The organism is Mycobacterium sp. NGS35, assembly GCF_059812855.1.
Genome location: NZ_JCALDL010000004.1, coordinates 225,122 through 275,696, shown reverse-complemented (window position 1 = coordinate 275,696; position 50,575 = coordinate 225,122). Strand labels below are relative to the sequence as shown.

The window sequence follows — 50,575 nt, the reverse complement described above, 5'->3', positions numbered from 1 at the left end:
AAAGGCCGTGGAACACCCCACCACCAAAACACAACCCAATAAAGTTACGGCGGCCACAGCGGCAGGGAAACGCCCGGACCCATCCCGAACCCGGAAGCTAAGCCTGCCAGCGCCAATGATACTACCCACCCCGGGTGGAAAAGTAGGACACCGCCGAACACCAACACAAGCCCTGTGCCCCCCAATTACGTTGGGGGGCACAGGCATTCGTGGACCATTTGCGTCTGCTCGCGCCGATCGCAGACAAGCGTCGCGTCAGTCGAACAGTGTCAGGGCTGCGGCTTATCTACTGCGCTCCAATTGCAGAAGGTGTCGCTTGCGGTCCAGCCCGCCGCCGTAGCCGGTGAGGCAACCGCTGGCACCGATCACCCGATGGCACGGAACGATGATCCCAATCGGGTTGCGGCCGTTGGCAAGTCCTACCGCGCGGGACGCGCCGGGTGCGCCGATCTGTAGCGCAATCTCACCGTAGGACCGAGTCTGCCCGTAGGGAATCGTCTGCAGTGCACCCCATACCCGACGCTGAAATTCGGTTCCCGCCAAGTCCAGCTCGAGATCGAACTCTGTCAGCTCGCCGGCGAAATATGCGCCAAGTTGCTCAACGGCTTGCGGGAAGGCGTCGTCATCGCGTTCCCAGCCGACTCGGCTGGGCTCGTGAGTCTGATCCTGCATTCGCAAGTGCGCCAGGGCATTGCCGCGGCCTGCCAACGTAAGCGGACCTATTGGGCTCTCGACGATCCGAAAACGTATGCCGCTCATGTCTTCTCCTTCGGTGGCCAGTGGTTCACGGGGTGGTCGAGGGTGACCCACATGTGCTGGGCCGCATACGACCGCCAGGGCCGCCATCTCTTGCTGTAGTCGCTCAACACGCGTGGCTCTGTTGGCAGCCCGAGTTGTCTTGCAGCCGTGCGCATTCCACCATCGCCGACAGGGAATGCGTCGGGATCGCCCAACGCGCGCATCGCCACGACTTCGGTGGTCCACGGCCCGATACCGGGCAGCTCGAGGAGTTGCCGTCGCGCCCGCTGCCAGTCGCAACCCGGCCCGAGCGTCACCTCACCTGCGGCCAGCGCATGCACCAGACGAATGATGCTGTCGGAACGCGCCTTTGGTAGCGCAAGCTCGGACGGATGCAGTGCGGTCAGTCGTTCGACCGACGGGAACGTATGGGTCAGTGCGCCGTCGGGGTCGGTGATCGGGGTGCCGTACTTTGCCGCAATTCGCGCGCAATGCGTTCGCGCTGCCTTGGTGGACACTTGCTGGCCGATCACCGCGCGCACCGCGAGTTCGTGTTCGTCGACGGTGCGGGGTATGCGCTGGCCGGGGTGCTTGGCCACGAGCGCGGCGAGGTCGGCGTCGGCACCGAGGAAGTCGACCACCGCCTCCGGATCGGCGTCTAGGTCCAGCAGCCGCCGGCAGCGCGCGATGGCCGTGGCCAGATCCCGAAAGTCATACAGCCGCAATACGCATCGAACGTGGTCGGGCGCAGGGGTGAGGCTGACGATGCCCTCGCCCCACGGCAGCCGCAACGTTCGCCGGTAGCTGCCGTCGCGGACCTCCTCGCAGCCGGGTACCGCAGTGGCCGCCAAGTGGCCGAACACACCCTCGAACCCGAACGGCGTGCGCGTCGGCAACCGCAGTGACACCGTCCCGGCCCCATGCGCCGTGGCGTCGGAATCCGCCCGGCGGGCGGCCTTCCGGCGCAGATCGGTGGGCGTGGCAGCGCAGACCTCGCGGATGGTGTCGTTGAACTGCCGGATGCTGGAGAAGCCGGCGGCGAAAGCGACGTCGCTGAACGGCAGATCAGTGGTCTCGATCAGCACCCGTGCCGTCTGGGTGCGCTGCGCGCGGGCCAGTGCCAGCGGACCGGCGCCTACCTCCGCTTGAAGCACGCGCTCGAGCTGACGGGGGGTGTAGCCGACTTTGGCCGCCAATCCGGCGACGCCCTCGCGGTCCACCGTGCCGTCGGCAATCAGTCGCATCGCCCTTGCCACTGCGTCGCCGCGAACATTCCACTCCGGCGATCCCGGGGAAGCGTCCGGGCGGCAGCGCTTACACGGTCGGAAGCCGGCCCGCTGCGCGGCCGCGGCGGTCGGATAGAACCGCACGTTGCGCGCAAACGGCGAGCGCGCCGGGCAGCTCGGCCGGCAGTAGATCTTGGTGGTCAGAACGGCAGTGACGAACCAACCGTCGAACCGAGCGTCCTTGGATTGGATCGCGCGGTAGCAGCGGTCGAAGTCGTCGTGCATACATCGACAATGACACGCACCAAGCGACAGCACTGGCGGAAATCCGACATCACTGTCCGGGCTCGGGGATGGCCAACCTCGTCGGCTTGTCGCGCCCGCGTAGCACCACTTCACCGTCGACCGACCAACAGCGCCGTTCGTCGTGGCTGGCCGCTTCGACAGTGACCGCCGACGCCAGCAGCCGCTGCGGATACGACTTGGCCAGTTCGCACAACCGCGCAGCCTCGTTCACCGGATCGCCGATCACGGTGTACTCGAAGCGCTCGTAGGCCCCGACGTTTCCGGCCACCGCCTTACCGGCCGCCACGCCGACACCGGCAGGGCATTCCGGTACGTCGTGACGCAACCGTCGGATAATCGCGCGGGCCGTGGCGAGCGCCTCGTCCTCCGGCCGGGGCAGCCGCACAGGCGCGCCGAAAATCGCCAGCGACGCGTCGCCCTCGAACTTGTTGAGCAGACCGTGATGGCGGTCGACTTCCTCGACCACCACGGCAAAGAACCGGTTGAGCAAATCCACCACCTCGATCGGCGGCTTGCTGCTCACCAGCTGCGTCGACCCGATGATGTCGACGAAAAGTACTGCGACGTGGCGCACTTCACCGCCCAGTTCGAGCTCTTGCTGTTCGGCGGCGGCAGCGACTTCCCTGCCGACGTGGCGACCGAACAGGTCGCGCAGCCGTTCCCGTTCCCGCAGCCCATGCACCATCGCGTTGAAGCCGCGCTGCAACTCGCCCAGCTCGGTGCCGTCGAACACCACCAGGTTGCAGTCGAGGTTGCCCTCTTCGACCTTCTTGAGCGCTGTGCGCACCACCCGCACCGGCGTCACGATGAGCCAGGCGACCAGCCACATCAGCAGCGCGCCGAAGAGCAGCGCCACGATGCCCAGGATCAGCACGGCAACGGCGAACTGCGTCTGGGTCAAGTTCTGCAGTGACAGGGAGAACACAGCCAGCAGCACGATGCCGAGCACGATGACGCCGGAGCCGAGCGCCCAGCCCGTCATGATCCGTCCCATGACGCGCGGAGCGAATCGGCGCGGGGGCGGGCCGGCCTCCAGCGCCTGGGCGGCGACGGGCCGCAGCGCGAATTCGGTGAACATGTAGCAGATAGCGGTGACGACGATTCCGCTGAAACTCACCGCGAACAGATACCGGGGGATGAAAGCGGTGTTGACGAGCCCGTACAGCGTCGTCAGCAGGGCCGTTCCGATGCCCCACAGCACCAGATGGATGCCTGCGAGCCGCCACGGCGCCATGAAGGCGTTGCGCTGATCCTCGCGTGTGGGTGCGCGGTCCTCGATCGACCAGCGCAGCGACTTGACGATGCGCCGCGTCATCCATACCACGCCCACGAACAGCGCAGCCCCGATGTAGGCGGGGCTGATGCCGAAGGTCAGCCACAGCGGCGCGTCGGTGAAGATGCTGGGCACCGGAATCGCCACGGTGACGACCAGTAATGCGACGCCGATACCGATGAGGTTCGCGCTGAGCACGAACACGGTGAGAATGGTCTGGATCCGCACCCGTCGGCGTCTGGGGCTCTCTTCGGCTCGGCCTAATATCCAGGTCCCGAAGTCGGGGGTATCCGGCAGTCGGCCGCTTTGCCGTGTCACGCGCTCCGCCAACCGGCCGAGCCGCTGACCTACCGACAACTTGGCAACCATCGTGGCGTCAGCCTAGTGGCGGGGCCGGGGCCATAGAGTGAACGCGTGCGTCTCGTGATCGCCCGCTGCACTGTCGACTACCTCGGACGGCTCACCGCACATCTGCCGTCCGCGCGGCGCCTGCTGCTGATCAAGGCTGACGGATCGGTCAGCGTGCACGCCGACGACCGCGCTTACAAACCGCTGAACTGGATGAGCCCGCCGTGTTGGCTGACGGAAACCTCCGACGGATCCGAAACCGTCTGGGTGGTGCAGAACAAGGCTGGTGAGCAGTTGCGGATCACGGTGGAGGACATCGAGCACGACTCGTCACACGAACTGGGCGTCGACCCCGGCCTGGTGAAAGACGGCGTCGAGGCGCACCTGCAGGAGTTGCTCGCCGAGCACATCGAGCTTCTGGGCTCGGGATACACCTTGGTGCGCCGCGAGTACATGACCCCCATCGGTCCGGTCGACCTGCTCTGCCGCGACGACCAGGGTCGGTCGGTTGCCGTGGAGATCAAGCGGCGCGGCGAGATCGACGGGGTGGAACAGCTGACCCGCTACCTCGAACTACTCAACCGCGACAGCCTGCTGGCCCCGGTCAGCGGCGTGTTCGCCGCTCAGCAGATCAAGCCGCAAGCGCGAACCTTGGCCGTCGACCGCGGAATCCGTTGCGTGACATTGGATTACGACGAGATGCGGGGCTTGGGCAGCGACGAATACCGGCTGTTCTGATGGCCAAGCGCCGGACACCAGCCAAGCGGCCGCTGCCGCCCATCGCCCGCCGGATCGAAGCCGGGCCCGACGGCTACGACTACGAGGTGCGGCCCGTGGCCGCCTCACGCGCCACAAAGGTCTATCGCTGTCCCGGCTGTGATCACGAAATCCTCACGGCCACAGCACATCTCGTGGTCTGGCCGGTCGACGCCCACGGCGGGGTCGAGGATCGACGGCACTGGCACACCGCGTGCTGGACCCACCGGGCTACCCGCGGGCCGACGCGCAAGTGGTCTTAGCGAATCAGACGGCCGGCTCGACGAGTTCGATCAGTACGCCGCCGGCATCCTTGGGGTGGATGAAGTTGATCCGCGAGTTGGCGGTGCCGCGCCGCGGGACGTCGTACAGCAACCGCACGCCCTGGTCTTCGAGGCGCCGGGTGAGCTCATCGAGGTTGCTGACCCGGTAAGCCAGCTGCTGCAGGCCCGGGCCACGCTTGTCGAGGAATTTCGCGATCGGCGAGGAGTCGTCGATCGGGGCCATGAGCTGCACCTGTGCGCTACCTGCAGGGGCGGCGCGCACGGACAGCATCGCCTCACGCACTCCCTGGCCCTCGTTGACCTCTTCGTGCACGACGATCATGCCGAGGTGGTCGTGGTACCAGGCGATGGCGGCATCGAGATCGGCCACGGCGATACCGACGTGGTCTATCGCTGTGACCAGCGCACTTGCCAGGACGGGTCGGGCGTCAACCTGCTCGGTGGTCATAACGTCAAGGTAACCTAACGACATAGATTCCGCTTCTTGGGCCCATACTTACCCCGTTTTCCGGATGCGGACACCAGTTCTGGAGGTATTTATGACGACGTCGGTCATCGTTGCTGGAGCTCGCACCCCGATCGGCAAGTTGATGGGTTCGCTGAAGGATTTTTCGGGAAGCGACCTGGGCGCCATCGCGATCAAGGGCGCACTCGAGAAGGCCAATGTGTCGGCGTCGCTCGTCGAATACGTGATCATGGGGCAGGTGCTCACTGCCGGCGCCGGGCAGATGCCTGCGCGCCAGGCGGCTGTGGCGGCCGGCATCGGGTGGGACGTGCCGGCGCTGACCATCAACAAGATGTGTCTGTCCGGGATCGACGCGATCGCGTTGGCCGACCAGTTGATCCGGGCCGGTGAGTTCGACGTGGTGGTCGCGGGCGGTCAGGAGTCGATGACCGCGGCCCCCCACCTGTTGATCGGCAGCCGCGCCGGCTACAAGTACGGCGACGTGACCGTGCTGGATCACATGGCTTACGACGGGCTGCACGACGTCTTCACCGATCAACCGATGGGTGCGCTCACCGAGCAGCGCAACGAAGTCGATCGGTTCACCCGCGCCGAGCAGGACGAGTACGCCGCCCGGTCACACCAGAAGGCCGCGGCCGCGTGGAAGGACGGGGTGTTCGCCGAGGAGGTGGTGCCGGTCAAGATTCCGCAGCGTAAGGGCGATCCGATCGAGTTCACCGAGGACGAGGGCATCCGCGCCAACACCACGGCGGAATCGCTGGCCGGGCTCAAGCCGGCGTTTCGCAAGGACGGCACCATCACTGCCGGCTCGGCGTCGCAGATCTCCGACGGCGCCGCGGCTGTCGTGGTGATGAACAAGCGCAAGGCCGAGGAACTCGGGCTCAATTGGCTGGCGGAGATTGGCGCGCACGGAGTCGTCGCGGGACCGGACTCGACGTTGCAGTCCCAGCCGGCCAATGCGATCAAGAAGGCGGTCGCGCGCGAAGGCATCTCGGTGGACCAGCTCGACGTCATCGAGATCAACGAGGCGTTCGCCGCTGTTGCGTTGGCCTCCATCCGCGAACTGGGGGTGGATCCCGAGAAGGTGAACGTCAACGGCGGCGCGATCGCCGTCGGTCACCCGATCGGGATGTCAGGTGCCCGGATCACCCTGCATGCCGCGCTGGAGCTGTCGCGGCGCGGCTCCGGTTATGCCGTCGCCGGACTCTGTGGCGCCGGCGGCCAGGGTGACGCGCTGATTCTTCGCGCGAGGTGACGCCAACGTTGCTGGCGCGGACGTCACGGCCACCGCAAAGCGGGTCATGTGAATTGCGTCATACCGGACCGTGTGGCCGGTCCACCGGCCGCCACCGTGCTGCTCGCGGCGTGACAAACTTGACGACGTGAGTCGTCCCCGTCCACCCATTGCGCCCGCGATGGCGGGCGCCGTTGACCTTTCGGCCCTCAAACAGCGAGCCACCCAGAGCGATACCGGCCGGGCTCCCGGCGCCCAAGCCGGGACAGAGGTCACCGAAGCCAACTTCGAATCAGAGGTGCTGGTTCGGTCCAACCAGGTGCCGGTCGTGGTGGTCCTGTGGTCTCCGCGCAGCGACGCCTCCGCACAACTCGCCGATACGTTGGCGGGTCTGGCGTCCTCCGACGCCGGCAAGTGGGCGTTGGCCACCGTCAACGTGGACGCCACACCGCGCGTCGCGCAGATCTTCGGCGTGCAGGCGGTGCCCACGGTCGTCGCAGTGGCCGCCGGCCAGCCCATCTCCAGCTTCCAGGGCAGCCAGCCACCCGAACAGTTGCGCAGGTGGGTCGACTCGCTCGTCGCTGCCACGGCCGGAAAACTCAGCGGCACAACCGATTCGGAGCCCGAGCAGGTGGATCCGGAGTTGGCCAGGGCGCGCGAGCTACTGGAGGAGGGCAACTTCGACGCGGCACTCGCCGCCTACCAGTCCATCCTCGACAAAGATCCCGGCCACCCGGAGGCCAAGGGTGCGGTCCGGCAGATCTCGTTCTTGACGCGCGCCACCAAGCAGGGGCCCGACGCCACGCGGGTGGCTGACGCCAACCCTGACGATATCGAGGCCGCCTTCGCCGCCGCTGACGTCGAGATCCTCAACCAGTTGGTCGATGCGGCGTTCAACCGGCTCATCGACTTGGTCAAGCGCACGTCGGGCGACGACCGTGCGAAAGTCCGCACCAGGCTCGTCGAGCTCTTCGACTTGTTCGACCCTGCCGACCCGGCGGTCATCACCGCTCGGCGCAACCTGGCCAACGCCCTGTACTGAATCCTCAGATTTCGCGATCCGCCAGCTACTCGGGTTCGAACCACAGCGCCGACAGCGGCGGCAACACCATCACCGCGGATGCGGGACGGCCATGCCATGGTTCGTCGTCGGCCTCGACCGCGCCGAAGTTGCCGATGCCGGCGCCGTTGTAGATCGTCGCGTCGGTGTTGAGCACTTCACGCCACCGCCCGGCGCGCGGCAGGCCGAGCCGGTAGCGGGTGTGCTCGGTGCCCGCAAAGTTGAAGACGCACGCCAGCATCGAGCCGTCGCTGCCGAACCGCAGAAAGCTCAGCACGTTGTTGGCGGAGTCGTTCGCGTCGATCCACGAGTAGCCCTCCGGGCTGCTGTCCCGTGACCACAGCGCCGGATGGCTGCGATAGATCGTGTTGATGTCATGCACCAGCCGCAGGATGCCGTTGGAGTAGCTGTTCTCGTCGAGCTGGTACCAGTCCACACCGCGCTCTTCGGACCACTCTGCGCGTTGGCCGAATTCCTGACCCATGAACAACAACTGCTTGCCGGGGTGGGCCCACTGGTATGCCAGCAGACTGCGGAGTCCGGCGGCCTTCATGTGGTCGTCGCCGGGCATGCGGCCCCACAGCGTGCCCTTTCCGTGGACCACTTCGTCGTGGCTGATCGGCAGCACGAAGTTCTCGCTGAACGCGTACAGCAGCGAGAACGTCATCTCATGGTGGTGGTAGCTGCGGTGGATGGGATCTCGGCTGATGTAGCCGAGCGTGTCGTTCATCCACCCCATGTTCCACTTCATCGAAAAGCCAAGGCCACCAAGGTTTGTCGGACGCGTGACACCTGGCCAGGAGGTGGACTCCTCCGCGACGGTGACGATGCCCGGCGCGAGCTTGTGCACCGTGGCGTTCATCTCCTGGAGGAACTGCACGGCTTCCAGGTTCTCGCGGCCGCCGTAGATGTTGGGTGTCCAACCACCTTCAGGACGGGAGTAGTCCAGGTACAGCATCGACGCCACCGCGTCCACGCGCAGCCCGTCGACGTGGAACTCCTGCAGCCAGTACAGCGCATTGGCGACCAGGAAGTTACGCACCTCCGGTCGGCCGAAGTCGAAAACGTAAGTGCCCCAGTCGAGTTGCTCGCCGCGGCGTGGGTCGGAATGCTCGTAGAGCGGGGTTCCGTCGAAGCGGCCGAGCGCCCAGGCGTCCTTCGGGAAGTGAGCGGGCACCCAGTCCACGATCACGCCGATTCCGGCTTGGTGCAGTGCGTCGACCAGCGCCCGGAAGTCGTCGGGCGTGCCGAGCCGTGACGTCGGCGCGTAATACGAGGTGACCTGGTATCCCCAGGAACCGCCGAACGGGTGCTCGGCGACCGGCAGCAATTCGACGTGTGTGAAACCCTGAGCGACAACGTATTCGGTGAGTTCAGTGGCGAGCTGACGGTAGCTCAGCCCGGGGCGCCACGACGCCAGGTGCACCTCGTATGTACTCATCGGCTCGAACACCGGATTGGTAGCCGCGCGGCGGGCCATCCACTCCTCGTCCTGCCATTCGTAGCTGCTCGTGGTCACCTTTGAGGCCGTGTGCGGGGGCACTTCGGTGGCGAACGCGAACGGATCGGCCCGGTCTGTGACCGCGCCGTCGGCGCCGTGCACTCGGAACTTGTACAAGCCGCCCACTTCGAAACCGGGCCAGAACAATTCCCACACGCCCGAGGAGCCGAGTACTCGCAGCTGGGCCTCGTTGCCGTCCCAGTGATTGAAGTCGCCGATCAGGCTGACGCCCTTGGCGTTCGGCGCCCAGACCGCGAACGACACGCCCGTCACCTCGCCGTCGGGGGTGGTGAACGTACGGGGATGAGCGCCGAGGATCTCCCACAGGCGTTCGTGGCGGCCCTCGTTGAACAGATGCAGGTCGATCTCGCCGAGCGTCGGCAAGAAGCGGTACCCGTCCGCGACGGTGTGCACGTCGAGGCGGCCGTCGGCTCCGGGGTAACTGATCTCGAGCCGGTAGTCGATCAGGTTCACGAACGGCAGCGCGACCGCGAACAGTCCGCCCTCGAGGTGACGCAGCGGATAGCGCTGCGACCCCACGATTGCGACGACTTCGGCCGCATGGGGGCGGTACGCCCGGATCACCGTGTGGTCGCCGTACTCGTGCGCGCCCAGCACCGAATGCGGGTCGTGATGCTCACCGGCGAGGATCCGGTCGAAATCCGACCTGTCCGGCGCCAGATGGGCGGTGTGCTGCTTGGATTGCGTCATCGTGTCCTCTTCGCGCAAGCGCTCATCGGCATACGGTCACTTCCTCTGCAGTAGCGACAGCCGGGCCTCCTCCGGCACCCGTGGCAGGTGCAAGATGTGGGCGACGGCTCTCACCGGATCGAGACGGACGTAATTTGCCTGGCCCCAGTGGTATTCCTCGCCGGTGATCTCGTCACGAACCCAGAAGCGGTCGTACCACTCCATACCCAACGCCGGCAGGTCTAACCACAGCGTGGCCTCTTCGGGCCCGAACGGGTTCAGCGTCACCACCACCAGTACCGCGTCGCCGGTCGACGGGTCGAACTTGCTGTAGGCCAGCAGCGCGTCGTTGTCGACGTGGTGAAAGTGGATGGTGCGCAGCTGGTGAAGCGCGGGATGCAGGCGGCGGATCTCGTTGAGGCGGGTGATGAACGGTTCGAGGGACTCGCCGCGTTCCAGCGCACCCTCGAAGTCACGCGGACGCAGCTGGTATTTCTCGGAGTCGAGGTACTCTTCGCTGCCCTCGCGGACCGGTCGATGCTCGAACAGTTCATAGCCGGAGTAGACGCCCCAGGTGGGGCCCATCGTGGCGGCCAGCGCCGCGCGAATGGCGAACATGCCCGGGCCGCCGTGCTGCAGGCTCTCGTGGAGGATGTCGGGCGTGTTGACGAACAGGTTGGGCCGGGCATAGTCGGCGTGCTGGGCAATCTCCTCGCCGAACTCCGTCAACTCCCACTTCGCCGTGCGCCAGGTGAAGTACGTGTAGGACTGCGTGAAGCCGAGTTTGGCCAGGCCGTACAGACGCGCCGGCCGGGTGAAGGCCTCGGACAAGAACAGCACGTCCGGGTCGACGCTTTTGACCTCCTCGATCAGCCATTCCCAAAAGTTCGGCGGCTTGGTGTGGGGGTTGTCGACGCGAAAGACCTTGACGCCGTGGTCAATCCAGTGCCGTACCACCCGCAGCACCTCGTGGTAAAGCCCCTCGGGGTCGTTGTCGAAATTCAGCGGATAGATGTCCTGGTACTTCTTCGGCGGATTCTCGGCGTACGCGATGGTGCCGTCGGGCAGCACCGTGAACCACTCGCGGTGGTCGCGCGCCCACGGGTGATCCGGTGCGCACTGCAGCGCCAGATCCAGCGCCACCTCCAGGCCGTTGTCGCGGGCGGCGGCGACGAATGCGTCGAAATCGTCAATGGTGCCGAGGTCGGGGTGGACGGCATCGTGGCCGCCCTCGTCGCTGCCGATCGCCCACGGCGAGCCGACGTCACCGGGTGCAGCGGTGACCGAGTTGTTGCGGCCCTTGCGGTGCACCTTCCCGATGGGATGGATCGGCGGCAGGTAGACCACGTCGAAACCCATCTTCGCGATCCGCGGCAGCGCCCGCGCGGCGGTGGCGAACGTGCCGTGCACCGGCTTGCCGTCGGCGCCCCAGCCGCCCGTGGAGCGCGGGAACATCTCGTACCACGAGCCGAACCGCGCCAGCGGGCGGTCGACCCAGATTCCGTACTGCTCGCCGCGGGTGACCAACTCGCGCAGCGGATACTGCGCCAACAGTTCGCTGACCTCGTCGGTGGTCGCAGCGGCGACCCGGGTCAGCGGATCACCGGGGGCGCGCAATGCCATCGCGGCCTCCAGCAGCGGGTCGCGCAACTTGCGCGGCAATCCCATCGCGGCCCGCTCGAACAACTTCGCGCCGACCAGCAAGTCGTTGGACAGCTCGGGTTCGCCCTGACCGGCGTCGAGTTTGGCCGTGACCGCCCGGCGCCACGACGTGATCGGATCGCCCCAGCCGTCCACCCGGAACGTCCACAGCCCGACAGTGTCGGGCGTGAACTGACCGTGAAAGACGTCGGGTTCGCTGCCCTGTGACATCGGAAGCAGGATCGGCTTGACCCGTTGCACGCCGGCGGAATGCGCGCCGGGTACGGCCGTCCTGCGGTCGGCCGTCTTGGCCAGCCGCGGGTAGCCACGGCCCAGATAGCGCACCACCAGCGTGGCAGCCACTGCCTCGTGGCCCTCCCGCCACACGGTCGCCCGGACCGGCATGATCTCTCCGACGACGGCCTTGGCCGGATATCTTCCGCACGAGACGACGGGCCGAACATCATCGATTTCGATCCGACCGGGCACCCGAGACTCCTTCGATGGCGCGGCACGCGCATGCCGCGGTGGTGGTTCGGCTGTCGCTTCTTTGTTGTCCCGTTCCCACCGTAGTGTCGGTCCCAAACGCCGCCGTCGGGTGATGTGACGTGTGCGACGGACTGCGTCGCCGCGAATTCTCAGTAAGGTATTGCCGCGTGAAGGCACTGCGTCGATTCACAGTCCGTGCTCACCTTCCCGATCGGCTGGCCGCACTCGAGCAGCTGTCGGTGAACCTGCGATGGTCGTGGGACAAGCCGACCCAGGATCTTTTCGCAGCCATCGACCCGACGTTGTGGGAACGGTGCCGAAAAGACCCGCTGGCGTTGCTGGGCGCGGTGACGCCGCAACGGCTCGACGAACTCGCCGTCGACCAGCACTTCCTCGAGCAGCTCGACAGTCTGGCCGACGATCTGCGCGACTATCTGACCCGGCCCCGGTGGTACCAGGAACAAAGTGCGGCCGGTGCGGTGCTGCCCTCGGGGATCGCCTACTTCTCGATGGAGTTCGGGGTGTCGGAGGTGCTGCCCAACTACTCGGGCGGGCTGGGCATCCTCGCGGGGGACCACCTCAAGGCCGCGTCGGATCTCGGTCTGCCGTTGATCGCCGTGGGCCTCTACTACCGGTCGGGGTACTTCCGTCAGTCGCTGACGGCCGACGGTTGGCAGCACGAGACGTATCCGTCGCTGGATCCTCAGGGGCTGCCCTTGCGGCTGCTGACCGCCGAATCCGGCGAGCCTGTGCTCATCGCGCTGGCGCTGCCCGACGGCCGCGAGCTGCGGGCGCGGGTGTGGATCGCGCAGGTCGGCCGAATCCCGTTGCTGCTGTTGGACTCTGACGTTCCAGACAACGAGCACGATCTTCGCAGCGTCACCGATCGCCTCTATGGCGGCGACCAGGACCACCGCATCAAGCAGGAGATCCTCGCCGGCGTCGGTGGCGTGCGTGCGATTCGGGCGTTCAGCGCAGCCGAAGGCATCGCGGCGCCCGAGGTCTTCCACATGAACGAAGGCCACGCCGGATTCCTCGGTGCGGAGCGGATCCGGGAGTTGATGACCGACGAGAAGCTCGATTTCGACACCGCCCTGACCGTGGTGCGATCCAGCACCGTGTTCACCACGCACACGCCGGTGCCCGCGGGCATCGATCGCTTCCCGGTCGAGATGGTGGAGCACTATTTCGGCAGCGGCAACGGCACCAACGAGTCCGCACTGCTGCCAGGTGTGCCGCTGGACCGAATCCTCGCGCTGGGGGCCGAGGACGACCCGACGAAATTCAACATGGCGCACATGGGGCTGCGGCTGGCGCAGCGCGCCAACGGCGTTTCACTGCTGCACGGCCGGGTGAGCCGGCAGATGTTCAACGAGCTGTGGCCCGGATTCGACCCCGACGAAGTGCCGATCGGATCGGTTACCAACGGTGTGCACGCGTACAGCTGGGCCGCGCCCGAGTGTATCGAGCTCGGTAGCGAACTGATCGGCACTGACCGCCCGACCGACCCGGAGGTGTTCGAGCGGGTGCAGCAGCTCGACGCGGAACGCATCTGGGCGATCCGCTGCTTGCTGCGAGAGCGCCTGGTCGCCGATGTCCGTCGCCGGGTGCGGCTGTCGTGGCTGGAGCGAGGAGCTCCGGAAGCCGAATTGCGCTGGACTGCAACGGCTTTCGATCCCAATGTGTTGACGATCGGATTCGCTCGTCGGGTGCCCACCTACAAGAGGCTGACCCTCATGCTGCGTGACCCGGAGCGCCTGGAGCGCCTTCTGCTCGACCAGGAGCGGCCGATCCAGCTGATCGTGGCAGGCAAGTCGCATCCCGCGGACGACGGCGGCAAGGCGCTGATCCAGCAGGTCGTACGATTCGCCGACCGGCCGGCGGTACGCCACCGGATCGCCTTCCTGCCGGACTACGACATGTCGATGGCGCGCCTGCTGTATTGGGGTTGCGACGTGTGGCTGAACAACCCGTTGCGGCCGCTCGAGGCGTGTGGCACGTCGGGGATGAAGAGCGCGCTGAACGGTGGGCTGAACCTGTCGATCCGCGACGGCTGGTGGGACGAGTGGTACGACGGCGAGAACGGTTGGGAAATCCCAACTGCCGACGGAGTCTCCGACGAGCGCCGTGACGACCTGGAAGCCGCCGCGCTCTACAACCTGCTGGAATCGACTGTGGCGCCGAAGTTCTACGAACGCGACGAGTCGGGAATACCTCGGCGCTGGGTGGAGATGGTGCGACACACCCTGCAGGTGCTGGGTCCCAAAGTGCTCGCGTCGAGGATGGTGCGCGACTACACCGAGAAGTACTACGCGCCCTCGGCGCAATCTCTGCATCGCACCATCGAGCCGGTGAACGGCGAGAAGTTCGCCTGCGCCCGGGGATTGGCCGAGTACCGGCGCAAGGTGTCCGACGCTTGGCCGAAGGTGCGGATCATCGAGGTGGACAGCAGCGGCCTGCCCGACACGCCGGTGCTGGGGTCCGAGATGACGTTGACCGCGACGGTCGAGTTGGCCGGGTTGTCGCCCGACGAGGTCACCGTGCAGGCGGTGCTGGGCCACGTGGACGCCGACGACTCGCTGCTCGAGCCGGTCTGCGTGCCGATGCAGCACGCGGGCATCGCCGACACCGGCGAGCACACTTTCGCGACCACGACGCCCCTGCCGGTCGCAGGTTCGGTCGGCTACACCGTTCGAGTGCTGCCGCACCACGCATTGTTGACCGGGGACAATGAGCTGGGTTTGGTCACGCTGGCGTGAGTGGCCGCAGTCCCACGCATCGACGGGCTGTCACGGGTACCGCTTGAAGCAGCGGTTCTCGTCGCCGAGCACACCGGTGCGGAATGCGTCGATCCGCGAGAAGCCCGACGGCACCGACTCGCCGTTGACATCGCCGGCCGCCAGGCCGTTGGTGAGCATGCCGGACACCGCCTCGTCGAGGTCTCCGGCCGCCAATTGGACGGTGTGCCCGTCGACGTTGATCTGCTCGGACATCTTGGTGGTGGCGACGCCCGTCAGGCATGCGGTGCGCAACGCGGCCGCCGCGTTGTCCAGAACCACGCCGCGCTGCTTTTGGATCGCGACCATGTAGCGCGACACCACCACCGAATATGCGGTGTTGTCACCCAGCGGCAAGCCGAAGCCGCCCCGTTCTTCGCTTGGCGCGCCTAGTTTTTCGAGCCGTGGCAGATCGACGGCGATCGTGTTGGTCGCCGGGCAGTACGACGCGGGTGGGCTGGGCCGAGCATCGGGGCACGTGTCCGACGGGTCGAAGCTCAGCGTGGGCGGGCTGGCAGGGTTGAAGGCCTGCGTCATCGCGTCGACGATCGCGTGCACGGAATCCTCGCTGACCGGCCACTCGCCGGTGCTGTCTTGGGTCAGCGCCACCGGCAGATCGCCCCGGCGATGCTTGACCTCGTCCTTGTCGATGTGCGCGCATGCGTCGATGCCGTCGGTGAAACCGAACTGGAAGGCCGAAATGCGTTCGAAGGCCGAGCCGTGCTCGTCGGCGCCCGAACCTGGTGCACTTGTCGACTGCAGCGGGTCACGCAACGAAATCACCGCTGCCAGAACGCTGTTGAGCCCTTCACCGGTGCTCATGGTGAACCGCGGCGATTTGTCCTCCGCCACCCAGCGCATGTACACGCCGGCGAAACAGTCGGCCTGTTGTTCGGCGACCAACGACGGTGTGGCCGGGCCGGCCAGCAGCGCCCGGCGCTGCACCGCATGGCCGTACTCGTGGCCCAGCACCAGCGGAACGGAAATGTCACCGAAGGTCCTGCGAAGAATCGGCAGCAGCAGACCGCGGTCCCAGCCGATGGTGTTGTCGTCCCAGCAGTACACCGCGTTGACGAAGTCGTAGGTGTCGTGACCACAGAACCGGCGAGTGCTGTATTCCGTTGCATCCCAGGAAATCACGGCGCTGGCTGGCTGAAACACGCCGTCCAGCGGCTTACGGTATGCGCCGTCCCAGAACTGTTCGACGTCGCTGACCGCCTGCACGGCCAATTGGTCGTCTCTGTCGCCGTTGCCGCCGTCCACCTGGCGGGTGGGCGCGGCGGCGTCGGGCCGCAGACCGGATGGTCCGTCTGTAGCGGGCAGACCAGCGACGCGGAACGGGTCGGCGAAGATCGAGACCGGTTTGCCGGTGAGCAGGTTCGTACAACCGCCGAGTGCCAGGGCGGCGCTGGCCGCAACGGCGGCGACGAGCGACAGTCGTCTCATGGCTACCTTTCCGGCTCGTCGCGTCGCGACTTGGTCAGCTGTCAGGATAGAGGGACACGCCGCGGATCGGGCGACGCCGCCAGTCGGCGCTCCCGGCGCCCATCGAGCCACGTGGTCATGACATCCGTTCCGTCGGCGTTTCGGCGGTGAGCCGGCGCAGTGCACCCAGGGCGGTATCGCGGTCGGTGGTAAACCAGAACGGCGGCAACGACTTTCGCAGGAAGGTGCCGTAGCGAGCGGTGGCCATCCTGGAGTCGAGGACAGCGATCACGCCCCTGTCGTCGATCCGGCGCAGCAGCCGGCCCGCTCCTTGTGCCAGCAGGAGCGCGGCGTGACTGGCCGCCACGGCCATGAACCCGTTTCCGCCCCGAGCGGTGACGGCTCGCTGGCGCGCTGTGAGCAACGGGTCGTCGGGACGGGGGAACGGAATCCGGTCGATGATCACCAAGGACAGCGACGGTCCCGGTACGTCGACGCCCTGCCATAACGAAAGCGTTCCGAACAGGGATGTTTGGGGATCGGCGGCGAACTGCTCGACAAGCGCTGCGGTGGCGTCGTCACCCTGGCACAGCACCGGCGTGGCGAGTCGCTCACGCATCTCCTCGGCCGCCGCTGCCGCCGCGCGCATCGACGAGAACAGTCCGAGCGTGCGGCCGCCTGCGGCCGAGATCAGTGCCGCGATCTCGGCCAGTTGCTCTGCGGAACCGGTGCCGTCCCGGCCAGGCGGCGGCAGGTGGCGGGCGACGTACAAGATGCCCGAACGCGCATGCGGGAAAGGCGATCCCACGTCGATGCCGCGCCAGCGGACGTCGGCATCGGTCAAACCCCAGTCCGCAGCGATCGCGTCGAACGACCCGCCCGCCGTCAGCGTCGCCGACGTGAGCACAGTGGTGGCCCCGCTGAACACGCCGCCGCGCAGCAGGCTCGCCACCGACAGCGGAGCCACCCGCAGCTGCACCTGCCCGCGGGTGTCGTCGCGAGCCAGCCAGACGACGTCGCTGCGCTCGGCAATGGGAACCTGGAACGAAACCAGGATCCGGGTGCAGGTGTCGGCGATGTCGTCGAGGGCGGCGATGGCCTCCGCGCGAGCGCTCGCGGCGCGCGGATCGCTGGCAGAGGTCGGGACCGCACGACGCGCTGCGGCGGCCGCGTCGCGCAATGCGGCCAGATCCGCGGCGAGCCCGGTGTCGAGGTGATCGATGCGCCCCGCCGCGCTGTCCCGGACCGCCGAGGTCAACGCGGTCGCGGCCATGTCGAACCGTTCGGTGAGTTCGGTCGGCACCAGCCGGGCGATCCTGCGACCGGCAACGGTCAGCGGCGTGGCCGAAAGCTCCTGGGTGGCAATCGCTGTCATCTTGTCGACGAGTTCATGCGCCTCGTCGACGACGAGCGCGTCGTGTTCTGGAAGCACCGGCGCCTCCGAGATCGCATTGATCGCAAGCAACGCGTGGTTGGTGACCACGACATCGGCCTTCCCCGCCACCGCCCGCGCCTTCTCGGCGAAGCATTCGGTACCGAATGGGCAGCGCGCCGCGCCCAGACATTCTCGCGCCGACACGCTCACCTGGCCCCACGACCGGTCGGACACACCGGGTTTCAATTCGTCGCGGTCACCCGTCTCGGTGCTCGATGCCCATGTGGTCAGTCGCTGTACGTCGCGGCCCATTGCCGTGGTGGCCGTCGTCGTGAACAGCGCGTCGTCCTCGCCGTTAGCACCGCTTTCGGCCGCGCCGTTGTGAATCTTGTTCAGGCACAGGTAATTCCCCCGTCCCTTCAGAATCGCGAAGCTCGGGCGACGGGGAAGCAGGCCCTCCAGCGAATCGGCGAGTCGGGGCAGGTCGCGCTCGACAAGTTGACGCTGCAGGGCGATAGTGGCGGTGGAAACCACGACAGGACAATCTGTTTCGACAGCGCGAGCGATGGCCGGCACCAAGTACGCCAGTGACTTGCCGGTGCCGGTTCCGGCCTGCACGACAAGATGCTCCCCGGTGTCGAACGCCCGCTCCACCGCTTGAGCCATCGCGACCTGGCCAGCCCGCTCACTGCCGCCGAGGGCGTCGACTGCGGCGGCAAGCAGCTTTGTCACCGGAGCCGACGTGATTCCTCCCGCATCGAATCGGCGGCGATCACAACTCTGGTGGGAATGGCCGGCTCGCCGCGGGAGAGCTTCAAACCGTCCCACGGCAGGCTGGTCAACCCGTCCGCTACACGCGCGCGGGCGGCACCGAGGTCGTCGTCGACTACGGGTCGGCCGCTGCGAACCAGCGGCGCCGTCACAGCCCGGCACGGCTCGGTGGTCGGTGGAGGCCGGCCTGCCGGATACACGACTTCCTCGACGACGGTTCCGCTGGGCCGCGCCATCCGCATCGCCTCCTTGTGCCCGCCGTGGGATTGCTTGGCAGTGCTGCGCTTTTCGACGGGTATACCGTCGACTTCTACGAGCTTGTACACCATCTGGGCGGTGGGCGCTCCTGAGCCGGTGACCAACGACGTGCCCACGCCGTAGCTGTCGACGGGCTCGGCGCGCAACGCGGCGATCGCGAACTCGTCGAGATCTCCGGAGACCACGATGCGGGTATGCCGGGCCCCCAGGTCGTCGAGCTGACGACGGACTTGGCGGGCCAGCACACCGAGGTCACCCGAGTCGATCCGAACGCCGCCCAACGACGTGCCGGCGACCTCTACCGCATTGGCCACCCCGCCGGTGATGTCGTACGTGTCGACGAGCAGCGTGGTGTCGACGCCGAGCGCGTCGACCTGAGCGCGAAAGGCCGCTCGCTCGTCGGGTCCGGCTGCGGTGCTGTGCAGCAAGGTGAACGCGTGCGCGCTGGTCCCCAGTGCAGGCACGCCGTAGCGGTGTTGAGCAGCCAGATTCGACGATCCGGCGAAACCGGCGATGTATGCTGCCCGCGCGGCGGCGACCGCCGCTTGCTCGTGCGTTCGCCGGGAACCCATCTCGATGATCGGGCGGCCTTCGGCGGCGCTCACCATTCGTGCCGCCGCAGAAGCTATTGCGGTGTCGTGGTTGAGGATCGACAACGCAAGCGTTTCCAGCACCACGCATTCGGCAAAGGTGCCGCGGACGGTCAGCACGGGCGATCCAGGAAAGTAGAGTTCGCCTTCGCGATAACCGTCGACGTCACCGCCGAACCGGTAGCCGGCCAGGTAGTCGAGGGTTTCGGGGTCGAGAAACGACTGCACCGCGCTCAGGGCGGCGTCGTCAAAACGCAACGAGGCCAACGCTTCCAACAATCGGCCGGTGCCGCCGACCACTCCGTAGCGGCGGCCTTCCGGCAGCCGTCGGGCGAACAGCTCGAACGTCGTCTGCCGGTGCGCGGTGCCGTCGCGCAGCGCCGCCGAAAGCATGGTCAGCTCGTACTTGTCGGTCAGCAGCGCGGTCGGCTCCGGCGGAGTGCTCATGCGGTAACCGTATCGGCTCGAGGGTGCTGAGCCGGACAGATTATCTGTCGGTGTGCGTCGGTATTCTTGACGCATGGTTACGCCAGCGCGGACCCGTCCGGGAACTCGCGAGGACGTCGGTGCCGAGTCCGTCGACTCCGCCGACACGCCGTGGATCACCATCGTGTGGGACGACCCCGTCAACCTGATGACCTACGTGACCTATGTGTTCCAGAAGCTGTTCGGGTACAGCGAACCGCACGCCACCAAGCTGATGCTGCAGGTCCACAACGAAGGCAAGGCGGTGGTGTCGTCGGGCAGCAGGGAGGCGATGGAAGCCGACGTGTCGAAGCTTCACGCCGCCGGGCTGTGGGCCACCCTGCAGCGAGATCGCTGACCGGCACAGGGCGACGGACCGACGGTGCGCAAATGGAAGCGGGTCGACACCGCCGATGGCCCACGCTTTCGGTCCGCCTTGGCCGTGCACGAGGCATCGATGTTGCACAGCTTGGTGCGATCGATGCTCGACATGCTCGACGAGCGTGAATCGTCGGCTCCTGCAGACGAACTCGAGCAGATCACCGGAATCAAGGCCGGTAACCCGCAGCGCCCGCAGGACGCCACGATGCGTCGGCTGCTTCCGGATTTCTACCGCGCGGAAAGCAACCATCCGGCCGGCTCGGCCGCGGTGGAAAGCTTGAACGCGGCGCTGCGCAGCCTGCACGAGCCGGCGATCATCGCGGCCAAGCGCGAGGCCGGTGAGCGGATGCTGGCCACGGTGCCGGCCGACGGTGGTCGCTTCGAGTTGAGCCGCGACGACGCCAACGCGTGGGTGGCCGCGGTCAACGACATCCGGCTGGCATTGGGCACCATGCTGGGCATCGGTCCCGACGGCCCGGAGCGGCTGCCTGACGATCACCCGCTGGCCGGACATTTCGAGGTCTACCAGTGGCTGACGGTGATGCAGGAATACCTGGTGCTGGCGTTGATGGGGCGGCGCTGAGTGGCACCCGACGCGACCGGCGCGGGGTCGCTCACCGATGTAGGCGGCGTTCTGGTCGGCCACTACCACCGGATCGACGACGCCGCTTCGATGGGCGCCGGCTGGGCCACCGGCACCACCGTGGTGCTGCCGCCGGCGGGCACGGTCGCCGCGGTGGAGGTCCGCGGCGGAGCGCCGGGCACCCGAGAAACCGATCTGCTCGACCCCGCGAACACCGTGCGCTACGTGGACGCGGTGGTGCTGACCGGGGGCAGCGCCTACGGGTTGACTGCCGCCGACGGGGTGATGCGCTGGCTGGAGGAGCATGGCCGCGGCATCGTGATGAACGCAGACGACGACGATCACGTGGTGGTGCCGATCGTGCCGGCCGCGGTGATCTACGACCTCGTCGTCGGCGATTGGCGGTACCGGCCCACCGCCGAATTCGGCTACTACGCGGCACAAGCCGCGGTGGCGGAAACGGCCGTCGGTTCGGTGGGCGCTGGTGCCGGGGCACGCGCCGGGGTGCTCAAGGGCGGGATCGGCACAGCATCGACCACGCTGGACGGGGGTGTCACGGTCGGCGCACTGGTCGTGGTCAACTCCGTCGGTGATGTGATCGATCCGGCGACGGGACTGCCGTGGACCAATTTCGTGACCGCCGAGCTGGGGCTGTCGGCCCCGCCAAAGGACCAGGTGGCCGGGTTCGGCGCGCTGGTCGCCGAACACGACCGGTACGCCAAGGCGTTCAACAGCACGATCGGCGTGGTGGCCACTGACGCCGCGCTGTCGACGGCATCGTGCCGACGCGTCGCGATCATGGCGGCCGACGGGCTTGCGCGCGCGATCCGACCGTCGCATTCGCCGTTGGACGGCGACGCCGTATTCGCCTTGGCGACCGGCGCGGTCGACGTGCCGGCCACCGGCAAGCTGCCCGCGTCGATGTCGGACGAGGCGGAGCTGACAGGAGCGGTCGGGGCCGCCGCAGCCGACTGCATGGCCGTCGCTGTGGTGCGGGCGGTGACCTCCGCCAGCGCGGTCGCCGGAATACCCACCTATCGTGACGTGTTGCCGGGGGCGTTCACGTGAAAAGGACCGCAGGGGTGCGGACGCGAGGAGCAAGACAGTGCTGGTGATTCGTGCCGATCTCGTCGACGCGATGGTCGCGCATGCCCGCGCCGACCATCCGGACGAGGCGTGCGGTGTGATCGCCGGGCCGCAGACCTCCGACCGGCCCGAGCGCCACATCCCGATGACCAATGCCGAGCGCTCGCCGACGTTCTACCGCTTCGACTCGGGTGAGCAGCTCAAGGTGTGGCGCCAAATGGACGAGGCCGACGAGGTGCCCGTCGTCATCTACCACAGTCACACCGCCACCGAGGCTTACCCCAGCCGCACCGACGTCAAGCTCGCCGCCGAACCGGACGCACATTACGTGCTGATCTCGACGCGCGACCCGGACCGCCACGAGCTTCGCAGTTATCGCATCGTCGACGGCGTCGTGACCGAGGAGCCGGTGACCGTCGTCGACTCCTACGAAAGCATCGCTGAAGGAGCACCACAATGACCGTGAGCGTCTCGATCCCGACGATTCTGAGGAACCACACCGGCGGGGAGAAGCGCGTCACCGCTCAGGGCAACACCCTCCAGGCGGTGATTTCGGATTTGGAGTCCAACTACTCCGGCATCTCCGAACGGCTTGTCGACAACGGCAAGCTGCACCGCTTCGTCAATATCTACGTCAACGACGAGGACGTGCGCTTCTCCGGCGGCCTGGACACCGAGATCAACGACGGCGATACGGTGACGATCCTGCCGGCAGTCGCTGGCGGATGACCCGTTACAACTCGCTGCTGCAGGCACTCGGCAACACGCCGCTGGTCGGGCTGCCGCGGCTGTCGCCGAAGTGGGACGACCCTGACCACGTGCGGCTGTGGGCCAAGCTCGAGGACCGCAATCCCACCGGCTCGATCAAGGACCGGCCCGCATTGCGGATGATCGAAGAGGCTGAACGCCAAGGAGTGCTGTCGCCGGGGTCGACGATCCTCGAGCCCACCAGTGGCAATACCGGGATCTCGCTGGCGATGGCGGCACGGCTCAAGGGCTACCAGCTGATCTGCGTGATGCCGGAGAACACGTCGATCGAGCGCCGCCAGTTGTTGGAGCTGTACGGCGCGCGCATCATCTTCTCGCCGGCCGAGGGCGGCTCCAACACTGCCGTGGCGCGGGCCAAGGAATTGGCTGCGCAGAATCCGACGTGGGTGTTGCTGTACCAGTACGGCAACCCCGCCAACAGCGCGTCGCACTACGAGGGCACCGGGCCGGAGCTGCTCGCCGACCTGCCGGAGATCACACACTTCGTCGCGGGCCTGGGCACCACCGGAACGCTGATGGGCACGGGCCGGTTCCTGCGCGAAAATGTGCCCGGCGTCCAGATCGTCGCCGCGGAACCTCGCTACGGCGAGGGCGTTTACGCGCTGCGCAACATCGACGAGGGTTTCATCCCCGAGTTGTACGACCCCGAGGTACTCACCACCCGGTACTCGGTCGGTTCCGCTGACGCGGTGCGGCGCACCCGCGAATTGGTCGACACCGAAGGCATTTTTGCGGGCATCTCCACCGGAGCGGTGCTGCACGCCGCGCTGGGCATGGCGGGCAAGGCCGTCAAGGCGGGGCAGCGTGCCGACATCGCGTTCGTGGTGGCCGACGCCGGGTGGAAGTATCTGTCGACCGGTGCCTACGCCGGTAGCCTGGACGAAGCCGAGGACGCGCTGGAAGGGCAGCTATGGGCATGATCGGACCGGGAGGTGGCACCTCGCCGGCACCGGTGCGGCAGACGAAGAAGCGGTCCGTGACGCTGACAGGCGGCGTCACCATCGTCACGTTCGTCGCATTGCTTTACGTCGTCGAGTTGATCGACACGCTCAACCGCCACGACTTGGACGACAACGGCATCCGGCCCCTGGAAACCGACGGACTCTGGGGCATAATCTGGGCCCCGCTGTTGCATGCCAACTGGGACCACTTGATCGCCAATACCGGGCCGGCTCTGGTGCTCGGGTTCTTGATGACACTCGCCGGGTTGGCGCGGTTCGTCTACGCGACCGCCATCGTCTGGGTCGTCGGGGGATTCGGCACCTGGCTGATCGGCAACGTGGGAAAACCGGCGTACGTGCCGGAGACCAACCACATCGGCGCCTCCGGTCTGATCTTCGGCTGGCTTGCGTTCCTGGTCGTGTTCGGTTGGTTCACCAGGCGGATCTGGGAAATCATGATCGGGGTGCTGGTGCTGTTCGCGTACGGCACCGTGCTGCTCGGCGTGCTGCCAGGCACCTTCGGGGTCTCCTGGCAGGGCCATTTATGCGGAGCGATCGCGGGAGTGTTTGCCGCCTACGTGCTATCCGGCCCTGAGCGCAAGGCGCGCGAACAACGCCGTCGGCAGGCGACGCCATACCTGACGTCGTGACATCGCGATTCGCGCCCATCGGCATCTTCGATTCCGGGGTGGGCGGTCTGACGGTCGCCCGCGCCATCATCGACCAGTTGCCCGACGAGGACGTCATCTACATCGGTGACACTGCGAACGGGCCGTACGGCCCGCTGACCATTCCTCAGGTGCGGTCGCACGCGCTGGCCATCGGCGACGACCTGGTGGCCCGCGGCGTGAAAATTCTGGTGATCGCGTGCAACACCGCGTCGGCGGCGTGCCTGCGCGACGCCCGCGAACGCTACGACGTGCCGGTGGTCGAGGTGATCCTGCCTGCCGTTCGCCGGGCCGTCGCCACGACGCGCAATGGACGCATCGGCGTTATCGGCACCGAGGCGACGATCGGCTCCGGCGCCTATCAGGACGCGTTCGCCGCGGCCCGCGACACCGTCGTCACGGGCGTGGCCTGCCCGCGCTTCGTCGACTTCGTCGAGCGGGGAGTCACCAGCGGGCGGCAGGTGCTCGGCCTGGCCGAGGGGTATCTGGAGCCGCTGCAGCGCGCCGGCGTCGACACCCTGGTTCTGGGCTGCACCCACTACCCGTTGCTGTCCGGCTTGATCCAACTCGTGATGGGCGATGCGGTCACGTTGGTGTCGAGCGCCGAAGAGACCGCGAAGGACGTCGTGCGTGTGCTCACCGAGCTGGATCTGTTGCGTCCGCACGACGCGCCGCCGGCGGCACGGGTGTTCGAAGCGACCGGTGAGCCCGACGCGTTCACAAAGCTTGCGGCACGGTTCTTGGGCCCGGCGTTGGATGGTGTGCGCCCGGTCAGGCATCACGTTGGCTCGCGGACCTGAGACTGCCCACTTGGTCCGAGCGTTTTGCTGCGATGTCTTCGTCAACAGCAGTTGCGGCGTGGCAAGCTAGTGGCTGTGCGAATCACCGTGCTCGGCTGCTCCGGCAGCGTCACCGGACCTGATTCGCCGGCGTCGGGCTATCTGCTGACGGCACCGGGCGCTCCTCCGTTGGTCATCGACTTCGGCAATGGGGTGCTGGGCGCGCTGCAGCGCCACGCCGATCCCAACGCGGTGCATGTGCTTCTGTCTCATCTGCACGCCGACCACTGCATCGACCTGCCGGCGTTGTTCGTGTGGCGGCGCTACCACCCGGTGCCCGCGGTCGGCAAGGCGTTGATGTACGGACCGAGCGACACCTGGTCGCGGCTGGCTCAGGCCTCGTCTCCGTTCGGAGGCGAGGTCGACGACTTCTCCGACATCTTCGACGTGCGGCACTGGAATGACGGCGAAGAAGTGGAGTTCGGATCAGTGAGAGTGCTGCCGCGGGCAGTCGCTCATCCCACCGAGGCGTACGGGCTGCGGTTCACGGACGACTCGGGAGCGGTGTTCACGTTCAGCGGCGACACCGGCATGTGCGACGCGATCGTGGATCTGGCGCGGGGTGCCGACGTGTTCCTATGCGAGGCGTCGTGGACGCATGCGCCGGGAAAGCGCCCCGAGCATCTGCATCTGTCCGGCACCGAGGCGGGCCAGATCGCGACGCTGGCCGGGGTGGGGGAGTTGCTGCTCACTCACATCCCGCCGTGGACGTCGCGGGAGGACATCATCACGGAGGCCAAAGCGGAATTCGACGGTCCGGTGCGGGCCGTCGTGTGCCAGGAGACGTTCGAGGTCAGCCGGTAGATGTCGAGCCGAGAGGATGGCCGCCTCGACGACGAGCTGCGGCCCGTCACCATCACGCGGGGCTTCACGTCTCACCCTGCGGGCTCGGTGCTCGTCGAGTTCGGCGAGACCAGAGTGATGTGCACAGCCAGCGTCATCGACGGGGTTCCGCGGTGGCGCAAGGGAACCGGCGCCGGCTGGCTGACCGCGGAGTACGCGATGCTGCCGGCGGCTACGCACACCCGCTCGGACCGGGAGTCGGTGAAGGGCCGTCTCGGCGGGCGGACCCAGGAGATCAGCCGGTTGATCGGCCGGTCGCTGCGGGCGTGCATCGACTTGGCCGCATTGGGTGAGAACACCATCGCGCTCGACTGCGACGTGTTGCAGGCCGACGGCGGCACCCGCACCGCGGCGATCACCGGCGCGTACGTCGCGCTGGCCGACGCGGTCACCTATCTGTCGGCGGCCGGCAAGTTGTCGGACCCCAGACCGCTGTCGTGCATGATCGCCGCCGTGAGCGTGGGGGTGGTCGACGGGCGGATTCGCGTGGATCTGCCGTACGAGGAGGACGCGCGCGCCGAAGTCGACATGAACGTCGTCGCCACCGACACCGGAACACTCGTGGAAGTCCAGGGCACCGGCGAGGGTGCGACGTTCCCGCGCTCGACGCTGGACAAGCTGTTGGACGCGGCGCTGGGTGCCACGGAGAAGTTGTTCGACATCCAGCGGGCGGCGTTGGAATTGCCGTATCCCGGCGTGCTGCCGGAGCGCCCGCCGCCGAAGAAGGCGTTCGGCAGCTGAGGTGACCCGGCTGCTCGTGGCGAGCCGCAACGCCAAGAAGTTGGCGGAACTGCGGCGGGTGCTGGATGCGGCGGGGTTGGCGTTCACCCTGCTGTCGCTGTCCGACGTGCCGGCGTTCGACGAGGCACCCGAAATCGGTGCGACGTTCGAGGAGAATGCGTTGGCCAAGGCGCGCGACGCGTTCGCCGCGACGGGGTTGCCGTCGGTGGCCGACGACTCCGGGCTCGAGGTGGACGCGTTGAACGGAATGCCGGGCGTGCTGTCGGCGCGCTGGTCGGGCTCTCACGGTGACGATGTTGCGAACAATGCGTTGTTGCTGGCTCAAATGCGCGACGTTCCGCTTGAGCGGCGGGGCGCCGCGTTCATCTCGGCATGTGCCTTGGTGCACGCCACCGGTGAGGTGGTGGTGCGCGGGCGGTGGCCGGGACGGATCGCGAGCGCGCCTCGCGGTGACGGCGGCTTCGGCTATGACCCGATCTTCATTCCCGACGGACTCGAGTGCAGTGCGGCCGAACTCAGTCCGTCCGAGAAGGATGCTCGGTCGCATCGCGGCCGGGCGCTGGCGGCTCTCGTGCCGGCGTTGCGGGCGCTCGCCCACTCCTAGCTCCGGGCTACACCGTGAACTTGTCTTTGACCTCTCGAGTGCGGACGTGCTCGACGATGATGCCGAGCAGCGGGATCGTTCCGGCGAGCAGGGTGCCGACAGTGGTCCACAGCGGCCAGCGGACCTTGACGGCGAGATTGAGCGTTGCGAGCAGGTAGACGAAATAGACCCAGCCGTGCACGACACCGATCCACGACGGCGGGTTGTCCACCTGTACGAGGTACTTGACGACGATCTCGTAGCACAAGGCGATGAGCCAGATGCCCGTCGCCCACGCCATCACCCGGTAAGCGTTGAGGGCCGTGCGGATCTTGCTTGTCTCCGTGCTGCTTTCAGCGGTCATCGAATGGTCCTGTCGTGTCTCTTGTCGGCTTCGGCGAGTTCGGCTAGGTAGGCGTTGTATTCGGCGAGTGTGGGGTCCTGCGGTTCTTCGCGCGTCGGTTTTGGGCGCTGGGGTAGAAGATGTGGCGGGATCTCTGTCACCGTGTCGGGCTTGTGCAGCTGCGGCGGCTCTTCCTCGTAGCGGACGAACTTGCGGTAGGCGTAGACGACGAACGCTGCGAACACCGGCCACTGCAGGGCGTAGCCCAGGTTCTGGCCGGTGCCGGAAGCGGACTCATAGCGTTGCCATTGCCACCACCCGAGCGCGAGGCAGGCCGCGGCGGCGACGATCACCAGCAGGATCAGCGCCGGCCTTCGACGCCGTGTAGTGGGCATATCTTGACGGTACCGCTGCGCTCTTCGGCCCGACGACTTCGTCCTCGCCTGCGCGAACGTGAACTGGTTGCGCCGACACGCCGGGGCGGACCGCAACCAGTTCACATTCGCGAAGTCGGGCCGTCTGCTGCAAAGCGGTACGATCGCGAAGCCGCGGGCGTGGTGAAATTGGCATACACGCGGGGTTTAGGTCCCCGTGCTCGCAAGAGCGTGAGGGTTCGAGTCCCTCCGCCCGCACTCTCAGCTCGATAGCCTTCTCATCCCGTCGGAAAGCCGTTACTACTGGCCGTGGCTCGACCGCGACCACGATGGCATCGGCTGGGAGAAGAGCTAGCCGACGGTTGTGCCCACTGAGAAGCGACAGTCGCGATGGTCAAGTGCGCCGCACTCCGCGGTCCAAGACGGAGGCCTCGAAGTAGCTGGCCCGCGGCGGGTAGTGGCGTTTGGGGGTCTTCGTCCGCGGCGTGCGCGTACGCCAATGTGGCAATTCGATACCTGCGAGCGTCATCGGACTGACCTTTCGTGTCGGCGTTCGATGACGTCGAAGCTATGTGCGGTCAGCGGCGGTGGCGTGCGTAGTCGACTACCCCACTGGTGTCGTCGGAAATTGCGTCACGGCTGAGCCGACTGCTGCTGAGCGGCCTGTCGCGCGAGCCGGTCGTTGTGAATCCGGACCAGTTCCCGGAACCCCAGCCGGTGGTATTTGGGCACCGGCTGGATGCCCCACTGGTCCTGCGCGGTGTCCTTCCCTTCAGCGCCCTCCGGCGGCCCCAGCACCGGATACGGGTACTTGCACTCCAGCGTGTCGTCGGAGTACCGCACCTTCAGCAACTCGCTGCAGATCTCGGTCAGGCTCAACGTCGGATAGCCGTAGTAGATCGCCATGAAGGGGAGCGTGAACGCGCCTTCGATGACGAGCGCAACGAGGCACACCAGGACCGCCCGCTTGATCCACTTGTGCATGCGGGCGTAGTACGGGGTGGTGCCCGGCGGGAGCTCGGCGGCCTTGTCTTGTGCAGCGGTGGGGGACGACGTTGTCATGCGGTGCTCCTTCGAGAAGCCTTCAGTCCGAGAAGATTTCGCGGTTGACGGTGTGCAGGTAGGGGATTGCGAGGAAGGGGGTGATGTAGAAGATGTCGTAGAGCCACCAGCCGATGACCGGGAAGACGACGCCGGCGTAGCGCACGTCGGCGTACATGGTCATGTTGAACACGTAGCCGATCCAGATCACCGCGCCCATCCAGCAGGTAATCACCATCCACTGGTGGCCCCACCGCTTCATCTGCAGAAACCCGATAGCGGCAGCGCACCTCATCGAGAAAACGGTGAGGATGAGCCCAGCGACCCAAGCTTTTTCGCCGGGGCCGGCCGCCCCGCCCACCCACAGCTCGTTGTAGTGCCAGAAGTAGCCGCCGTCGAACATCGCGCCCCAGCCGACCATCAGCACCCGGTTGATCAACGTGTGGTTCGCGACGAGGTCAAGCGCCCAGCCGAGGCTGTTGAGCGCGCCGTCGATCAACACCAAGTAACCGATCAGCGTGACGATCATCGGCCGAACCGACAGCCCGGCGCGAAGAGCCTCACGCTGCAACCACACTCCGCGCATGAAGATCGGAAATCCGACAATCCCCGGCGCCCACATTCCCATCAACGCCGCACCGGCGATCATCCACTTGTCGGCTCGGCGCTGGGCGTGGCGGGACGCGTCCTCATGCTCGTCGAGGCCCACAGCGCCCGAACGACGATGCAGCAGGGGCACATTCACAGCTCCCACCAACCCCGGGCGAACGACATATAGAGCTGGATGAGAAACATCACCAGCAGATAGCCGTAGATGAATAACTGAAAGACGATGAGCGCTCTCTTGCGCTTGCGTTCCTGCTGGTCCATCGTCGGCGCCCCTTTCTAGTGGTTGGTGAGCAAGCTCGCGGCGGCGATCTCCCGCAGCCCGTCGTGGATGGCTCCGTCAGTAGTCAGCGGCGCGAGGATGCATGCTTCTGCCGCCTCCATTTCGCGCGCGCCGGCGGCGATCAGCTGGGCCGCGGTCACCAATGCACGAGTCGACGGCGGCTCGAAGTGGAAGACTTGATCCGCAGTGCGGATCGCGTTGGCGCACTGGACAAGTCGCCTGGCCGTCGACAGCTCCACCCCCGACTCCGCGACCACCACCTCCGCCTCTCGTTCGGGCGGCAGGTAATTCATGGGCAGTGTGGCGAACCGTTGCCGAAACGACGGTTTCAGTTCCTTCAGCGAGCTCCGGTACGCCGGGTTGTACGAGCACACGAGCATGAACGAATCCGGTGCTTCGACGACCTCGCCCGCTCGGTCCAGGTACAGGCAGCGCCGATGGTCGGTCAGCGAATGCAAAATTGCCAGGGAGTCGTGGCGCGCCTCGACCACTTCGTCGAGGTAGCAGATCGCCCCGGCCTTGACCGCCTTGGTCAGCGGCCCGTCGGTCCACACCACGTCGCCGCCCGCCACCATGAATCGGCCGACGAGGTCGGAGCTGGTGAGGTCGTCGTGGCAGCTGATGGTGACCACAGGCCGTTCGAGCAGCAGACCCATGTGCTCGACCAGCCGCGTCTTCCCACAACCCGTCGGTCCGGTGAGCATCACAGGTATGCGCTGGCGGTAGGCCCGCTCGAACAGCTGGACTTCGTTGCCGTTGGTCAGGTAGAGATCGGTTGTCATCTGTCCCCTCGGGTTTCGACGCTCATGCGGCGACCAGTTCCCGGTGCACATGTGCCAAGACGCGAGGCAGGTCTTCGACCCGCCGAATCCGTTGTGAGCGCCGGGGTCCGAACACCTCCGGCAGCGGATCGACTCGCGCGGGACCCACGCCGACGTAGTAGACGGACACGCCCGCATCGTTGGCTTCTTCCACGGCGTGGGCTACGTCGGCCCACGCATAGCGGCCCTCGTAGCCCTCGTCGGACATCAGCCCGTCACCGATCACGATGAGCAGTCGCCGTTGCGACGGCTGGGCCAACAGCCTGCTCGTCAGGTGCCGCACCGGGGCGCCCAGCCTGGTGTAGCCGCCGGTCCTCAACCCCAGGCCGCTGGGCGCCACGAATCGTGCGTCGTGAAAGTCCTTGAGGCAGTGCACTTCGACGCGATGTCGCGTGTTGCCGGTGAATGCGAAGATGCCGTGTCGCTCCCGCGCGCGATTCATCGCTCGGGACAACGCGTCGGCGCACGCCAACTCCAGACGGAATATTCGGCCGCCGTGGACGCCCAACGACGAACTCGCGTCGAGCAATAGCGCGGTCGTGACGTCTCGGCCGCTGGGCAGCAACTCGCGAAATATGAGCGGCTCTCTGGCTTCACCGCTCATCAAGTCGACGAAGTGGCTCACGTAGGAGTCGACGTCGAGGTCCGACCCGTCTTCGAGACGGTTGGTCATCGCGCGAAGTGTGTGCTCTTCGAACCACTTCCGTAGGTCGGCGAACACCGTCGTCGGCTCTGTCCGGTCGGTCCAGCGTGTGCGTTCGATGACGGCGACATGGTCCGGCAAGAAGCTGCGCGTCCACATGTTCCATTCGGGGTAGGGCACGCCTTGCCTGCGGCTCGGTGTGGCTTCGAGGTCGTCTTCTCGAGGCCTGCTGGGTGGGGGAAGGTTGGGATTGCGGACGCCGCCATCACCCCCGACCGGTACGGAATACGGTCGGGGACGGCGCTTTTGAGCGCTGGTCCAGGGCATCCTGCCAAAACGGCGAATGGCATTTGGTAGCCCATGAGGGGTGACGGACGCCGACGGCAACGTGCCCAGGAGGGGATACTCCGGCAGCTCGTCTTTGGTGTGTGCCAGTTCGATCGCGCGGTCGAACATCGTGATGGCATCGGTGTCGCGGTCGGCGATCTCGAGATCGGGCAGCTGACGGCGCATCTCGGTTAGCAGTCCGGGCCAACGCGCCGCCACCCAACCCAGCGCGACGCTACCCTCGACGAGGCTCAGTGCGTGACGTTCACGCGCCGACAGGTCGCTCAATCGGTGTTGGGCGACAAGATCTTTCGACGGCGAGCACTGCAGCGCGACTCCGCACGTCAACGTCCGTCGTGTCCAGTCCCGCGCCGGTGGATAGGGGACATGCACGACGGTCGATGCCGGGTTCAACCCGAAGCTGCGATGCTCGCCGGTCACCAGGCGCGCCCCCTCGCGACGCCGACCACTCAGGGCGACCGCGGTCAACGAACAGCTGCGCTCGAGCGCCAGCGGATCAGCTGCAGCGACGTCGGGCACGGTTCAGAAGGTGCCGATGCTGGAGAACATCCAGTACCAGAACGCGATGATGAGACAGGTGCCGCCCCAGGCGGCGACGTATCGAAGAATCTCCCATATCCAGGTCATGATCAGGACCTCCTAACTGTCAGATGGCTGACGCTGGTCGGTGAGTGGAGTCAGTCGGAGAAGATTTCGCGGTTGACGGTGTGCAGGTAGGGGATTGCGAGGAAGGGGGTGATGTAGAAGATGTCGTAGAGCCACCAGCCGATGACGGGGAAGACGACGCCGGCGTAGCGCACGTCGGCGTACATGGTCATGTTGAACACGTAGCCGATCCAGATCACCGCGCCCATCCAGCAGGTGATCACCATCCACTGGTGGCCCCACCGCTTCATCTGCAAAAACCCGATAGCGGCTGCGATCCGCATCGTGAAGACGGTCAGGATGAGGCCGATCTCCCAGCCCTTTTCGCCGGGACCGGCCGCCCCGCCGATCCATAGCTCGTTGAAATGCCAGAAGTAACCGGCGTCGAACATGTTGCCCCAGCCGGTGAGAAGCACCCGGGCCAGCAGGGTGTGGTTAGCCACCATGTCGAGCGCCCAACCGACGGTGTTGATGGCGGCGTCGATGATCACCAGGTACCCGAGCAAGGTGACGAGCATCGGACGCACGGACAGCCCGGCGCGGTGGGCGCGGCGCAGCAGCCACACTCCACGAAGAAACAAGGGAAGCCCGAAGATGCCGAGCGCGGCGGTGCCGATGAGCATGCTGCCCGCGATCAACCACTTGTCGGCCTGCCGCTGCGCGAGCCGCGACTGCTCCATGTGCTCGTCGAAGCCGAGTCCGTCGGGCCGGGCGGACACAGCCCCCGCTTTGCGGCGTCGGGTCGACAACGGCAGATTCACGGCATCTACCTTCGGACAGATACTGACTTAAGTCAATCAGTATCCCATTTTTCAGCGTCGGCCCTGACGAATCTCGATGCTGCGCAGCGTTCTTGTGACGTAGTCGTCGAGCATCGCCTCGCGCGTCGGCCACGCGCTGGTGGTGGTCAACAGCGCATAGAGCCCGAGAAGGAAGAACACCGCGCTGTTCATGGGTGTCACTTCGGGGTCGACCTCACCACGCCGCTGCGCACGCTCGATCTCCTGAGCCACGGCGACGATCAAGGGGTGGTCCTTCTCGTTCTCGGACGGCGGCCGCGTCGGCGAGAAATGCAACGCCAAGAAATCCTTGAACAGTGCGTCGCCGAGTCGGCGCTCGAGGCCCACCACCAACCGGACCGCCTCTTGCAACGTGGAGGCCAGATCTGGCGCTGACTCCAGGAACCGCTTGATCTGCTTGGCAATTCGGTCTTCCTCGCGGCGCTCCAGCTCTAAAAGGACGTGTTCCTTGGTGGGGAAGTGGAAGAAGAAGGTGCCGTGGGCGACACCGGCGGCGGTGACGATTGCGCTGACGTCGGCGTCGGCGATGCCGGAGCGTTTGAATTCAGCGACGGCTGCACCCATCAGACGTTCCCTGGTTTGCAGGCGCTTGGCTTCCCGTGCCGAGGGCCGGTCGAGCGTTGCCAATCTTCTCGCCCTTCTTCCGTAACTGCCACGACCGTATCGCCTCCGCCGACGTCCTCAGCTGCGGTCGGTCGCTCAATATTGACTTGAGTCAGTTTTCTACTTTAGATGAGCAGGTCCCGTCGTCGCGTTGTCTTCCGAGGAGCTTGCATGGCGCTTGAGCAATTCGACTTGGCGGGGCAGGTCGCGATCGTCACCGGTGCCGGCAAGGGCGTCGGTGAGGGCATCGCACGAGTCCTGGCGGAGGCCGGCGCGGCCGTTGTGGGCACGGCGCGCACGGAGTCGGACATCACGGCAACAATCGCCGACATCGAGAATGCAGGTGGAACCGGGCTTGCGGTTGTCGCCGACGCGATGAGTCGCGCGGACAGCGAACGCGTGGTGAACTCCGCGATGGAACAGTTCGGACGCATCGACATCCTGGTCAACAATGTCGGCGGCTCGACGTACGCGCGGTTTCTGGACATCACCGACGACGATTTCAGGCACACCTTCGACTGGTGCGTGACCTCCGCATTCGTCATGAGCCAGCTCGTCGCACCGCACATGCTGGCCGCCGGTCACGGCTCGATCGTCAACATCTCCTCCGGTGCTGCCCGATTCGGCATTCGCGCCCTGACCGCGTATTGCGTCGCCAAGGGCGCTCTGGAAGCGCTCACCCGAGCGATGGCACAGGAACTCGCGCCGAAGATCCGCGTCAATGCAATCGCGCTCGGATCGTTCGCTACGGCGGGACTGCAGGGAAGTCTGGATCTGATGCCGGGGTCGCTGGAGAAGATGTTGGAAGCCACACCGCTGCACCGCCTCGGCGACGTCGAGGACTTGGGGCGGCTCACCGTGTATCTGGCGACCCGCGACTGCTACGCCACCAACGCGATCTTCCACGTGGACGGCGGCATCGACTCGAACAATTCGCCACTGCCCATACCGGACTACTAGGGGCGGGTATGCGCAGGGTCGTTCAGTTCTCCACGGGCAACGTGGGCCGGCATTCGTTGCGAGCCGTCATCGGCCGCCCGGATCTGGAACTCGTCGGAGTCCATGCCGTCAGCCCTGAGAAGGTCGGTCGTGACGCGGCAGAGTTGTGCGGGCTCGACCAACCGACCGGCGTCGTGGCCACCGACGACGTCGACGCGTTGGTGGCGCTGGGCGCGGACTGCGTCGTCTACACCTCCCGCGGCGAGACACGGCCGATGGAGGCGATCGACCAGATGGCCAGGTTCCTGGCGGCCGGCACGAACGTCGTCGGTACCTCGATGGTGTGGCTGGTCGCTCCACGCCACGCCGAGGAATGGCTGCGAGAGCCGTTGGAGCGGGCATGCGAGGCCGGCAATTCCTCGCTGTACGTCAACGGCATAGACCCGGGCTACTCATGCGACACCATGGTGCACGCGGCGCTGTCGCTGACGACACGCGTCGTCTCGATCGCAGTGCAGGAGATCTTCGACTACGGCAATTACGATGACGCTGAATTCACAGGTGCGGCAATGGGTTTCGGATCGAGTCCCGACGATGATCCGCCGCTGCTGTTCTTGCCCGGTGTCATCGTGTCGATGTGGGGCGGCCAAGTGCGCAGCCTGGCGGACAATCTCGGCGTCACACTCGACGAGGTGCGTCAACGGGCCGAGCGCTGGTTCACGCCAGAGCGCATCGACTGCAGGATGATGACGGTGCAGCCCGGACACATGGCCGCCGTTCGGTTCGCCACCGAAGGCATGCGTGCCGGCGAACCGATCATCACGGCCGAACACGTCACCAGGCTGACGCCGGCCGCCGCGCCGGACTGGGCCTTTCCACCGGACGGACATACCGGCGTGCACCGCGTCGTCGTGGACGGCGAACCGCGGGTGGAGATCAACACCCATGTTTCGCATCCGTTCCTCGACGCGACCGACGCCGGCTGCATGGCCACTGCGGCTCGCGTGGTCAACGCGATCGAGTGGGTGTGCTGCGGCCCCAGGGGATTGATCGGCATCGACGACATCCCGCTGTCAGCCACGATGCGGGGCTTGGCCTGGAGCTAGGGATCCGGCCACATCTGCAAGCGCGACACCGTATGTTCGCGGGCGATGAACCTTGATCCGGACAACGCCTCCTCACTGAGGTTGAGGGTCGTCGAGTTGGGCTCCACGGCCGGTAACGACGTCGCTGAGCCGTCTGGTCCGGTGATCGCGGTCGGGTCGGCAGCTGACATAGCGGCTCGGCCAGCGTGGGTGCAGAACGCGACGTTCACCCTCACCGACGACGAGGTGGCGGATCGCCGGGTGATCACCGTGCACTCGGTCCAGGCCGCCGTTGCGGAGCTCGAGCAGCGCATCGAGCGGTGGCCTCAGGCCGCCGCGGTATGTGACGACGTGGTGCGGGCGATCGATCCCGGCGCGCCGCTGTGGAGCGGACTGGTCACCGAGTCGCTGGCCTACTCGACGCTGCAGTCCGGGCGCGAGTTCGCCGAGTGGCTGCAAGCCCGGGGTCCCGCCGCGATGCCTACCACTGCCGAACCGGTTCTCGTTGAACGCCATGGCGACTCGCTGGTCATCTGGCTGAACCGGCCACAGCGGCACAACGCGTTCTCCACTGACATGCGCGCCGCGCTTCTCGATGCGCTGGCCGTCGCACGTGTCGACGAGGCGGTGCGGGAGGTGGTGCTGGCGGGGCAGGGGCCGTCGTTCTGCAGCGGCGGTGACCTCGCCGAATTCGGATCGTTCGACGATCCCGCCACCGCACACCTCGCCAGGACCCGCCACAGTCCGGCGCGCGCCCTCGACGATCTCGCCACCCGACTAGGAAAGCGCCTGGTCGCCCGCGTCCACGGGCAGGTGCTGGGCAGCGGCCTGGAGATGGCTGCGTTCTGCGGCCGGGTCGAGGCGCACCGCGAATCGCGAATAGGCCTGCCGGAGTTGGCCATCGGACTGATTCCGGGCGCGGGCGGCATGGTCAGCATCACCCGGCGGATCGGCCGCTGGCGGACGGCATACCTCGTGTTGTCGGGTCACGTGCTGACGGCCGCAACGGCACTCGAATGGGGACTGGTTGACGCGGTTACACAATGAAGCCATGAGCTCGTTCACGCTGCCGGTGTCGCTGGTGTCGCAGGCGCGGCAGATCGCCGCCACTGTGGCCGAGCGCGTGACGGCACTGGGCGGGCGCCCGGTGCAGCTCGACGCCGACGAGATCATCACCGGACGCGCGGCGTTGCTGGGTCTAGGACCGCCGACACGCATTTCGTCCGGTGGCGCAAGCCGACTGCTCAAAGCCCGCGACGGCTGGTGTGCATTGACGCTCAGCCGCCCCGACGACCTCGACGTGGTGCCCGCGTTGCTCGAGTCGCCCGACGTGGGCGCCGATCCGTGGCCTGCGCTGACCGCCGCCGTCGCCGCCTCCGAGGCCGCCGAGTTCGCGGCCCGCGCCAGGCTGCTCGACCTGCCTGTCGCCGTGCTCGGTGAAGTCCGCGCGAGCGCACCGACTGTGGTACCCCACGACACCGCGTCGACGCGTTCGATCACCGAGCTGTTGGTGGTCGACCTGTCTTCGATGTGGGCCGGCCCGCTCTGCGGCCGGCTGCTTGCCGCTGCAGGTGCCATCGTCGTCAAGGTCGAATCCTCCGCGCGTCCGGACGGCACCCGCCGCGGCGACCCGCGCTTCTTCGCCTGGATGAACAGCGAGAAGCTTTGTTACTCAACGTATTTCGGTTCACCTGATCTTGCCCGGCTGCTTCGGGCCGCCGATGTGGTGATCGAAGGGTCCAGGCCGTCGGCCCTCGCACGCCACGGGCTGTCCGCTGAGGCTGTCCCATCGCGGGCCGGCCGGATTTGGTTGCGCATCAGCGGATATGGCGCCGCGCATCCGGACCGGACGGCATTCGGTGACGACGCCGCCGTCGCCGGGGGACTGGTCAACACCGGCGCAGACGGCCCCGTCTTCTGCGGCGACGCGATCGCCGATCCGCTGACCGGGCTGACCGCCACCGCGACGGTGCTCGAGGCGCTGGCACACGGCGGTGGCGTGGTCGCCGACGTTGCGATGGCAACGGTTGCGGCGACGTACGCCCCTGTCCCGGGCGGGCCGGTCGAGGCCGTCGCACCCGAGAGTCCGGCGCTGTCAACAGAACCCGCCCACGAGTTGGGAGCCGACAATGCCCTCGTGTGCGAACTGGTCGAGACGCGGCTCGTCGCATGCTGATACGGCGGGCGGCTCTGTTCGACGGTCGGGTCGTCGACGTCCGCGTCGACCATGAGATCACCGACGTCGCACCAACTCTGCCCGCCCGACCCGGCGAGACCGTCGTCGACGCCCGAGCGGGCGCTGTGCTGCCAGGGCTGCATGATCACCACCTGCACCTGCGGGCCGCTGCCGCCGTGCTCGACTCGGTCGTCGCCGGAAGGGGATTCGCCGACACCATCGCGGCGGCGACACCGCATCGTGACGGCTGGATCCGCGTGGTCGGCTACCACGAATCAATGGCGGGCTCGTTGACTCGAGCGATGCTCGACACCCTGCGCCCAGACGTTCCGCTTCGCGTCCAACATCGCAGCGGCGCCCTGTGGATACTGAACACTGCTGCGCTGCAAGGCATCGGCTACCCGGACCATCCAGACGGCCGCATTCCGAGCACCGATCCTGGTCTCGACGCCGTGCCGCGCCGCACCCACAATCTCGAGGCGCTGAGTCGACAGCTGGCACACTACGGCGTCACCGGCGTCACCGACGCCACCCCTGACCTCGAGCCCGGCGATATGGCCAGCCTGACAACAGCTCTCAGGCAGCGTGTACGGTTTCTGGCTCCGGGCAAGAAGATTCTGCACGACGACGACCTCGACGTCGACGGGCTGACCGCGTGGATCGCCGGCTGTCATGATGCCGGGGTGCCGGTCGCCATCCACTGCGTCACCGCAGCCCAGCTCGTGGTCGCCATGGCCGCGCTGCGCGCCGCCGGCGCACATGCCCGCGACCGCATCGAACACGCCGCGATGGTGCCCGACGCATGCCTCGCCGAACTCGCGAGTCTTGGTGTGACGGTGGTGACCCAGCCGAACTTCATCGGTGAACGAGGCGACGAGTATCGAACCGACATCCCGGTCGACGAGCACTGCCAACTGTGGCGTGTGGCCTCGCTGATGGGGGCCGGCATCCGGGTCGCCGGCAGCACCGACGCGCCGTTCGGCGCGCTGGACCCTTGGGCGGCGATGCGCGCCGCGGTGGCTCGTGCCACGCCGGCAGGTCAGGTGCTCGGACCGCATGAACGCGTCGGTGCGCTGCGGGCGCTGCGGATGTTCCTCGGCTCACCGGATAGTCCGTCCGAGCCGCGACGCGTCGAGCCCGGGCAGCCCGGCGACCTATGCATCCTGGCCGCCGCGCCGCAGGACGCTTTGGGGACGCTCTCCTCGGACATGGTGGCGGCCACGGTCGTCGGCGGCGAGATCGTCGAAGCCCGCTGAAGACCGGTGCGCACGGAAGATCAGAAATGTATTCTGCCCGAGTGCAGAATCGGATCGCCTTGGCGGCGACCGCGGCGGTGCTCGTCGTCGCCGGTCTTTCCGGCTGCTCGTCGGACAAGCAGCCGAATCACCCCAGCCAGGCGTCGGTGACCGTCAACGGCAATACGGTCGCCAGTAGACAGGCCGTGAATTGCATTCAGCAGCAATGGTATTGGACCATCTCGATCGGCGACCAGAGCGTCTCCGGGGTGAAGGCGATGGTCAACCGGACCGGTGACAAGTTGACTGCCGAGTCGGTGCACATCGTGAACTTGGGTGGCTTCACCGGCACGTACTCCAAAGGCGACGGCGGTGACGCCAGCGCCAGCTTCGGCTCCGAGACCTTCACCATCAGCGGCACAGCCCAAGGTTTCAACACGTCCAAGCCCAGCGAGCCGGCGACCGCCACGTTCAAGATCGTCGCGACCTGCTGAAGGCCGAGGGTGGCGGGCGCTCAGCTGCGGTTGCGCCGAACCTCTTTGAACGGCACACCGCGATCGGCCGCATATTCGCGCGGAAATCCCAAGACGCGTTCGCCGATCACATTGCGGGCCACCTCGGTGGTGCCGCCGCCCAGTGAGGCGGTCTGCCGCGACAGGAAACGCTCGCCGAAGCGGATCAAGCCGTCGCCGCAATCCACCACGCCGCCACTTGCGGCGATCGCCATCGCGGTGTCGATCTCGAGCTGATGCGTCTCGGCGTGGGTGATCCGGATGATCGAGCCGGCCGCCGGCGGCAGGGAGCCGTCGTTCACGGCGTGATAGATGTGGTCGATCAGCTGCTCCTGCACGGCGCGGTGAACCAGTGCGCGGCCCGCTATCTCCTGCAGTCGCTCATTGTCGGTTTGTCCCAACGCTTCCAGGAGTGCCGCGAAGTCCACCGGTACGTCCGTCGTGCCCTCCGCGCCGATCCCGCTTGCGAATTCGGACCCGCCTCCGACAGCCCTGCGCTCATGGTACAGCTGCCGCGATGCGACGCTCCAGCCGTTGTTCACTTCGCCGACGACCGCGTCGTCCCCGACTTCCAGTCCGTCGAAGAACTCTTCGCAGAACTCCTGTGAGCCGTTGACCTGCTTGATGCGGCGCAATGTGATTCCGGGACTCTTGATGGGCACCAAGAACATCGTTAGGCCCTCGTGCTTGGGCACGTCCCAGTCCGTGCGCGCCAGCAGCAGTCCGTAGTCTGCGGCGAACGCACTGGTGCTCCATGTCTTGGCGCCGTTGATAACCCACTTGTCGCCCACACGGTCAGCCCGGGTGATCACGCCGGCGAGATCGGAGCCGCCGCTGGGTTCGGACAACAGCTGTACCAGCACTTCCTCGCCACGGATCGCAGCCGAAATGTGCTGACGCTTCTGCTCTTCGCTGCCGGTGTCGAGAATCGTGGCACAGCAGATTGTGAACGTGGGCGTGTTGAGGATGATCGGCATTTCGTAGGAGCGGGTTTCCGCGTCGAATGCCTTCTGGTACTCGATCGGCAAACCGAGTCCGCCGTATTGCCGCGGGAAGCAAATGCCCGCGAATCCACCTTCGTACAGCCGCTTCTGAAGTTCTCGCGCCCGCAGCCATGGCACTTCTTCGCCGCGTTCGACGCCGGGCGGCTTGTCGGGATCGATCCGCGGCATGTTTTCCGCCAGCCACGCCCGCGCCCGGGCGGCGAATTCGTCTACCGTCTCCCTGACCGGTGGCGGTGCCGATGCCGTCTCGGTCATGCCGACTCCAATTGTCGCGTCAGCGCGTACACACGCAGATTGTGATCCTCCGGGGTGCCGAACATCGAGCGGTACAAGGTGACGCGCCGCAAAAACAGGTGCAGATCATGCTCCCAGGTCACGCCGATGCCGCCGTGCAGCTGGACGCAGTCCTGCACCATCGCCGGTGCCCGTTCACCCACATACGATTTCGCGACACTGACCGCCATCTCGGCCCCCGCCGACCGCCGCGACACCTCGCGGACAGCCGCACGCGTGGCGGCACGGCAGGCCTCCAGCCCGATCTTCAGATCGGCGAAACGATGCTTGAGCGCCTGGTAGGACGCCAGTGGGCGGCCGAACGAATACCGGTCGAATGCCCACTGAATAGTGAAGCCGACCACGGTGTCAAGGATGCCGACCACCTCCGCGCACTGCAGTACCTGCGCGATCTGGGCCTGCCGCTCGATGAGCGCAGCGGTCTGCGCCGGTGTGCCGACCGCCGCCGATTCGTCAACCTGCACGCCGTCGAATTCGACTCGGGCATAACGCTTCACCAGGTCAACGGAGCGCTGCGGCTCGACTCGCACACCCGGCGCATCGGCGGGAACCAGGAACTGGCGGACGGCTCCGTCGCACAACGCGACGACGAGAAACAGCGAACTCTCCGCGCCTGCCTCGACGCGATCCTTGACGCCATCGATACGGAATCCCGACGACGTCGGGGTGGCCGTCACCGTCGCCTGCAGCGGCGCCCACGGTCTGCCCGGTTCGTACACCGCCCACGACGCAAGTGCCTCCCCGGACATCAGCGCCTCGATCGTCGTTGCGTGACGGGCGTTTTCGCTCGCCTCGACGAGGCCGGCCAGTACTGTGCTCACCGGATGCAACGGCCCTGGTGCGACGGTCTTACCGATCAGCTCCGCGACGACGGCCAGGTCCTCGACACCGTTTCCGGACACGCTTCCCCCGCCCAGCTCCTCGGGCACCAGCAGGCTCGCCCAGCCCAATTCCGCTGCGCGCCGCCACCATTCGGGCTCGAATGAAGCGCCGGCAGTGTGCAGCTCGCGAACTCGGCTAAGAGATGCCTCCTTCTCCAGGAAAGACTGGGCCGTCGATGCGAAGAGCAGCAGCTCCGGGTTGGCGACATCGCTCATGCGGGAATGACCAGCGGCGGCACGTCCGGGTTGTGGACGATCTCGTTGGGCACTTTGAACAGCTCGATCATGTTGCCGCCCATGACTTTCCGCTGACCCTCTTCATCGAGGCCGGCCAGATCGTCGATGAGTTTGGTCGGCTCGGCGAGGCCTTCGGGATGCGGCCAGTCGGAACCGAAGATCACCCGATCGACGCCGATGAGGTCGGCCATCTGCTTGAAGTCGTCCTCCCAGAACGGCGCCACATACACACAGCGCTTGAACGCCTCGATCGGGTTCTCCGGGAACTCCTGCGGCATCTTCTTGTAGGTGCCGTCGAACTGCTTGAACAGGTACGGCACCCAGTCCGCGCCGTTCTCGATCGACAGCACGCGCAGATCGGGATTGCGGGTCAGTGCACCGTGGCAGACCAGCGCCGCCATCGAGTCCTCGATCGGCCGCTTACCCATCGACACCATCCGGAACGCGGTCGGTTTGAACGGCAGGTACTCGTCGGCGGGCTCCCAGTCGTTGAGGTACTCGGCGTAACCGGAGTCCGACGCGTGCATGGACACCGGAATGCCTGCCTTCACGCACGCGTCCCAGAACGGGTCGAATTCGGGAAGCCCGAACGACCGAGTGCCCTTGAGGCCGGGCACCGGGGCAGGCCGCACCAGCACCGTCTTGGCGCCACGCTCCAGACACCACTCGAGTTCCTCGAGTGCGCGGTCCATGATGCCGAGGTTGATGACCGGCGTAGAGAAGATCCGGTCTTGGTAGTTGAACTGCCACGTCTCGTACATCCATACGTTGAGCGCGTGGATGACGTCGGCGATGAGCTCGGGATCGTCCTTCATCCGCTCCTCGACCAGGCTCGCCAGGGTCGGGAACATCAGCGAGTAGTCGAGTCCCAGTGAATCCATGACCTCCAGCCGGGCCGCGGGTTCACGGAACGCCGGGATCGCCTTCATCGGCTTGCCCATCACCTCGCGGAAGCTCTTGCCGCCGCTGCCGTGGCGGAAGTACTCCTCTTGGGCGCCCGGGCGGGCGACGACCTCGAAGGTCGGGTTCGGAATGTAGTCGCTGACCTGGTTACGCACCATGATCTTGGTGCGGCCCCGCACCTCGATGTAGTCAATGACGTTCTTGCGATGGTCGGGCAAGAACTTGGTCAGCGCCTCTTTCGGTTCGTAGAAGTGGTTGTCGGCGTCGAACACCGGGAAGGGAAGCTGCCGGGCTGCCATGACCGTCTCCTGAAAATCTCGTTAGTCGAAAGTGGTAATGACATTACCACGCATGGACCAGCCAGTCAGCTGCGGTCCGCGCCGCGGCCGATGCCGTGCACGCAGAACTCGAAGATGTGGTCGGAGTCGATCGGGACGCCGTTGAGTTCCGCGCCGAGCACCCGCAGTCGCATCGCGCCCAACACGGTCTGCATGATCAGCGCGGCCGTCGTCTCCACGTCGAGCTCAGCGCGGATGCTGCCTTCGGCGATGCCTCGGCGCAGGATGTCCTGGATCAACTGGTGCAGCGGCAGCAGCACGCGCGCGTATTCGCCCGGGCGGGTCTCGGCCAGATGGTCGTTGTAGAAGGTCAGGCCCCGGTTGATGCTGTCCTGGGTGTGCGACGCGGCGGGCGCGCAGATCCGGTCGACGAGCAGACGCAGCGCGGCAATGCTTTCCAGGTTCGCCGTCTCCTCGCGCCACCTGCCGGTGGACTCGGCCATGATCTTGTCGATCAGCGCCAGCAGTAGCTCGTCCTTGGACGAGAAGTGCTGATAGAACGACCGCAGTGAGGTCTTCGACCGCTCCACGACCTCGAGCACGGTGAAATCCGTGCGCCCGGTTTCGCCCAGAATGGCCAACGCGGACTTCATGAACCGGCTCGCGCGCGACTCGGTATCAGGTGTCGCGGACCGACCGGCTCCGGTCTCCGTCGGTTGACCGGTCGGCTTCGCCATCGGCTCACCCTTCACGTCAGCACTACAGGTATGAGAATGACGTTACCGCTTCGTCCACGCTCTAGGTACTGTGTTGCTCCGGTGCGCAATGGGTCGACGAGTGAGGAAGACATGACGACGGATTCAGGGCAGACGCAATGGTCGGTCACCGGCCTGCTCGAGTTGTTCGACGTGCAGCCGAGCGGCGAGAATCGCTTCACCGCCCCGACGGGCATCGCCGGTGACGACCAACGCCAGGTGGTCGAAGGGTCCCAGGTGCTGTCGCAGTCGATTGTTGCTGTGGCAAAACGCTTTTCGGACAAGTCGGTGCGCTCGGTGCACGGGGTTTTCAGTCGTGCCGTGCTGGTCGGTACTCCGGTCGAGTTGATCGTCGACGTTGTGCACGAGGGCCGGTCCACCGCCACCGCTGTCGTGTCGGCGCAGCAGAATGGCAAGCGCTGCATGACGTTCACGGTGTTCGCCGACGTGCCGTCGGACGACGTGATCCGCCACCATCTGCCGCGGCCCCAGGTCGCGGCGCCGACCGAGGCGAACCACTCCGAGATGCCGATGATCGGACGGCAGCTGCGCCTCGTCGACGTGGTCGACGTCAACAGTCCCGACGAAGTGGGGCCGCCCGAGTTGTACGCGTGGCTGCACTACGACCCGATTCCCGCCCGCGATGATCTGGCCAAGGCGTTGATCGCGTATTTCACCGGCCACCTTGGTATTTCGACCACGATGCGGGCGCATGAGGGCATCGGGACCAGCCAGGCTCACCTCACGGTGTCGACGGCGCCGATGACGATCACCGTCAGCTTCCACGAGCCGGTGCGCTGGGACGGATGGCTGCTCTACAGCCACGAGAGCACACAGGTGGGCGCGGGCATGTCCTATGTGAGGGGCACCGTGCACACCGAGGAGGGGGAGCTGATTGCGTCGTTCACGCAGGACGCGATGATCCGTCCGCTGCGCACCACCGACACCGCGATCAAAGAGCAAGCGCGCCTCTAGCCCGCGGTGATTTCGGCGCGCTTTCCGACGCTGAGTATCGTTCAGCGCGCCGAAATCGCGCGCAGTTCGCGCTTGAGCACCTTGCCGTAGCTGTTCTTCGGCAGCTCGTCGACGAACACGTAGCGCTTGGGCCGCTTGAACCGGGCGATGCGCTCGAGCAGGTGGGCGTCCAGTTCCGCCGGGTCGACATCGCCCACCACGAACGCCACCACCACCTCACCCCACTCCTCGTCAGGTGCACCCACCACGGCTGCCTCGGCGACACCGGGATGCGCCACCAGCACCTCCTCGACCTCGCGCGGGTAGATGTTGCTGCCACCGCTGATCACCACGTCTTTGGAGCGGTCGCGCAGCGTCAGATAACCCCGGGCATCGAACGAACCCATGTCGCCGGTGCGTAGCCAACCGTTCTGCAGCGTGGCGGCGGTGGCGGCCGGGTTGTTCCAATAGCCCGACATCACGACGTCTCCGCGGCAGACGATTTCGCCGATCTCGCCGATGTCAGCCGGCGTGCCGTCGTCTCGGAGGACCGCGACTTGGACACCGGACCGGGGATATCCGACCGACCCCAGGACGGCGTCGTCAGCATTCAGGTGGTCGGCTCGGCGCAGGCCGGTGATCGTCATCGGCGCTTCACCCTGCCCATACAGCTGGGTGAAGATCGGTCCGAACGCCGACATCGCCTTCTTCAGGCTGTCGACATACATGGGGCCGCCGCCGTAGACCACCGTCCGCAGATTGCGTGGGCGGGGTCGTCCTGTCTGCACCAGACGGTGCACCATCGTCGGCGCGAGGAACGCGCTGCAGCCGGGATGGTGCTCGCACAGATCGAGGAACTCGTCGGGGTCGAATGCACCCGATTGCGGAATCACCTGGCGCGCCGCGCGTAACACGTACGGAGGGATGTAGAGCCCGGAGCCGTGCGACATCGGCGCGCCGTGCACCAAGCTGCAGTTCTCGTCGGGTGAATCGAAATCCGCGAGATGGGCAACCGTCATCGCCATCAGGTTGCGGTGGGACAGCATCGCGCCTTTGGACCGGCCGGTGGTTCCGCTGGTGTAGAACAGCCACGCCAGCGCCGACGGATCCGTCACCGGCGGCGCAGCATGGTCTGCAGACAGCCACCGCGAATACCCCTCGCTACCAACGACTTCGACCGGAACGGCACTGACGGACGACAATTCGGCGGCAATCTTCGCCGACGCGAACACCTGCACGGCACCGGCATCTTCGAGAATCTGCACCATCTCGCGCGGATGAAGCTTGTAGTTGACCGGAACCACCACACATTCGGCCGCCCAGATACCGAACATCAGCTCGACGATCTCCGGACGGTTCTCGCTGGCGATCGCCACGCGTGCCCCCGGACCCGCCACCGCGGCGATCGACGCGGCCAGGCGCAATGCGCGGTCGCGCAACTCGCTCCAGGTGCTCAGGCAGTGATCACCGTGGTAGACCGCGCCCCGGTCGCCGAACCGTGACGCCGCCTGGTCCAGCAGCGCAAAGAGATTCACCGTTGCGTCCACTCCGAGTTCAGCGCAAAGTCCGACAGGTACTTCGTGGAACTCCAGCCGCCGTCGACGACGATTGTCTGCCCGTTGATGAAACTGCCACCCTCCGAACACAAGAACGCCACGGTGCTCGCAATGTCGTCCACGCGGCCGAGCCGCGGATACGGCGTCATCTCGACATTGATCTTGCGGAACCGCTCGTCCTGCAGCCGGTGCGCCACCATCGGCGTCAGCGTCACCCCCGGTGCCACGGCGTTGCAGCGGATGCCTTGCGGGCCGTACTGGCATGCGATGTGCAAGGTCAGTGCCGTCAGCCCGCCCTTGGCCGCCGAATAGGCGCCACCGCGAAGCCCGCCCACCACCGCGAACGTCGACGTCACGTTGACGATCGCCGACCCGGATTGCATGTGCGGCAACACATCTCGCGCCAGCCGGAACGGTGCGCGAAGCATCACGTCCAGGAAGGAGTCGAGTGTCGCGTCGTCGGTCTCGTGCAGTGGCTTGGGACTGCCGAGGCCTGCGTTGTTGACCAAGAAGTCGATGCGCCCCCACCGTTCGACGGCGTCTTCGACAATCCGGCGCGGCGCGTCGTCGCCGGTGACGTCGACGGCCAGCGTCGCGACACGTCCGGGGCCGTCGATTGCGTTCTCCAAGTCAGCAAGCCTGCTCTGGTCACGACCGACACCGAGCACCGCCATCCCCATTTCGGCCAGCTTGACCGCGCAACCGAATCCGATCCCGCTGCTTGCCCCGGTGACGATCGCTACCTGCACAGCCGGCCCCTTCTGCTCTTTGCGCAAGCGCTCATCGCGATGTCTCGATGAGCGCCGCCCGGATCTGGTGCTTGAGCACCTTTCCCGCGTCGTTCTTCGGCAGTGATTCCCACATCACCACTTGCTCGGGCGCTTTGAACCGAGCCACCCCATGATCGGCCAAAAAGCTGCCCAATTCCGCGACGCCGGGCATGACGGCGCCTCCCGCCGGCACCACCACCGCGCAGGCTCGCTCGCCGGTGCGCTCGTCGGGCAGCCCGACCACCGCCACCTCGGCGATGCCCGGATAGCGGGCCAAGATGTCCTCGACTTCTTTCGGGGAGATGTTCTCTCCATTGCGGATGATGATGTCCTTCGCCCGCCCCGTCACCACCAGGTAGTCGCCGTCGACCCAGCAGCCCAGATCGCCGGTGCGGAAATATCCCTCGGCGTCGAACGCGTCGGCGTTGTCTTCTGGATGCAGATAACCGACCAGCATCTGCGGGCCGCGGACACAGATTTCCCCGCAGCCGGCGGGGGCAGCGTCGTGGTCGACCAGCTTGACGTCGGCGATGCCGGGGCGCCCGTCGGTGTCCGCCGCATGGTCGATGTCGCCGGGCTCTGGCGAGCCGACCGTCGTCACCGGCACCTCCGTCGAACCGTAGACACGGGTGACCACAGCCCGGTCGAAATACGAAGCGGCCCTTCGAATCAACTCAGGCGAGACAGCTGCGCCGCCACAGATGAACACCTTGAGATCTGGAAGTCGGGTGCGTGCGCGGCCGGCCGCGGCGAGCAAGCGATCCAAAAACGGAGTGGCTCCCGCCATGTGCGTGCAGCGCTCCCGCTGCATCAGCGTCACCGCGACATCCGGATTCCATCGATCCATCAGCACCGCGGTGGTGCCCAGCAGCAGCGGGCATTCGAATGCATAGATCGACCCGCCGATGTGAGCGATCGGGGACGGCACCAGGAACCGGTCTCCCGGGCTCACCATCCAATAGTCCCGTATTTGGCAGATCAGCGCATGGATCGAGTTATGGCTGTGCAGAACCCCTTTCGGGCGCCCGGTGGTTCCGGACGTGTAGAGGATCATCTGCACCGCATCGGGATCCAGAGCCGGCAGCTGCGCGTCGGCGCCGCGCAACAGCGACGGGTACGGTGTGTGTCCCGACGGCTCCCCGCGCACCACGACGACCTCCGGCGCGGACGGCAGGTGCGCGCTGACCCGAGTCAGCATCGCCGCGTAGTCGTAACCGCCGAAGTGCGCTGGGATGAAGACCATCCGGCTCTGGGAATCCGTGAGGATGAACCGCAGCTCATGGTCGCGCAGCGACGGCAAAATCGGATTTACGACCATCCCGGCCACGGTCGCCGCGAGGTAGACCACCGCCGCCTCGTGCCAGTTCGGCAGTATGAACGAGACCACACTCGCCGGTGGTAAGCGCGTCAGCATGGTCTGTGCCAACGCGCTGGCCTGACGTTCCAGGCTCGCACAGTCGATGCGAATGTCATTGTCGATCAGGGCAATCCGGCGCGGCGTGATGCAAGCGGCCTCGCGCAGTGAGTCGGCGAGCGTGGTGCGCACCGCCCCACCTCGGGCGTGGATGTCGGCCGCGGCCACGCCGGGCTAGCCCTTCACCCGGCGCATGGTCATCGAGTGCCGGAACCGTGACGCCGGGTGGGTATTGATGGTCACCTGAGCCACCTCGCCGTCGGAGGTGGTATAGGTGCGGCGCATCTCCAGTGCCGCGCTGCCCGTGCTGACCTTCAGGCCTTCGGCAAGCTCGGGGGAGATCACCACCGCCGAGATCTGTTGATGCACTTCGACGACGCTCACTCCGAAAAGATCTTCGATCAGCGGAAAGATCGGGCCGGTGTGGCGTTGCAGCAGCCGGCCCACCGCCGCGAACGCGCGGTTGATGAAGTACTCGGTGCGGCAGATCGGTGCAGAGGCGCCGTCGCCTTGCCGGTAGCCGGCCACGGCCAGCCACTCGGTGCCGGCTGCGAGTCCGGTGCGGGCAGCCAGTTCGTCGTCGACGGTCACCGGTGCGTTCGACTCGATGGTGAACTGGGTGCCGGCCGCGAACGCGATCAAGTCGTCTATCGACATCACGTCTTGCGCATAGGAATTCGACGCCGGGCGGGGCACCACCAAGGTGCCTGCTCGCGGCCGCGAGGCCACGAGGTTGTCTTCGCGCAGCCGCCGCAGCGCCTCCCGAACGGTGTAGCGGCTGACTGCGAATCGCTCGCACAGCTCGTGTTCGGTGGGCAGCTGCGAACCCACCGGGTAAACGCCGTCGACGATCTCCTTCCGCAGGGTGCGCGCCACCTGGAGGTAGCGGTGCTCGGTCGGCGACAGCGTCATCTTTCGGCCCGGCGCAACGCCAGCACGCTGCCGTCCCCGTCGGCAGAAACGAAAAGTGTGCCGTCATGTCCGACGGCGATTCCCGCGAACGGACCCTGGGGTCCGGAGAACGGCGGCAAGCCCTTGAGTGGCTTGGGCACCACACCGGGCGGCGGGCCGATCGGCAACCCGGCCGCTATCGTCTGGCGAAATGGCGCCGCGAGGTCGAATTCTTCGACGGTCTTGGCGCCGGCGTCGACGACGTAGAGCCGCTGTCCGGCCACGAGAATGCCTTGGGGAGTGTGTAATTCGTCGACGACGGTCTCTACGCCCGAACCGCTCAACCGCACGACGCGCCCGGCGCCCGACTCGGCGACCAGCACGCCGCCGTCAGGGGCGATCGCCACGCCCACAGGGTCGTGCAGGCCCGACGCGAGCACGTCGACATTGCCCGCGTCGACCGACAACACGCGTCCGGTCCCCAACTCGGCGACCACGATGCCGCCCGGTCCGATGGCCACGCCGTACAGCTGGTCGAATCCGTCTGCCAGAACGTCGGTTTCGCTCATCGCCGGCCGGTAGCGCGATACCTGGCCACCTGACGTCGTCACGACGAACTCACCGGCGCCCACAGCTGCCACGCCCCGCACGAAGCCGGGATAACCCGGCGAGAACAACATGCCGACGGTCTGCAGGCTTGCGTCGGAGCCGACGACGTAGAAGTAGGTGCCGTCGGCCACGTACAGTCGGCCGTCGTCAGCGACCGCGAGGTCCAGCGGCCAGTTGAAGCCGCCCGGCAGCAGCGTGCGCGCTTCGCCACCCGGGAGAACCTCGGTGATCTCGCCGCCGATGTTGGACACCAGCAGCCGGCCGTCCACGAAGGTGCAGTTGTCCAGCCCGGGATCGAGCTGGGCGAGCAGCGACTTTTCACCCGTGCGCGGGTCGATGCGCAGCACCTGGCCGCTGGCCACTTGGGTGGACACGATGTAGCCCTCGGAGTCGAACTTCACCGAGTCGGGGACGCCAAGGTCTGCGGTGACCCGTTGTGGCGCACCACCGTCCGGGTCGATACGCCAGA

General features: G+C 66.5%; 51 protein-coding genes, 1 tRNA gene and 1 rRNA gene (1 of these 53 only partly in view). 25 read left to right on the top strand and 28 right to left on the bottom strand.

Features of this window, described 5'->3' with window-relative positions; genetic code table 11:
* The first annotated feature begins 45 nt into the window (after positions 1–45).
* Positions 46–159: ribosomal RNA gene (gene rrf / locus AC5Y4C_RS10460) — 5S ribosomal RNA — on the top strand.
* Between the two features lie 123 nt (positions 160–282).
* Here rrf and AC5Y4C_RS10455 read toward each other — a convergent pair.
* From AC5Y4C_RS10455 to AC5Y4C_RS10445, 3 genes are read right to left on the bottom strand one after another with little or no spacing between them, the layout of a single operon-like run.
* On the bottom strand, positions 283–759 hold the full coding sequence (locus tag AC5Y4C_RS10455) for a methylated-DNA--[protein]-cysteine S-methyltransferase (protein ID WP_500008361.1): 477 nt from the start codon (positions 757–759) through the stop codon (positions 283–285).
* On the bottom strand, positions 756–2,249 hold the full coding sequence (locus AC5Y4C_RS10450; protein ID WP_499962722.1) for an AlkA N-terminal domain-containing protein: 1,494 nt from the start codon (positions 2,247–2,249) through the stop codon (positions 756–758). Before AC5Y4C_RS10450 ends, AC5Y4C_RS10455 begins: the two co-directional genes overlap by 4 nt.
* A 49-nt stretch (positions 2,250–2,298) precedes the next feature.
* Positions 2,299–3,912, bottom strand: coding sequence for an adenylate/guanylate cyclase domain-containing protein (locus AC5Y4C_RS10445; protein ID WP_499962720.1), 1,614 nt, complete (start codon positions 3,910–3,912; stop codon positions 2,299–2,301).
* Positions 3,913–3,957: 45 nt separating this feature from the next.
* Here AC5Y4C_RS10445 and nucS point away from each other — a divergent pair, with 45 nt between their 5' ends.
* Both nucS and AC5Y4C_RS10435 read left to right on the top strand, forming a co-directional pair.
* The gene (gene nucS, locus AC5Y4C_RS10440; RefSeq protein WP_499909298.1) at positions 3,958–4,629 is read left to right on the top strand and encodes an endonuclease NucS; all 672 of its coding nucleotides are present in this window, start codon (positions 3,958–3,960) and stop codon (positions 4,627–4,629) included.
* Positions 4,629–4,910, top strand: coding sequence for an Rv1322 family protein (locus AC5Y4C_RS10435; RefSeq protein ID WP_499962718.1), 282 nt, complete (start codon positions 4,629–4,631; stop codon positions 4,908–4,910). Before nucS ends, AC5Y4C_RS10435 begins: the two co-directional genes overlap by 1 nt.
* Positions 4,911–4,914: 4 nt before the next feature.
* Here the strand turns inward: AC5Y4C_RS10435 and mce are convergent, their stop codons facing one another.
* A complete protein-coding gene (gene mce, locus AC5Y4C_RS10430) occupies positions 4,915–5,379 on the bottom strand; it encodes a methylmalonyl-CoA epimerase (RefSeq protein WP_499909294.1) in 465 nt (154 codons plus the stop codon).
* A 91-nt stretch (positions 5,380–5,470) separates the two neighbouring features.
* Here mce and AC5Y4C_RS10425 point away from each other — a divergent pair, with 91 nt between their 5' ends.
* Positions 5,471–6,652: an acetyl-CoA C-acetyltransferase gene (locus AC5Y4C_RS10425; RefSeq protein ID WP_499962716.1), complete on the top strand. Its 1,182-nt coding sequence runs from the start codon at positions 5,471–5,473 to the stop codon at positions 6,650–6,652.
* A gap of 127 nt (positions 6,653–6,779) precedes the next feature.
* Positions 6,780–7,673 (top strand): tetratricopeptide repeat protein, encoded by an 894-nt coding sequence (locus AC5Y4C_RS10420; RefSeq protein ID WP_499962714.1) that lies wholly within the window; start codon positions 6,780–6,782, stop codon positions 7,671–7,673.
* 25 nt (positions 7,674–7,698) lie between these two features.
* Here the strand turns inward: AC5Y4C_RS10420 and glgB are convergent, their stop codons facing one another.
* A complete protein-coding gene (gene glgB, locus AC5Y4C_RS10415) occupies positions 7,699–9,903 on the bottom strand; it encodes a 1,4-alpha-glucan branching protein GlgB (protein ID WP_499962712.1) in 2,205 nt (734 codons plus the stop codon).
* A gap of 36 nt (positions 9,904–9,939) precedes the next feature.
* Positions 9,940–12,012 carry an alpha-1,4-glucan--maltose-1-phosphate maltosyltransferase gene (locus AC5Y4C_RS10410; RefSeq protein ID WP_499962710.1) on the bottom strand — a complete coding sequence of 691 codons (2,073 nt, stop codon included), beginning with the start codon at positions 12,010–12,012 and terminating at the stop codon, positions 9,940–9,942.
* A 167-nt stretch (positions 12,013–12,179) separates the two neighbouring features.
* Between AC5Y4C_RS10410 and glgP the strand changes: the two genes are divergently transcribed.
* Positions 12,180–14,771: an alpha-glucan family phosphorylase gene (gene glgP, locus AC5Y4C_RS10405; protein ID WP_499962708.1), complete on the top strand. Its 2,592-nt coding sequence runs from the start codon at positions 12,180–12,182 to the stop codon at positions 14,769–14,771.
* A 30-nt stretch (positions 14,772–14,801) separates the two neighbouring features.
* Here the strand turns inward: glgP and AC5Y4C_RS10400 are convergent, their stop codons facing one another.
* From AC5Y4C_RS10400 to AC5Y4C_RS10390, 3 genes are all read right to left on the bottom strand, one after another.
* Positions 14,802–16,235, bottom strand: coding sequence for a neutral zinc metallopeptidase (locus AC5Y4C_RS10400; protein WP_499962706.1), 1,434 nt, complete (start codon positions 16,233–16,235; stop codon positions 14,802–14,804).
* 115 nt (positions 16,236–16,350) lie between these two features.
* Positions 16,351–18,321, bottom strand: a complete 1,971-nt coding sequence (locus AC5Y4C_RS10395) for an ATP-dependent DNA helicase (protein ID WP_499962704.1) — start codon at positions 18,319–18,321, stop codon at positions 16,351–16,353.
* Entirely contained in the window at positions 18,318–19,655 is a 1,338-nt protein-coding gene (locus AC5Y4C_RS10390) for a nicotinate phosphoribosyltransferase (protein ID WP_499962702.1), read from the bottom strand. The genes AC5Y4C_RS10395 and AC5Y4C_RS10390 overlap by 4 nt, the downstream gene beginning before the upstream one ends.
* Before the next feature lie 73 nt (positions 19,656–19,728).
* Here AC5Y4C_RS10390 and clpS point away from each other — a divergent pair, with 73 nt between their 5' ends.
* The 11 genes from clpS (at position 19,729) to rdgB (ending at position 27,127) form a co-directional block, all read left to right on the top strand.
* Positions 19,729–20,031 carry an ATP-dependent Clp protease adapter ClpS gene (gene clpS / locus AC5Y4C_RS10385; RefSeq protein WP_499909277.1) on the top strand — a complete coding sequence of 101 codons (303 nt, stop codon included), beginning with the start codon at positions 19,729–19,731 and terminating at the stop codon, positions 20,029–20,031.
* Between the two features lie 24 nt (positions 20,032–20,055).
* Positions 20,056–20,637, top strand: a complete 582-nt coding sequence (gene aosR, locus AC5Y4C_RS10380) for an oxidative stress transcriptional regulator AosR (RefSeq protein ID WP_499962700.1) — start codon at positions 20,056–20,058, stop codon at positions 20,635–20,637.
* Positions 20,638–21,705 (top strand): P1 family peptidase, encoded by a 1,068-nt coding sequence (locus AC5Y4C_RS10375; protein WP_499909272.1) that lies wholly within the window; start codon positions 20,638–20,640, stop codon positions 21,703–21,705. It abuts the gene before it with no gap.
* Positions 21,706–21,742: 37 nt separating this feature from the next.
* Entirely contained in the window at positions 21,743–22,183 is a 441-nt protein-coding gene (locus AC5Y4C_RS10370; RefSeq protein ID WP_499909270.1) for a M67 family metallopeptidase, read from the top strand.
* Complete coding sequence (locus tag AC5Y4C_RS10365; protein WP_499962698.1) at positions 22,180–22,452, top strand: MoaD/ThiS family protein; 273 nt, start codon at positions 22,180–22,182, stop codon at positions 22,450–22,452. Before AC5Y4C_RS10370 ends, AC5Y4C_RS10365 begins: the two co-directional genes overlap by 4 nt.
* A complete protein-coding gene (locus AC5Y4C_RS10360; protein WP_499962696.1) occupies positions 22,449–23,411 on the top strand; it encodes a cysteine synthase in 963 nt (320 codons plus the stop codon). The genes AC5Y4C_RS10365 and AC5Y4C_RS10360 overlap by 4 nt, the downstream gene beginning before the upstream one ends.
* A complete protein-coding gene (locus AC5Y4C_RS10355) occupies positions 23,402–24,082 on the top strand; it encodes a rhomboid family intramembrane serine protease (protein WP_499962694.1) in 681 nt (226 codons plus the stop codon). Before AC5Y4C_RS10360 ends, AC5Y4C_RS10355 begins: the two co-directional genes overlap by 10 nt.
* Positions 24,079–24,900, top strand: coding sequence for a glutamate racemase (gene murI / locus AC5Y4C_RS10350; protein WP_499909261.1), 822 nt, complete (start codon positions 24,079–24,081; stop codon positions 24,898–24,900). Before AC5Y4C_RS10355 ends, murI begins: the two co-directional genes overlap by 4 nt.
* Before the next feature lie 69 nt (positions 24,901–24,969).
* Positions 24,970–25,743, top strand: coding sequence for a cyclic nucleotide-degrading phosphodiesterase (locus AC5Y4C_RS10345; protein WP_499909259.1), 774 nt, complete (start codon positions 24,970–24,972; stop codon positions 25,741–25,743).
* Entirely contained in the window at positions 25,744–26,523 is a 780-nt protein-coding gene (rph, locus tag AC5Y4C_RS10340) for a ribonuclease PH (protein WP_499909257.1), read from the top strand.
* Position 26,524: 1 nt separating this feature from the next.
* Positions 26,525–27,127, top strand: a complete 603-nt coding sequence (gene rdgB / locus AC5Y4C_RS10335) for an RdgB/HAM1 family non-canonical purine NTP pyrophosphatase (RefSeq protein WP_499962692.1) — start codon at positions 26,525–26,527, stop codon at positions 27,125–27,127.
* A 7-nt stretch (positions 27,128–27,134) separates the two neighbouring features.
* Here rdgB and AC5Y4C_RS10330 read toward each other — a convergent pair whose 3' ends face one another.
* Both AC5Y4C_RS10330 and AC5Y4C_RS10325 read right to left on the bottom strand, forming a co-directional pair.
* Positions 27,135–27,470 carry a DUF3817 domain-containing protein gene (locus tag AC5Y4C_RS10330; protein ID WP_499909253.1) on the bottom strand — a complete coding sequence of 112 codons (336 nt, stop codon included), beginning with the start codon at positions 27,468–27,470 and terminating at the stop codon, positions 27,135–27,137.
* Complete coding sequence (locus AC5Y4C_RS10325; protein WP_499962690.1) at positions 27,467–27,844, bottom strand: hypothetical protein; 378 nt, start codon at positions 27,842–27,844, stop codon at positions 27,467–27,469. The genes AC5Y4C_RS10330 and AC5Y4C_RS10325 overlap by 4 nt, the downstream gene beginning before the upstream one ends.
* A 153-nt stretch (positions 27,845–27,997) precedes the next feature.
* Between AC5Y4C_RS10325 and AC5Y4C_RS10320 the strand changes: the two genes are divergently transcribed.
* Positions 27,998–28,081: transfer RNA gene (locus tag AC5Y4C_RS10320), tRNA-Leu, on the top strand.
* Positions 28,082–28,217: 136 nt separating this feature from the next.
* Here AC5Y4C_RS10320 and AC5Y4C_RS10315 read toward each other — a convergent pair.
* The 8 genes from AC5Y4C_RS10315 to AC5Y4C_RS10280 all read right to left on the bottom strand — a co-directional run bounded on the left by AC5Y4C_RS10315 (position 28,218) and on the right by AC5Y4C_RS10280 (position 33,637).
* The gene (locus AC5Y4C_RS10315; protein WP_499962688.1) at positions 28,218–28,352 is read right to left on the bottom strand and encodes a hypothetical protein; all 135 of its coding nucleotides are present in this window, start codon (positions 28,350–28,352) and stop codon (positions 28,218–28,220) included.
* A gap of 104 nt (positions 28,353–28,456) precedes the next feature.
* Positions 28,457–28,885 (bottom strand): hypothetical protein, encoded by a 429-nt coding sequence (locus AC5Y4C_RS10310; RefSeq protein ID WP_499909247.1) that lies wholly within the window; start codon positions 28,883–28,885, stop codon positions 28,457–28,459.
* 22 nt (positions 28,886–28,907) lie between these two features.
* Positions 28,908–29,609: a hypothetical protein gene (locus AC5Y4C_RS10305; protein ID WP_499909245.1), complete on the bottom strand. Its 702-nt coding sequence runs from the start codon at positions 29,607–29,609 to the stop codon at positions 28,908–28,910.
* Entirely contained in the window at positions 29,606–29,734 is a 129-nt protein-coding gene (locus AC5Y4C_RS10300; RefSeq protein ID WP_499909243.1) for a hypothetical protein, read from the bottom strand. Before AC5Y4C_RS10300 ends, AC5Y4C_RS10305 begins: the two co-directional genes overlap by 4 nt.
* Before the next feature lie 15 nt (positions 29,735–29,749).
* Complete coding sequence (locus tag AC5Y4C_RS10295) at positions 29,750–30,535, bottom strand: CbbQ/NirQ/NorQ/GpvN family protein (protein ID WP_499909241.1); 786 nt, start codon at positions 30,533–30,535, stop codon at positions 29,750–29,752.
* Positions 30,536–30,557: 22 nt separating this feature from the next.
* Positions 30,558–32,084 (bottom strand): nitric oxide reductase activation protein NorD, encoded by a 1,527-nt coding sequence (locus AC5Y4C_RS10290; RefSeq protein ID WP_499962687.1) that lies wholly within the window; start codon positions 32,082–32,084, stop codon positions 30,558–30,560.
* A gap of 158 nt (positions 32,085–32,242) precedes the next feature.
* Complete coding sequence (locus AC5Y4C_RS10285) at positions 32,243–32,890, bottom strand: hypothetical protein (RefSeq protein WP_499962737.1); 648 nt, start codon at positions 32,888–32,890, stop codon at positions 32,243–32,245.
* A 132-nt stretch (positions 32,891–33,022) separates the two neighbouring features.
* Positions 33,023–33,637: a TetR/AcrR family transcriptional regulator gene (locus AC5Y4C_RS10280; RefSeq protein WP_499909237.1), complete on the bottom strand. Its 615-nt coding sequence runs from the start codon at positions 33,635–33,637 to the stop codon at positions 33,023–33,025.
* 147 nt (positions 33,638–33,784) lie between these two features.
* Between AC5Y4C_RS10280 and AC5Y4C_RS10275 the strand changes: the two genes are divergently transcribed.
* From AC5Y4C_RS10275 to AC5Y4C_RS10250, 6 genes are read left to right on the top strand one after another with little or no spacing between them, the layout of a single operon-like run.
* Complete coding sequence (locus AC5Y4C_RS10275; protein ID WP_499962685.1) at positions 33,785–34,573, top strand: SDR family NAD(P)-dependent oxidoreductase; 789 nt, start codon at positions 33,785–33,787, stop codon at positions 34,571–34,573.
* An 8-nt stretch (positions 34,574–34,581) separates the two neighbouring features.
* Positions 34,582–35,658, top strand: a complete 1,077-nt coding sequence (locus AC5Y4C_RS10270) for an NAD(P)H-dependent amine dehydrogenase family protein (RefSeq protein ID WP_499962683.1) — start codon at positions 34,582–34,584, stop codon at positions 35,656–35,658.
* A 45-nt stretch (positions 35,659–35,703) separates the two neighbouring features.
* On the top strand, positions 35,704–36,684 hold the full coding sequence (locus AC5Y4C_RS10265) for an enoyl-CoA hydratase/isomerase family protein (protein ID WP_499962681.1): 981 nt from the start codon (positions 35,704–35,706) through the stop codon (positions 36,682–36,684).
* Positions 36,685–36,688: 4 nt separating this feature from the next.
* A complete protein-coding gene (locus tag AC5Y4C_RS10260; protein WP_499962679.1) occupies positions 36,689–37,813 on the top strand; it encodes a CoA transferase in 1,125 nt (374 codons plus the stop codon).
* Positions 37,807–39,069, top strand: a complete 1,263-nt coding sequence (locus AC5Y4C_RS10255; RefSeq protein ID WP_499962676.1) for an amidohydrolase family protein — start codon at positions 37,807–37,809, stop codon at positions 39,067–39,069. The genes AC5Y4C_RS10260 and AC5Y4C_RS10255 overlap by 7 nt, the downstream gene beginning before the upstream one ends.
* Positions 39,070–39,110: 41 nt before the next feature.
* Complete coding sequence (locus AC5Y4C_RS10250; RefSeq protein WP_499962675.1) at positions 39,111–39,542, top strand: lipoprotein LpqH; 432 nt, start codon at positions 39,111–39,113, stop codon at positions 39,540–39,542.
* A 20-nt stretch (positions 39,543–39,562) separates the two neighbouring features.
* On the opposite strand, the gene AC5Y4C_RS10245 is transcribed toward AC5Y4C_RS10250, so the two are convergent.
* The 4 genes from AC5Y4C_RS10245 to AC5Y4C_RS10230 form a co-directional block, all read right to left on the bottom strand.
* Positions 39,563–40,819 (bottom strand): acyl-CoA dehydrogenase family protein, encoded by a 1,257-nt coding sequence (locus AC5Y4C_RS10245; RefSeq protein WP_499962673.1) that lies wholly within the window; start codon positions 40,817–40,819, stop codon positions 39,563–39,565.
* Positions 40,816–41,955, bottom strand: a complete 1,140-nt coding sequence (locus AC5Y4C_RS10240) for an acyl-CoA dehydrogenase family protein (protein ID WP_499962671.1) — start codon at positions 41,953–41,955, stop codon at positions 40,816–40,818. Before AC5Y4C_RS10240 ends, AC5Y4C_RS10245 begins: the two co-directional genes overlap by 4 nt.
* Entirely contained in the window at positions 41,952–43,178 is a 1,227-nt protein-coding gene (locus AC5Y4C_RS10235; protein ID WP_499909219.1) for an amidohydrolase family protein, read from the bottom strand. The genes AC5Y4C_RS10240 and AC5Y4C_RS10235 overlap by 4 nt, the downstream gene beginning before the upstream one ends.
* 65 nt (positions 43,179–43,243) lie before the next feature.
* Positions 43,244–43,894, bottom strand: coding sequence for a TetR/AcrR family transcriptional regulator (locus tag AC5Y4C_RS10230; protein WP_499962669.1), 651 nt, complete (start codon positions 43,892–43,894; stop codon positions 43,244–43,246).
* Positions 43,895–44,005: 111 nt separating this feature from the next.
* Between AC5Y4C_RS10230 and AC5Y4C_RS10225 the strand changes: the two genes are divergently transcribed.
* On the top strand, positions 44,006–44,887 hold the full coding sequence (locus AC5Y4C_RS10225) for an acyl-CoA thioesterase (protein WP_499962667.1): 882 nt from the start codon (positions 44,006–44,008) through the stop codon (positions 44,885–44,887).
* A gap of 41 nt (positions 44,888–44,928) precedes the next feature.
* Here AC5Y4C_RS10225 and AC5Y4C_RS10220 read toward each other — a convergent pair whose 3' ends face one another.
* The 5 genes in view from AC5Y4C_RS10220 to AC5Y4C_RS10200 are tightly spaced (at most 31 nt apart) and all read right to left on the bottom strand, a layout consistent with a single transcriptional unit that may run on beyond the window.
* Positions 44,929–46,401 (bottom strand): acyl-CoA synthetase, encoded by a 1,473-nt coding sequence (locus AC5Y4C_RS10220; protein WP_499962665.1) that lies wholly within the window; start codon positions 46,399–46,401, stop codon positions 44,929–44,931.
* Positions 46,398–47,171, bottom strand: a complete 774-nt coding sequence (locus AC5Y4C_RS10215) for an SDR family NAD(P)-dependent oxidoreductase (protein WP_499962663.1) — start codon at positions 47,169–47,171, stop codon at positions 46,398–46,400. Before AC5Y4C_RS10215 ends, AC5Y4C_RS10220 begins: the two co-directional genes overlap by 4 nt.
* A 31-nt stretch (positions 47,172–47,202) precedes the next feature.
* Positions 47,203–48,774 (bottom strand): AMP-binding protein, encoded by a 1,572-nt coding sequence (locus AC5Y4C_RS10210; RefSeq protein ID WP_499962661.1) that lies wholly within the window; start codon positions 48,772–48,774, stop codon positions 47,203–47,205.
* Positions 48,775–48,780: 6 nt separating this feature from the next.
* Positions 48,781–49,518, bottom strand: coding sequence for a GntR family transcriptional regulator (locus tag AC5Y4C_RS10205; protein WP_499909207.1), 738 nt, complete (start codon positions 49,516–49,518; stop codon positions 48,781–48,783).
* Positions 49,515–50,575, bottom strand: the 3' portion of a protein-coding gene (locus AC5Y4C_RS10200) for an SMP-30/gluconolactonase/LRE family protein (protein ID WP_499962659.1). The gene runs 538 nt beyond the window's last position; 1,061 of the gene's 1,599 nt are visible here — the last part of the coding sequence; its start codon lies off the right edge, out of view; the stop codon is at positions 49,515–49,517. Before AC5Y4C_RS10200 ends, AC5Y4C_RS10205 begins: the two co-directional genes overlap by 4 nt.

Bases quoted from the DNA above. Each gene is read 5' to 3' on its own strand.
- AC5Y4C_RS10245 (WP_499962673.1), bottom strand. From the start codon at position 40,819: ATGACCGAGACGGCATCGGCACCGCCACCGGTCAGGGAGACGGTAGAC.
- rph (WP_499909257.1), top strand. From the start codon at position 25,744: ATGTCGAGCCGAGAGGATGGCCGCCTCGACGACGAGCTGCGGCCCGTC.
- AC5Y4C_RS10400 (WP_499962706.1), bottom strand. From the start codon at position 16,235: ATGAGACGACTGTCGCTCGTCGCCGCCGTTGCGGCCAGCGCCGCCCTG.
- AC5Y4C_RS10275 (WP_499962685.1), top strand. From the start codon at position 33,785: ATGGCGCTTGAGCAATTCGACTTGGCGGGGCAGGTCGCGATCGTCACC.
- AC5Y4C_RS10255 (WP_499962676.1), top strand. From the start codon at position 37,807: ATGCTGATACGGCGGGCGGCTCTGTTCGACGGTCGGGTCGTCGACGTC.
- clpS (WP_499909277.1), top strand. From the start codon at position 19,729: ATGGTTACGCCAGCGCGGACCCGTCCGGGAACTCGCGAGGACGTCGGT.
- AC5Y4C_RS10265 (WP_499962681.1), top strand. From the start codon at position 35,704: ATGAACCTTGATCCGGACAACGCCTCCTCACTGAGGTTGAGGGTCGTC.
- AC5Y4C_RS10300 (WP_499909243.1), bottom strand. From the start codon at position 29,734: ATGGACCAGCAGGAACGCAAGCGCAAGAGAGCGCTCATCGTCTTTCAG.
- AC5Y4C_RS10435 (WP_499962718.1), top strand. From the start codon at position 4,629: ATGGCCAAGCGCCGGACACCAGCCAAGCGGCCGCTGCCGCCCATCGCC.
- AC5Y4C_RS10295 (WP_499909241.1), bottom strand. From the start codon at position 30,535: ATGACAACCGATCTCTACCTGACCAACGGCAACGAAGTCCAGCTGTTC.
- AC5Y4C_RS10270 (WP_499962683.1), top strand. From the start codon at position 34,582: ATGCGCAGGGTCGTTCAGTTCTCCACGGGCAACGTGGGCCGGCATTCG.
- AC5Y4C_RS10355 (WP_499962694.1), top strand. From the start codon at position 23,402: ATGGGCATGATCGGACCGGGAGGTGGCACCTCGCCGGCACCGGTGCGG.
- mce (WP_499909294.1), bottom strand. From the start codon at position 5,379: ATGACCACCGAGCAGGTTGACGCCCGACCCGTCCTGGCAAGTGCGCTG.
- AC5Y4C_RS10425 (WP_499962716.1), top strand. From the start codon at position 5,471: ATGACGACGTCGGTCATCGTTGCTGGAGCTCGCACCCCGATCGGCAAG.
- AC5Y4C_RS10390 (WP_499962702.1), bottom strand. From the start codon at position 19,655: ATGAGCACTCCGCCGGAGCCGACCGCGCTGCTGACCGACAAGTACGAG.
- AC5Y4C_RS10285 (WP_499962737.1), bottom strand. From the start codon at position 32,890: ATGGAGCAGTCGCGGCTCGCGCAGCGGCAGGCCGACAAGTGGTTGATC.
- AC5Y4C_RS10325 (WP_499962690.1), bottom strand. From the start codon at position 27,844: ATGCCCACTACACGGCGTCGAAGGCCGGCGCTGATCCTGCTGGTGATC.
- AC5Y4C_RS10235 (WP_499909219.1), bottom strand. From the start codon at position 43,178: ATGGCAGCCCGGCAGCTTCCCTTCCCGGTGTTCGACGCCGACAACCAC.
- AC5Y4C_RS10445 (WP_499962720.1), bottom strand. From the start codon at position 3,912: ATGGTTGCCAAGTTGTCGGTAGGTCAGCGGCTCGGCCGGTTGGCGGAG.
- AC5Y4C_RS10450 (WP_499962722.1), bottom strand. From the start codon at position 2,249: ATGCACGACGACTTCGACCGCTGCTACCGCGCGATCCAATCCAAGGAC.
- glgB (WP_499962712.1), bottom strand. From the start codon at position 9,903: ATGACGCAATCCAAGCAGCACACCGCCCATCTGGCGCCGGACAGGTCG.
- AC5Y4C_RS10240 (WP_499962671.1), bottom strand. From the start codon at position 41,955: ATGAGCGATGTCGCCAACCCGGAGCTGCTGCTCTTCGCATCGACGGCC.
- AC5Y4C_RS10205 (WP_499909207.1), bottom strand. From the start codon at position 49,518: ATGACGCTGTCGCCGACCGAGCACCGCTACCTCCAGGTGGCGCGCACC.
- AC5Y4C_RS10230 (WP_499962669.1), bottom strand. From the start codon at position 43,894: ATGGCGAAGCCGACCGGTCAACCGACGGAGACCGGAGCCGGTCGGTCC.
- AC5Y4C_RS10365 (WP_499962698.1), top strand. From the start codon at position 22,180: ATGACCGTGAGCGTCTCGATCCCGACGATTCTGAGGAACCACACCGGC.
- AC5Y4C_RS10310 (WP_499909247.1), bottom strand. From the start codon at position 28,885: ATGACAACGTCGTCCCCCACCGCTGCACAAGACAAGGCCGCCGAGCTC.
- AC5Y4C_RS10315 (WP_499962688.1), bottom strand. From the start codon at position 28,352: ATGACGCTCGCAGGTATCGAATTGCCACATTGGCGTACGCGCACGCCG.
- AC5Y4C_RS10360 (WP_499962696.1), top strand. From the start codon at position 22,449: ATGACCCGTTACAACTCGCTGCTGCAGGCACTCGGCAACACGCCGCTG.
- AC5Y4C_RS10260 (WP_499962679.1), top strand. From the start codon at position 36,689: ATGAGCTCGTTCACGCTGCCGGTGTCGCTGGTGTCGCAGGCGCGGCAG.
- AC5Y4C_RS10330 (WP_499909253.1), bottom strand. From the start codon at position 27,470: ATGACCGCTGAAAGCAGCACGGAGACAAGCAAGATCCGCACGGCCCTC.
- AC5Y4C_RS10225 (WP_499962667.1), top strand. From the start codon at position 44,006: ATGACGACGGATTCAGGGCAGACGCAATGGTCGGTCACCGGCCTGCTC.
- AC5Y4C_RS10455 (WP_500008361.1), bottom strand. From the start codon at position 759: ATGAGCGGCATACGTTTTCGGATCGTCGAGAGCCCAATAGGTCCGCTT.